This is a genomic window from Frondihabitans australicus (assembly GCF_003634555.1).
Classification (GTDB): Bacteria; Actinomycetota; Actinomycetes; order Actinomycetales; family Microbacteriaceae; genus Frondihabitans; species Frondihabitans australicus.
On sequence record NZ_RBKS01000001.1, the window covers coordinates 3,668,583 to 3,726,253 of the forward strand.

The following is a 57,671-nucleotide window of genomic DNA, read 5'->3' on the forward strand; positions in this document are numbered from 1 at the left end:
ACCACCGCCTCGACCGTCACGCTCTGGCACTACGGCGACGCCGGGGCGCTCACGACCTCGACGGTGACGCTCGCGCAGGCTCAGACCCTCACGGCGGCCCAGCTCGCCGACGTCGTCGGCGTGAGCGCCCTCTACCAGGGCGCGACACCGACGACGACCGGCGGCACGATCACGAACACCGCGCCGATCACGATGACGCTCCACACGCAGGTGCGGCAGACGCTCCGCAGCGACCCGGTCGCCTTCGTCACGCCGTTCAGCGTCGACAACTACGCGTTCGCCCAGAGCTACGACCCGGTGCTCTTCCCGTCGGGCGCCCAGTCGACGCCGACCGACGTCTCGCATGCGACCGTGGCGCTGATCCAGGGCAAGCTCGACGTGACGGCGTCGAAGTCGTTCTCGCCCACGACGCTGCTCGAGGCGAACCACACCGCCCCGGTCGCGGTCACGCTGGGCGCGACGCAGGGGACGGCCGCGTCGGTCGCCGCGTCGCAGGTGACGATCACCGACACCGACCCCGCCTTCTGGCAGTCGTTCCGTCTCGCCTCGCTCTCCGCCTCCGACGTGACGCTGCCGGCAGGAGCCGGCGAGGTGCGGGTCGACGTCCAGACGAACGGGTCGGCGACCTGGCAGCTCGGCGCCTTCGGGCCCTCTGCCGTGCTGCCGTCCGTCGATCCTGCGACCGTGACGGGCATCCGGTTCGTCTTCGACCGGGCCGACCACGCTCTGCTGTCGAACACCGCCCCGCCCGCCGCGTGGTCGGCGAAGGCCGTGCTGCACGTGACCGTGCTCGACGACCTGCGCGGCACGACCACGCCGGTGCCCTACCCCAGCACGGTGAGCGACACGATCCAGACAGCCTCGCACCGCTACGCCGACTCCGACCTCTACCCCGACGCGAACGCCGCGGCGACCGCGTCGTTCTTCCTCGACCCCGGCACGTTCCGGCTCGACGTCGCGAAGGACCCGCAGAACGACACGCACACCGTGGTCGTGGGCGACACGATCCCGTGGACTCTGAGGTTCACCAACACCGGCACCGGCTACCTCACGGTGCAGAACCTCGTCGACACGCTGCCGGCGAGCATGGAGTGGGACGGCAACACCCCGACGTACCAGGACTCCGCCGGCGGGCTCCTGCCGACGTCCGGGGTCTCCGTGGCCTTCGACCAGACGGCGAACGCGCTGACGTTCACCTGGCCGTCGGGCGAGCAGAGGCTCGCGCCCGGAGAGGCGTTCACCGTGACGCTGGGGCTGATCCTGCAGCCCGGGCTCACCAGCGGCCAGCACTCGACCAACCAGATGGTCGTGACGACGGCCCAGTCGCTCGCGGCGTGCACGAACACGTCGGGCAACGGCCAGGGCACGGTCTCGGGGCTCCCGTCGACCGAGTGCGGCACGACGAACTACGTCACGCCCCAGCCGGGGCCGGCGCTCTACACGTCGAAGGGCGTGAAGGGCGACGTCACCGACGCCCTGCCGACGATCTCGGGCGCCGTCAACGTGAACAGCCCGGCGACGCCCTGCGTCACCGACCGCCTCGGCTACTACCGCTACCCCTGCGTCGCGAACACGCAGGTCGGCGGCACCGACCAGTGGCGTCTGGCCGCGGCGAACAGCGGCACGGTGCCGTACCGCGCGCTGACGCTCGTCGACCCGCTCCCGACCCGCGGCGACCGCCTGCTGGCGACCGGGTCGTCGCGCGGATCGACCTTCCGGCCCGTCTTCGACGTCGCCTACGGCATGAACATCACCGCCCCCGCCGGCACGACGATCACCTGGCAGGTCACGACCACGCCGAACGTCTGCGTCGGCACCGGCGCGACGTCGTCGTGGACCACCAACCCGACCTGCACGGGCGCCACGTGGGTCGACGGCGCCGACTACACCGGCGACGGCACCGACGTGACGGGGCTCCGCGTGATCCTCGACTTCACGACCACCGCCACGGGCACGCTGGCACCGGGCGGGCGCGTGCAGGCCCTGTTCCAGACGATCGACCAGCCGCAGACGGCGCAGGATCCGACGGGTGCCCCGACCACCGCCCCCGTCGGCGCCGAGCTCGCCTGGAACCAGTTCGGAGCGGTCGCCACGACGACGACCCGCGCCGCCATCGCCCCGCGCGCCCCGGTGAAGGCCGGAGTCACTCTCGCCGGCGGTTCGCTGACGATCACGAAGACGATCGACGGCCCGGCCGCGGCCGACGCGCCGACCTCGTTCTCGGCCGACGTCGCGTGCACGGTCGCCGGGCAGCCCGTCGACCTCGGCGGTCAGTCGCCGGTCACGCTCGACGCGGCCGACCTCTACACGGCGACGATCCAGGGCATCCCGCTGGGCGCGGCGTGCTCGACGACCGAGGCGGGCGACTCGGGGAGCTACGGGGAGGCGGCGAGGAGCGTGTTCCCGGGAGTGGTGCAGATCCTGTCGCCCGCGGGTTCCGACGGATCGACGCCGGCGGGCCAGGCGGTCGTGCTCACCAACACGTACGACTTCGGCCAGCTGGAGCTCGACAAGACCGCCGAGTCGCGCACCGTGCGGATCGGCGACGCCATCACCTACGACATCACGGTGTCGAACCCGGGCACCTTGCCCGCGTCGGACTTCTCGGTCTCGGACGACCTGCCCTCGAACGCCACGTTCGTCTCGGCCGACGGCGGCGGCACCTTCGACTCCGGGATCGTCACCTGGCCGATCGCCTCGCTCGCGCCGGGCGACTCGACCGTCGTGCACGTGACGCTCACCTACGACTCGTCGGGGCTCGTCACGAACCAGGCGGTCGTGACGCCGCCGGCCGGGCCGACTCCGTGGGCTCCGACCGAGACCGTCGACCCCTGCTCCACGGCGACCGGGGCGCCCGCCGACGCGTCGTGCTCGACCGTGCAGGTGACGCCGCCGGCCGTGACCCCGCCGGGCGGCGGCGGTCAGGGCACCGGTCACGGCGGCAATCCTCCCGGTGGCGGCAGCGGCACCGGCCCCGGAACGATCCCGGGCGGGGGCTCCGGCTCGAACGCAGGAGCAGGCGCGGACCCCGGCACGACTGCGCTTTCCGGCGCACTGGCGTTCACCGGCTCGAACGCCGGCTGGCTCCTGGCGCTCGGTCTCGCCCTGCTGGCAGGCGGAGTCTTCGTGCTCGGACTGGCGCGCCGCAAGCGCCGAAACACAACAACCTAGGCAACGCACGTTGAGGTTTGCCGCGTAAAAGGTGCGAGGCAGCCGTGTGAAGATCTTGTTTCGGGTGCTCGCTTGCCCCGTTCGGGGGGAGTAGTTTCCTCGCAGCGCCTCTTTTTGCGTCGCGTGCACGTTGCCCGTGCTCGCCCCCGACACAAGGAAAGCCTCTCTTATGTCATCCACCAAAGCGCCGACCAGCGCTCTCCCCGACAGCGGGCTGAAGCGCCAGATCGGCTTCATCGGCCTGATGTGGGCCTCGGCCGGGTCGATCATCGGCTCCGGCTGGCTCTTCGGACCAGAAAAAGCTCTCGACCAGGCGGGCCCCGCCGCGATCATCTCGTGGGGCATCGGCGCCATCGCGATTCTGATCCTGGCCCTCGTCCACGCCGAGCTCGGCGGCATGTACCCCATCTCGGGCGGAACAGCGCGGTTCCCCCACCTGGCCTTCGGCGGAGTCGCGGGTGCGTCGTTCGGCTGGTTCTCGTGGCTGCAGGCCGTCACGGTCTCGCCGATCGAGGTCACGGCCATGATCAACTACGGCTCGACTTACTTCCCGTTCGCGAAGGGTTGGCTCCGCAAGGACGAGACCCTGACGCCTCCCGGCATCATCGCGGCGATCATCATCATGCTGGTGTTCGTCGCGATCAACTTCCTCAGCGTCCGCGCGCTGGCGAACACGAACTCGGCTGCGACCTGGTGGAAGATCGGCGTCCCCGTCTTCACGATCCTGGTCCTGTGCATCGTCGGCTTCCACGGCTCGAACTTCGGCGCCGCCGACGGCTTCGCACCCGAGGGCGTGAAGGGCATCATCTCGGCGATCCCGAATGCGGGCATCGTATTCGCGCTCCTGGGCTTCGAGCAGGCCGACCAACTGGCCGGTGAGTCGATGAACCCGAAGCGCGACATCCCCCGCGCCGTCATCGGGTCCGTCGTGATCGGCCTGGTCATCTACCTGGCCCTGCAGGTCGCCTTCATCGGCGCGATCCCCGGCGACAAGCTGCTCCACTCGTGGACCGCGACGGCCACGCAGTTCGCGGCCGGACCCTTCGCTCTCATCGCGATCGCGGCCGGACTCGGCTGGCTGGCGTTCATCCTGTACGTCGATGCGGTGATCAGCCCCGGTGGCACTGGCCTCATCTACTTCACCGCTACCTCGCGCGTGTCGTTCGGCCTCTCGAAGAACGGCTACTTCCCCCGCATCTTCGAAGCCACCACGAAGAAGGGCGTGCCGTGGTTCGGCCTCATCATCGCCTGGGTCTTCGGTTGCATCTGCTTCCTGCCGTTCCCCTCGTGGCAGTCGCTCGTCGGGCTCATCACGAGCGCCTCGGTGCTCATGTACGCCGGTGCACCGCTCGCCCTGGGCGCGTTCCGCAAGCGCTTGCCCGACGTCGAGCGCCCCTTCCGCCTCCCCGGTGCGATGATCCTGTCGCCGCTGGCGTTCATCGTCGCCAACCTGATCATCCTCTGGACCGGTTGGGTCACCGACGTCAAGCTCGGCGCCTGCATCGTCCTGGGCTTCATCATCATCGGGCTCAACCGTCTCTTCAAGGGCAACTCGACGCCGGTGCACCTCAACTGGCGAGCCGCTCAGTGGCTGTTCCCCTACCTCGTCGGCATGGCGCTCATCGTCTACCTGTCCGACTGGAACCCGACCGGCCCGAACATCTTCCCGTTCGGCATCGACATCCTGGTGACCGCGGTCTTCAGCGTGATCATCTACTTCTGGGCAGTCCAGACGTCGCTGTCGACCGGTGAGATCCTCGTGCTGGTCGAGGAGACCCAGGTGCACGCCGAAGAGGTCGAGGCAGCGATGCCCGACGTCGCGGCCTAGCCTTCGCATCACGCCCTGCGGGGCCGGACCGATTCGGTCCGGCCCCGCTTCGCGTTGTCTGGGGGAGCGGGTCGGAGCCCTGTGCGCAGGCGGTGGCGCGGATCCTGCGGCCTAAGCTGGATTCGTGGAAGCAGGAGCCAGTCGCCGAGTCGGCCGCCCCCGCGACCCGTTCATCGAGGGCCGGCTGCTGCGCGTGACGCAGGAGCTCATCGCCGAGATCGGCATCGAGGCCCTCACCATGAACCGCGTGGCCGAGCGCGCCGGGGCGTCGAAGGCCACGATCTTCCGCCGGTGGGACGACAAGAGGTCGCTGATCCGCGACGCGGTCGCCGCGTTCGACGTCGACACCACGATCCCGAACACCGGGGCGCTGCGCACCGACCTCGACGAGCTGATCCGCACCTGGGTAAGCCCGATCGGCTACCCGCCCGCCGAGTTCCGGCACGTGATCGCCGCCATCTCGCGCGACCCCGACATCTGGCGCGCGTACGACGCGGCCACGCACGCCGAGCGCACCCGGTCGCTGACGGCCGTCGTGCGTCGCGCCGTCACCCGGGGTGAGGCGCCCGCGGTGCGGTACGACGCCGCGTTCGTCACCCGCGCCGTGCACGCGCTCGCCGTCGAGCACGCCGCCCAGCGCGAGCTTCCGCTCGACGACGCGTTCGTCTCGCGGGTGATCGACAGCATCGTGGAGCCGATCCTCGGCGTCGGGCGCGACCCCGAGGCCGATGCCGCCGACGTGGCCGCGGGCATCCCCCTGCACGTGCGCCGCTGACGCCCGCCCGCGGTCGCCGGCTCTCGCGCGCCCTCCAACACCAAATTTCGGACAAAACTCCAACGAAGTCAGTGGAGTTTTGTCCGAAATTTGGTGTGGAGGAGGCGGCGGGGCTAGGCGGAGACGGGCGCAGCGTCGACGAACGCGCGCAGCTCGTCGGCGAGCTGAGCCACGAAGGGCTCGCGCAGGATCGACGTGTGCTCGGCCTCGATGACGATGTCGCGCCGGTCGCCCGTGAGCACGCCGTCCCAGGCGAGGGGCCCGTCGGGGTTCTCGTCGGCGAGCACCAGCGCGGCACGGCCCGGGCACGGCCGCACGACGTGCTTGCGCATGAGCAGCACAGAGCGGTCGAAGAACGAGTCGTACTGGCGCTGGCCGCGATGAACGAGGTAGCCCGCGAGGTGGGCGCGGATCTGGCGGCCGTACTCGTCGCGCGGCGGCAGGCCGTCGGGGACGAGCCGGTGCAGGAGGACGGACGGCAGCGCCTTCACGCCGGCGAGGGCTCGGATCGGGCCGGTGGCCAGCGTCGGCTCCTGCCCCCCGGAAACCGCGAGGGACTCGTCGGCCGCAGGCGACTCTTCGGAGTCCGCCGTCTCGACGTTGCGCGGCAGGTACGTGTCGAGGATCGTGACCGACTCGACCTCGCGCCCCGCCTCGGTCAGCTGCCGCGCGACCTCGAGCGCGACGACACCGCCGAACGAGTGGCCGATGAGGCGGTACGGGCCCGACGGGTGGAGGTCGACGATCGACCTCGCGTGCCGGGCGGCCATGGCCTCGACGCTGCGGTCGGGCACCGCGCGCCGCTCGATGCCGTGCTGCTGGAAGGCGTGGAACGGGCTGTCGGGGAAGCGCTTCGCGAGGGGCAGGAAGGTGAGCGCCAGGGCTCCTGCGCCCGCGAACCCGAAGAACGGCGTGCCCGCCGCGTCGGGGTGGAACGAGACGACGTCGGGGTTCGCCGGCTCGGGCGCCGCCTCGGCGACGACCCGCGCGGTGAACTCGCGGAGGGTCGGGTGCTGCAGGATCGCGGCGGACGGCACGTCGACCCCGAAGTGCTCTTTGACGAGCGAGAGCAGCTCCTCGGCTGACAGCGAGTCGCCGCCGAGCGCCATGAAGTCGTCGTCGGGCGCGAGCTCGGGCAGCTCGAGCACCTGCTGCCAGATGGTCGACATGGCCAGCTCTCGCTGGTCCATCGCGTCGACGTCGGGCCGGCGCTCGGGCACCGGCGGCAGGGCGCGGCGGTCGATCTTGCCCCGCTCGGTGCGGGGCAGGGCGGGAAGCTGGACGATCTCGGAGGGCACCATGTACTCCGGCAGCACCGCCCTCAGGGCGCGGCGGATGGCGGCGCTCGACGGGGTGCGGCCCGACTTCGACGGCACGACGTAGGCGGCCAGCCGTGTCGGAGCGGGCGGCGTCGCCTGCGAGATCTGGGGGATCACGACGGCCTCGGTGATGTCGTCCATGGCCAGCAGGGCGCCTTCGACCTCGCTCGGCTCGACGAGGTAGCCGCGGATCTTGACGCCGGCGTCGCCCCGCCCGAGGAGGTGCAGCACGCCGTCGGCACCGACCCGGCCGAGGTCGCCCTGGCGCACGAACGGCACACCGTCGCCGTCGACGCCGAACTTCTCGGCGTTCAGCTCGGGTGCGTGCCAGTAGCCGCCCGAGAGGTAGTGCGAGACCACGAGCACTTCGCCCGCCTCGCCGGGGGCGACGTCACGCCCGTCGGCGTCGACGATGCGGACCGCGCGGCCGCGGAACGGACGCCCCGCGGGGAGCGCGCCGTCGCGGACCTCGTCGCCCTGTTCGACGACGTGCACGGCGATGCCGTTGGTCTCGGACGACCCGACCTCGTTCATGAAGCGCGCGTGGGCGGGCAGATGGGCCAGGATCTCACGGACGTCGCGGCCGTGCACCGCTTCGCCGAGGGTGCTGATGATCGAGACGCCGTCCAGCATCTCGCCCTCCCCGAGGGCGGCGACGATGCCTCGCACGAGGTGCGGAGTGCCCGCGAGCGTCGTGATCTCCCCGGCGCGCATCAGGGCGACGAGCGGGGCCAGCCCGGCGTCGCGCGGGTCGACGAGGACGGCGCGTGCGCCGGCGATCAGGGTCAGGAGCAGGTTCGCCGAGCCGGCGACGAAGGAGAGCGGCAGCACGATGGCCGAGCTGTCGCCCGGTCCGATCTTCCGGAGGCCGAGGACCCCGTCGATGTCGTTGACGAACGCGCCGTGCCGCTGCACGACGCCCTTCGGGACGCCGGTCGACCCGGAGGTGAAGACGATCTCGAACGGATCCTTGCCCTCACGGGCCGCGCCGGTGGCGAGCCGCGCGTCGGGGACGTCGTCGACGTCGCCGGTCCGCGCGGAGGCGGCGTCCAGGAGCTCGTCGAGCGACAGCAGCGTCCGGAGGCCCCCGGGGCCGCGAAGGGTCTCGGCGAGGCCGCGGTGGCGGTCGTCGACGAGAGCGAGGGCGGCCGTCGACAGCTCGACGATCTGGGCGAGGCGCTGCTCGGGCAGGTGCGTGTCGAGGACGACGCGGATGCGGCCGGTCTTGAGCAGCGCCATGAGCGCGACGACCGCTCGGGAGTCGTGCGCGAGGACGGCGGCGATCGGCCGGTCGTCGTCACCCACCGCGTCGAGGATCGCCACCGCGACGGCATCGCTCAAGCGGTCGACCTCGGCGTACGTGAGGGTGACGCCGTCGGCGTCCAGTGCGGCGGGCGAGTCCGGGCTCTGCGCGACGGCGAGACGCCAGTGCGTCAGCAACGACTTCGGCGGCCCGGCGTCGGGGTGCCGCTCGGAGAATTCGGGGTCGTCGAAAGGAATTCGGGTGCTCGAGAGCATGTCGGGTGGTCCCTCGGGTAGCGGTTGCGGAGCTTATTCGGGTGCGCGCCGCTCGTTCATCGTAGGCACACGGCGACTGTCGGGAAAGTGAACTCTTCGGTCGTCAGCCGGCGGGCGACGACGGCCGGAAGGCGCGCACAGCCGCCGCGAAGGCCTCGTCGACCGCGTCGAAAACCGTGTGTGGGCCTGGTTGCTGGAAGACGTCTTCGCGATCGTCGTTGCGCACGAGTTCCTCGAACGCGACGTCGTGCCTCATATGTCCTCCGGCTCCGCCGAGGCCAGTCTCCTCGATTCGACTATCACTTCCAGTCATAGTCGAACTTCCAGAGCAGAGCGTCGAGTGCCCGATCGTCCAGGTTCGGCTTGGCCGACAACATCACAGTCCTCACACGAACATCGGCCTCGGCCCAGTCCTCCCGGTTCCAGTCGGTGGGGATGGCATCGAGGATTCGAACGGAGTCTTCGGCTTCGCGCTTCGCCGCGTCCGAGAACCGGCCGTCTTCAGCGCGCCACAGGAGGGAAGGGACTGCTGACTTGCCTCGGCCGAGGTACGCGATGACGGCACCGCTGAGCTCTGATTCACTGAGCATCGACCCTCTCCATCGTCACATTCACTATGCGGGGCAGGCTGGCATCGTTGCACCGCAGACACGACAGCTGTCACAGGAGCCCGTCGATGGAAGCCTGCGCCTCGGCGACGACTGCGCGTCGCTCCTCGTCCGTGAGGAGATCAGGCGAGACATGGAACCGAATATCTCGCCAGATCCACTCGCAGGCATCGTCGACGGAGTCGAAAACCGTGTGTGGGCCTGGTTGCTGGAAGAAGTCTCCGCGGTCGCCGCTCGCCCAGATCCGTACGCCATTCGATCGGACGATGTTGAAGGCGGTTCCCTGGACTCGGTCCGTCCAACCGTGATCGACGGGTTGGTGGTAGACCGTCCGATCGACCTCCAACCCCAGGTCCTGTACTCGCAGCCGAAGGTCGCTGTACTCCATCAGGGGACCACCTTCAGGTATCCGGCGTCGACGAAACGGTTGATGCCGCCCTCGAAATAATATTGGACGCCCATGCCAGGCTGTTCGAACCATGGAGCTATGGGACCTTGGAGCACGCTGGCCGGCAGAGGCTTCACAACCTCGTAGCGGACGGTGGTGAAGGCGGTCGAGAGGCGATCCGGCGGCATCGCCACGTCTGAGAATGGTGTCCCCGGCAAGGTCGCGAACTCGCCGTTCGCGACACCACCGGCGCCAGTTCTTGCGGTGATCCGCGAAAGCGTGTGCCCCACCGGCACTGTGTTCGGCACGGCTGTGCCGGGTACGAATCCGTTGTCGCCGGGCCATTTCCATTGCGCGTGGAAATCGGCGTGCGTCAGGCCTGCGAAATAGCGACGGAACCACTCCCTTTCCGTCAGGCTTCCGTAGAGCGCGTATGGAGTTGGTACGCCAGCAGCCGACATGGCGAACGCCGACTTGAGCTTCCGGAGCTGAACTACGTAGACCCGCCTCATGCTCAGCGTTCCTGCAATCGAACCGAGCGACGCACCTCCTACGAAGCCGTCGAGTGCGGCGTCCTCGAGATCGCCGCTGGGATCGGTGATGAGAGTCGCGCCGACATTCGACACGGCACCACCGACACCGCTGACGACTGAGTCGCCGGCGATCGTCACGATGCGGATCGTCATCTGGTCACTGAGACCCACGACCTCCCCGAGAGGACCGGCGGCTCTGGCGACGGTGGCGACGACGCGCGAGACGGACGAGCCCAGCTCGGCGATGAAGCTCAGGATGCGCGCGACCGCTGCAGCGACCTCACCACCTGCCGCAAGTCCCGCGGCTGCGTCTGAGAGCCCTGCGGTGACTAGGGTGAGACCGACGCCGATCACGGCGGTGGCGCCGATCTCCTGAAGCAGATCCTGCAGCACCCGCTCGGTCTCCAGATGGACCATGTCGATCTGATCGGCCAGATCACCCGCGGCGGTCGCGAGGTTCCGCGACTCCTTCGCCAGAGCGGACACCTTCGACCGCACCGTGGTCACCGTGGACTCGATGGCGCCCTGCTCGGGCGTGCGCGTTTCGGCGAGAACGGCCATGATCTTCGTCGACCCGGCACCGTGGACGGCGTCGAGGTCGTCAGCGAACGCATTCCATACCGACTTCGCGTGCCGGAGCTTCCCGGTGTCGCCGTCGGGCCACATGTCACCGATGAAGTTCGCGACGTACTCCCACCCTGGGATGTCGGAAGACCTGGACCCACCGGCTGCCGACGGAGGCGCCGCCGAACACGCCAGCTCGGGAAGCGACGGAACCGTGTAGCCGGGCGCGTGGCCCGACTCGCCGCTGGAGAGCCAGTCGGCCGTCGCGTAGTTCAGTCCCGTCACCGACAGACCGGCCGCGATCTGCCCGAACGCGTTCTCCAGAGCATCGATGCCCGAGATCGCGTCGGCTGCGACGTCATCGTACTGAGTGGCCCATTTCACTCCCGAGGGGTCGGACCCCGCCATCTGCGACGAGCCGGATAGGCCCGAACGCAGCGTCGCCCCCGCCGACGCGATCGCCCGCGCCACCGAACCAGCGTGATCGGACGCGGTGAGGAAATCGCGCGGGTCCACATCGAGCACGATTCCAGGCATGCCGGCGAGGCTAGCCAGGATATGTATATCCGCAAGCCGCGTGGACGCCTGGTCGGGAAGTGCTAGCGCGCGATCCGGAAGGCGCGCACAGCCGCCGCGAAGGCCTCGTCGACCGCGCGTCGGCGGATCCCCGGGCTGTACAGCGCGTGGTCACCCGCCGGATGCTCGAGCACCGTGAGCCGCCCCGGAGTCCGCTGCAGCCGCGAGACCGCGTGGGGGCCCCGGTGCGCCCGGAAGATCTCGGCGTCCGACGGCGACAGCAGCACGACCACGTCGGTGCCCGCCGCGAGAGCTCGGCGGAGGTTCGGCTCGGCGAACTGCACCACACCCCGCGACGCGAGGGCGAGCAGCAGCGGGTACGGGAGGCGGCGCTTCGCGACTGCGACGAGGCGGTCTCGGAGGGCGGGTGTCGGTTCCTGCGCCCCCTCGACTGGGTCGACGCCCTCATGGGGTGCCTGCGGGGCCTGCGGCACGACCCGGTGGTCGTTCACCGCCAGCGCCGCGACGAACGCCACGCGCGACGGAGCCGCGACGAGACCGACCCAGGAGCCGACGCACATGCCGACCACGCCGACCTTCTCGCGCGGGAGGTCGAGGGCGTCGAGCACGTCGGCGCCGTCGTCGAGCCACTCCTGCGTGAAGAGCAGGTTCGGCTCGTCGGCGACGACGGGAGCGCTCTCGCCGGTGCCGCGACGGTCGACACGCAGCGAGCGGATGCCGAAGGCGGCGAACCGCCGCGCCAGCTCGACCTGGTACCGCGTCGTGCCGATGCGGTGCTCGGCCGAGCCGTTGTGCAGCACCACGATCGGCAGGTCGTCTGCTCCACCCGCAGGCCGGGTCTCGACGGCGAACAGCGAGTGCGGGCCGAGGCGCCGCAGCGACTCCTCGTACTCGGCGCCGTCGAAGGCCGCTCGGGCCGTGACGACGGGCGCAGGAGCAGCGACACGCGCCCCCGCCCCACCGCCGACCCGCTCCGCGAGCCATGCCGACACCACGTCGACGCTCGCCGCCGGGATCGTCGACTCGATGCTCGAGACGTCGAGGGCGTTCTCGTGCCCCGGCACCTCGACCACGTCGAGCCGGTCGGCCACGGGGCGGAGCGTCTTCGGGAGCGTACCCGCGGCACCGGAGCGCACGGCGACCAGGGTGGGGAGCGACGTCGCCACGAGCGGGTCGTAGTCGAGCGCGGCGATCTGCTCGGCGAGCCAGTCGGGCAGCTCGGCTCCTGCGATCTCGACGGTGTCCTCGGGGGCGGGCTCGGCGAGCGGGCCGACCTCGATCTGGTAGATCGAGCGCTGGCGGCGCAGCCACTGCCGGCCCGACGCCGCGGGGTCCCACAGCACGAGGGCGGCGGGCGCAGGATCCGACGCGGCCGCGAGCGACGCCACGAGCGCCCCGCTGCCGAGGCCGACGTAGGCGATCGACGCGCAGCCCGCGTCGCGAAGCGCCTCTGCCGCGACGGCGGCGCCGCGCGAGAGCGACTCGGCAGTCACGTCGTGCGTGGAGTCCCCGAACCCGGGGTGGTCGTAGCGCGCCGCGGCGAGACCCTGCTCGGCCAGACGGTCGGCGAGGTGGCGGAGGGTGCGGTAGGCGACCGTGTACTCGTAGCCGATCGGCGGGCAGATCACGACGCCGGTCGTCGCCGCGCCGTCGGGCACGTGCAGGGTGGCCAGCACCTCGCCGCCGCCGAGCCAGGTGTCGACGACCGTCACCGGTCGCCCCGATCGCGGGTCGCGGGCGGCGTCGGCCCGGTCGGCCGGGCGAGGCGCGGCCTCGCTCGTCGTCATGCGCCGACGTGCGACAGGCCGAGGTCGGCCTTCACCGACTCCGGCCACGCCGCGACATCGAGACCGTGCGTGCGCAGCAGAGCCAGCGTGACTCGCTCGAGGCCCCAGGCCATGCACGAGGAGTGCGCCGGAGTGCCATCGGCCTGGTCGATGCCGAAGATCGGGCCGAAGTGCGCGCCCGCGTGGTTGCCGGAGGCGATCGCGGTGCCCTCGTCGAGGTCGCCGTAGATCTTCACGACCACCTCGAGCTTCGCCTCGTCGGCCAGCTGGTTGGAGGCGAGGAACTTGCCGGTGCGGCCGAAGAACGGGTCGTTGGCGGCGACGATCTTCGCGTCGAGCCCGAGCTCCTGCAGCCCCTTGACCTGGCGCTGGCTCATGACGTCGCGGAACGTCTTGGCAGCGGCCGGGTCGCCGAGGAACACGAGCTCCTGCATGCGGAAGGCCTGGAGGCGCATCGGGTCGTTCGACGGCTCGTGGCGGAACGAGAAGCCGCGCACGTTGATCACGCGGCCGCCCTCGGGCAGGGTGCCGCGGAGGCGCTCGTAGACCGGGTGGCAGACCGCCGAGACGAGGGTGGTCTCGGCCGGGACGAGATAAGGGTCCCACGCCTCGCCGCGCTCGCGCGCCGCGATGAGCTGGCGGTGGTCGGCGTCGGTGCCGCGGAAGCCGTTGACCGTGCCGGCGAGCTGCGGGAACGACACGATGTAGTCGGTCAGCTCGTACTCGTCGCGCGACATGACCGGCGCGAAGCGGTAGCGCTCGGGCTTCTGGTCGGCGAACGAGCGTGCGACGTAGGCGCAGAGGCCGTCGACGATGTCGTCGAAGAGGCCCGAGCGGCCGTAGAGGCCGGGCTGGCCGGCATCCACGAGGAGCCCTGCGGCCAGGATCTCGGCGCGGAACTCGTCGCGCGCGACGTCGAGGGCGCTGCGTTCGTCGGCGGCGGCCGGCGCGTCGGTGGTGGGCGTGGTGCTGAGCGTGTCGGTCATCGGCGGGACTTCTTTCGCTGGAGCAGCGAGAGCTGCGCGTTGTTGGCGAGGATGCGGTCGTTGTTGATCATGACCGCGGTTCCGTAGCTGTCACGGAGGAGACGGCCGAGGCTCACGTCGGAGTCCTGCCGGTAGCCCGCGATGCCCGTGACGAGCATGGCGCGGGAGACGATGTCGATCAGCGACTCGGAGGCCGTGATCTTCAGCGAGTTGAAGGCGATCGCGTACGGCACGCTGGTGAGGGTGCGCGGCTGGTCGCGGAGGTCCTCGAAGGTGCGGAACGCGTCCGCGACGACGGCCTCGAAGGCCGTGACGGCGCCCAGGAGCTCGGCGAGACGCGTGGCCGACGGAGGCAGCGTGCCGATCGACTTCCTCGCGGCGCGCTGAGTCGCCGTCGTGGCGCGGTCGGCGGCGGCGTGAGCGATGCCCAGCCACACCGCGGCCCACAGCGAGTGCGACACGGGCAGCATCGTCTCGGCCGAGATCGTGGCGTAGTCGACGTCGAGCACGTGGTCGGCGGGCACGTCGGCGTGGAGCTCGAAGCCGGGCGACGCGGTGCCGCGCATGCCGAGGGTGTCCCACTCGCCGATCTGCGTGAGCGTGGTCGACGTCACCGGGCAGACGACGAAGACCTGGTCGGAGGCCGGAGCGTCGGCGTTGCGGCGGGCGGTCGCGAGCACGACGTCGGCGTGGGCGCCGTACGAGATGACCGGAGCGGTCTTCGCCAGCGAGACGCGGCCGTTCGGCTGCCGGTCGACGAAGCAGCTCGACGTGCGGATGCTGCCGCCGATGCCCGCCTCGGTCGTGGCCGAGGCGAACAGCGCGCCCTCGCGGGCGAGGGTGAGGAGGACGTCGCGCACGGCGTCGTTCTCGAGGCCGTGACGCGTGAGGCAGAGCACCTGGATCTGGTGCATCGCGAAGATCATGGCGCTCGCCGAGCAGGCCTCGCCGACGATCGTCGCGATCTCGCCGAGCTCGGTGACCGAGGCGTCCTCGCCGCCGAGCTCGCTCGGCACCGCGGCGGCGAGGAGGCCGGTGTCGCGGAAGGCGGCGATCGCCTCCTGCGGGAACCGTGCGCGCGAGTCGACGTCGTCCGCGAAGCGCGCGGCGATGTCGGCGACCCGCTGGGCGCGCTCGACGAGCGAGCCCTCGCGCGTGATCGATCCCGCGAGCAGGTCGCTCACCGGGCGTCCGCGGCGGCGTCGGCCGGAACGAGGCTGCGCGCGGCGGCCTCGATCGCGGCGATCGTCGCGAACGTGTCGCGGCTGAGGAGCTCGTCGGGGAACTCGATGTCGAGCTCGTCCTCGAGGGCGAGCATGACGTTGACCGTGGCGTGGGAGGACAGCCCCGCCTGGTAGAGGTCGTCGGTGTCGAGGAGGGACTCGACGGGGCTGGTCAGATGCCCGTAGGCGCTGAGGGAGGCGCGGATGGCGTCGTTCACGATCCGGGGTTCCTTTCGGGTAAGGAGCGTCACGGCGGTCGCGAGGGCACGGCCGGTGTCGTGACTGAGCGAGATCTCGATCCTGCCTACTCCCTGGTGGAGGGCGGCCTCCCGGGCCAGGCCGTGAAGCCTCACCAGGGGAGCGCCCGACGGGGCGTTGGCGATCTCGATGTCTCGGTAGGGCAGGGCTGCCGACGAGGGCAGTCGCAGGATTTTCGCGACTGCCTCCTTCCCGGCGAATCGCGCGGCCAGCCGTTCCGGGTCGCGCGCACTCTGGCTGAGCTCGAGCGGGGTGAACAGTCGGCCGAGGTAGCGGTCGCCGAACGCCGCCACCGAGCTCTCGAGGTCGGACACGGAGAAGACATCCGTGCCGATTCGGGCGCGCGGGAGCATGACGGGCAGGTCCCCTCGGGTAGGGAAGTCGCCGGGGCGGGTAGTTCCCGGCACGCTCGATCGTACTCTGCGGCCATGTCCTCCATCTAGGGGACACGAGACCCCCAAGAGGGGGTGACAACGGTGACAGCCGCGCGATTCTGCCCAGCGGCCGGAGATGCGACCATGGAGGCATGACCGCCACGCTCGTCGCCAAGGGCCTCGCCGGTGGCTACGCCGCCCGCACTCTGTTCGAGGGGCTCGACCTCACCGTCTCGCCGGGCGACGTGATCGGCGTCGTCGGGGTGAACGGCGCGGGCAAGTCGACGCTGCTCGGGATCCTGGGCGGCGGAGTCCAGCCGCTCGCGGGCACCGTCTCGCTGGCGCCGCCCGACGGGTTCGTGGGCTTCCTGCCGCAGGAGCACGAGAGGGTCGCGGGCGAGACCGTCGCCGCGTACATCGCTCGCCGCACGGGGTGCGCGCAGGCGTCCGTCGAGATGGACGATGCTGCGGCGGCTCTCGGCGATCCTGCCGCCCCGGCCGACGCGAACGACGTCTACGCTGGGGCGCTCGAACGGTGGCTCGCGGCGGGTGCCGCCGACCTCGACGAGCGCCTGCCCGTCACGCTCGGCGAACTCGGCCTGACGCTCTCGGCCGACGCGATGATGACGTCGCTGTCGGGAGGGCAGGCGGCCCGAGTGGGCCTGGCCGCGCTCCTGCTCAGCCGCTTCGACGTCGTTCTTCTCGACGAGCCCACCAACGACCTCGACCTCGACGGGCTGGCACGGCTGGAGGACTTCGTGCGCGGCCTGCGCGGCGGGGTGGTGCTGGTGAGTCACGACCGCGAATTCCTCGCGCGCTGCTGCACCTCGGTGCTCGAGCTCGACCTGCCGCAGTCGTCGCATCGGCTCTTCGGCGGATCGTACGAGTCGTACCTGGAGGAGCGCGAGATCGCCCGCCAGCACGCCCGTGACGCGTTCGAGGCGTTCGCCGACACGAAGGCCGACCTCGTCGCCCGCGCCCGTACCCAGCGCGAGTGGTCGAGCCAGGGCGTGCGCAACGCGATGAAGAAGGCGCCCGACAACGACAAGATCCGGCGGAAGGCATCGGTCGAGTCGAGCGAGAAGCAGGCGCAGAAGGTGCGGCAGATGGAGTCGCGCATCAAGCGGCTCGACGAGGTCGACGAACCCCGCAAGGAATGGCAGCTGCAGTTCACGATCGGCTCGGCACCGCGGTCGTCGTCGGTCGTCTCGACGCTGTCGGAGGCCACCTTCACGCAGGGCTCGTTCACGCTCGGCCCCGTCTCGCTGCAGGTGTCGGGCGGCGATCGCATCGGCATCACCGGGCCCAACGGCGCGGGCAAGTCGACGCTCCTCCGGGGCCTGTTGGGAACGCAGGAGCCGACGACCGGCACCGCGTCTCTCGGCGCGAGCGTCGCCGTCGGTGAGATCGACCAGGCCCGCGCCCTCTTCGCCGGGCCCACGCCGCTCGCTGCGGTGTTCGAGGGCCTCGTCCCCGACCTCGCGCAGGCGGAGGTGCGCACACTGCTGGCGAAGTTCGGCCTCAAGGCCGACCACGTGGCCCGCCCCGTCGGGGAGCTCTCGCCCGGCGAGCGGACCCGCGCGGGGCTGGCGCTGCTGCAGGCGCGGGGCGTCAACGTGCTCGTGCTCGACGAGCCGACGAACCACCTCGATCTGGCCGCGATCGAGCAGCTGGAGGAGGCGCTGGAGTCGTACGACGGCACCCTGCTGCTCGTCACCCACGACCGCCGGATGCTCGACACCGTGCGCCTCGACCGCCGCTGGCACGTCGACGCCGGTCGTGTCTCCGAGCTGTAGTCAGCGCGCGGGGACGCCGGCGAGGGCGTCGCGGAGGAGCGCGACGTCGGCATCGGCGTAGAGCTCGGCGATGGCCGAGTCGTTGCCCGTGCCGGAGACGTTGCGTCGGGTGAGCGACGAGATCTGCGTGTCGGGGATCGACAGGTAGCGCGCCGGAGTCGACGTGACCTGGCGGACCCGTCGCCCCGCGCGGATCGCCGCCCAGTGGAGGTAGAGGTCGTCGGTCTTCGGGACGCGCTCGAAGCCTTCACGGCCGCGGGTGCGCAGCTCTTGCTGGAAGGCGGGCGGGTACAGGATGCCCGAGACACCGACGCCGAGGTGCGTCACCGCCGGCCGCGACGACGTGCACGCGCGCCAGGCGGCGTACGGGGCGATGCCGTCGGCGCCGACCACGATCTCGTGCGCCCGGTGGCAGACGACGTCGTCGGGGTGCTCGTCGTGCGCCGTCAGAAGGTCGGCGAGCCAGGTGATCGGGTAGAAGCCGTCGTCGTCGGCGGTGACGAGCGGAACGTCGAGGGCCGACGTCGACTCGAGGTAGGGGAGGTACTTCTTGTGCGGCCCGAGGTCGTCGCAGAAGCGCACCTGCAGACCGTGGCCGATCAGCCTCGACAGGGCAGGCGACGGCAGGAACTCGCCCGGCTGCTGGTCCACCCACAGGATGATCTCGCGGGGCTTCACGCTGCCCCGCGCGATGCTCTCGATCGCGAGATGGACCGACTCGAGCCGGGTGCCGAACGAGGTGAGCGAGACGACCACCCCGGCGTCGCCGGTGATCGAGTCGTGCGCGGAGGCGTTGCGGAGAGCCAGAGACATGGCGGCCAGGTGCGAGAGGGCTCTCTCGCGGACACGGGTGGCGAGCGATCGGGCGGGCAGATGGGAGCCCTGGCGCGGGGGCGGGGTCATGAGAGAAGTCTAGCATGAAGAATATCAGTGGCACGAGGAGCTGTCATGATCCTGCGCCCTCGTGTGCCGTCCGCCCGAGAAGAGGGCCGGAGAGACGGGTGTCGCCGCGGGCCTATAGCCTCAACCTATGAACTGGAAGAGGATCGGCGCCATGTTCGCCGGGATCGTCACCTTCGTGAACGTTCTCATCCGGATCGGGGCGGTGATCACGGTGCCGCGCAAGAGGCGTCCGACCACGGCGCTCGCGTGGCTGCTGGCCATCTTCGCGTTCCCGATCCCGGGCACGATGGCGCTCAACCTGTTCGGCTCGACGCTGCTGCCCAAGGGCCGCCGCGAGAAGCAGCAGCAGATCAACGACTTCATCCTCGACACGACGTCGGGCCTCGACCTCGTCACGAAGGAGGAGAGCTGGCCACGCTGGTTCGGCTCCATCGTCGACCTCAACCGCAAGCTGGGCGCGATGCCCCTCGTCGGCGGCAACGACGCCGAGCTGATGGACGACTTCGCCGTGACGATGCGCGCGATGACGGCCGCAGTCAAGAAGGCCACCCGGTACGTGCACGTCGAGTTCTACCTCTTCGCCTACGACAAGGCGACCATCGAGTTCTGCCACGCACTCGAAGACGCGCACCGGCGCGGCGTCACGGTGCGCGTGCTCTTCGACGACTGGACCACCCGGCGCAACCCGGCGTCGAAGAAGACGATCGCGTGGCTCGAGAAGACCGGGATCCCCTACCGGGCCATGCTGCCGGTGCGGCCGCGCACGATCCTCTACCGGCGACCCGACCTGCGCAACCACCGCAAGGTCGTCGTCGTCGACGGCACGATCGGGTTCATGGGCTCGCAGAACATGGTCGACCCCGACTACAACAAGGCGGTCAACAAGAGGCGTCACCTGCGCTGGAAGGACCTCATGATCCGCCTCGAGGGCCCGGTCGTGGCCGGTGTGAACGCCATCTTCATCACCGACTGGTACGCCGAGACCGACGAGCTGCTCGCGCGCGAGGCCGACCCCATCCACGACGTGCAGGATCCCGACACGCTCGACTGCCAGATCGTGCCCTCCGGCCCCGGATTCGAGGGCGAGAACAACCTCCGGCTGTTCAACGCGCTCGTGTACGGCGCCACCGAGAAGCTGATCATCGTCAGCCCCTACTTCGTGCCCGACGACTCGATGCTCTACGCCATCACGACCGCGGCCCAGCGTGGCGTCGAGGTGCAGCTGTTCGCCTGCGAGGTCGGCGACCAGTTCATGGTGTACCACGCGCAGCGGTCGTACTACGAGACGCTCCTGCGGGCCGGCGTGCGCATCTTCCTCTACGGCAAGCCGATCGTGCTGCACGCCAAGCACTTCACCGTCGACGGCGACGTGGCCGTGGTCGGCTCGTCGAACATGGACATGCGCTCGTTCAGCCTCGACTTCGAGGTGTCGGTGATGATCCGCGGTCGGCGGTTCGTCAACCGGCTGCGCGCCATCGAGGACGACTACCGGTCGAAGAGCCGCGAGCTGTCGCTCGCCGAGTGGCTCGACCGGCCGCTTCTGGCGCGGATCCTCGACAACGTGTGCCGGCTGACCGCGGCGGTGCAGTAGCGCCGGTCGCTGACGCGAACGGGGGCGTGGCGGCGGGGGCTCGCGGCGCTCTAGGATTCCGGCACAGCAAGGGGGAGACATGCGCATCAGGAGGGTGGCCGCGATCGCCGGCGTCGTCGCGGCGATGGTCGTCGTGGCCGGGGGGACACTCGTGGGGGCGGGGGTCGCGCTGCGAGCACCCGCGGTGAACGCGTCGGCCGGCAAGCCGTACCCGATCCTGGGCCCCATCACGCCCGCAGGGCACCCCTACGACGAGCTGGCGATCCTGCGCCGGCAGCGGATGTCGGACGACGTGCTGCCGGCCGCCGCGGTCAAGAGCCAGGACGGCTCGGGCCCGAAGCTGGTCGCAGGATCCGCACGTCTCCTCGTCTCCCGCGGCCCGGACACGGTCTGGCTCGTCGTGAACAGCGCCGACGAGGTCTGCGTGATGGACATCGACGCCGGCGGCGGCGGCGCCACCGGGTGCACGGAGCCGAACGTGATGGCCACGGCAGGCGAATCGCTCGTCGACGTCACGCTCGGCGGCGGGCACTTCTCGGACGGCATTCAGGTGGTCGCCGACGGCGCACCGGCAAAGGGCGTGATCCACAGGGGCTATCGCCAGGTCGCACCCAATGTCTGGATGAGCAAGGGAAGCCACGCGACTCCCGTGCACCAGGCGTCGGCACCGCACGACCCGCTCGCCTTCCCGCTGCAGGCGCCGTACTCGCACTTCGCAATTCTGCGACGGCCGCAGACGGCAGCGGACGCTCCTCCGAAGTCCTGGTACTCCGACGACACGACGGACGACAGCACCCTGGTGCCGTCCAGCGTCCGGTACGCCGGCAGCTACAAGTCGTACCGGGTGTACGTCGGGGTCGAGGGAGACGGCGAGACCTGTCTGAAGACCTCCGACATGTCGATCTGCGGCATGGACCTGGGACCCGTCTCGGCCGGGCTGGGCGACAATGGCAAGGACGGCTCGATCCTCCTCGTGCGCGACAGCGGCGACCACGCGAACGGCATGGACAAGGGCTCGATCCGCATCGGGCAGAACGTGTGGTGGACGCCGCAGGGCTAGAGCGTGCGCGGCGCTACGGCCGGGCCACACCGCCGTAGAGCTCGGGGCGCCGGTCGGCGAAGGCGTCGGCGCGCTCGGTCCACGCCTTCGAGCGCGAGTCGGCCGCATCGATGTCGGCGTACGCGATGCCCGTGCCCTCGCCGACCTCGGCGACGACCCAGCCGGCCGCCGAGATGATGCTCGAGCCGTTGTTCCAGTCGACGCCCCGCTCCGTGCCGGTGCGGTCGGCGCAGGCGACGGCCATGCGGTTGATGCGCGCGGCGGCGGCTCCGGTCTGCACCTCGGCGACGCGTTCGCCGGCGGGCCGCGGGGCGAACGGCCAGTTCGTCGGGACGAGCAGGATCTCCGTGCCGGCGAGCGCCGCGAGGCGGGTCCACTCGGGGAACTCGAGGTCGTAGCAGATCATCATGCCGAGGGTGCCGTGGGAGGTGCTCACCACGGGAGGGGTCTCGGATCCTGCGGTGAAGAACTTCGGCTCCTCGTCCCACAGGTGAACCTTGCGGTAGACGGCGCGGACGCCCGAGCCGTCGACCATCGCGGCCGAGTTGTAGACGTTGCCGTCGTCGCCGAGCTCGGCGAAGCCGCCGACGATCACGGCGCCGGGGCGGGTGGAGGCGAGCAGGGTCCATTCGTCGAACACGGCCGCGTCGGCGGGGATCGCTGCGGCGCGGGCCTCGTCGGCGGACTCGAAGACGTAGCCGGAGGTGACGAGCTCGGGGAGGACGACGATGTCGGCCCCGGCGTCGAGGGCGGTGGTGATGGCCGCGGCGGCGCGGACGAGGTTGCCGGCCTGGTCGGTGACGTCGGGTGCGACCTGGGCGACTGCGATGCGGGACATGCCTCGGAGCCTAGGCCTCCGGCTCCTGCCCCGCAGCCCCCGCTTCGGCCGACGGTGCGGGCGCGGGCACGTAGGTCAGCACCAGGGTGCCCGACTCGGTCACGAGCGAGTTCGTGAGCGTGAGCGGGCGGCCGGGTGCGCCGTCGCGCCACAGCTTGCGGCCCGAGCCGACGGTCACGGGGAAGAGCATGAAGCGGTACTCGTCGATGAGGCCGGCCTCGCTGAGGGCGTTGAAGAGCTCGCCCGAGCCGTTGATGAGGAACGACGTGTCGCCCTCGGCCTTGAGCGCGGTGACCGCGGTGACGACGTCGGCGTCGGCGTTGAGGCGGGTGGCGTTCCACACGAGGTCGTCGGTGCCGGAGGTCGCGACGTACTTCGGCATCGTGTTCATCTTGACGCCGAACTCGCCGGTCTCGGCCTCCATGGTCGGCCAAGCCTGCGAGAAGCCCTCGTAGGTGACGCGCCCGAGCAGCAGGGCGTCGGCCTCCATGAGGTTGTCCCACTGGAAGCGCTGCAGCTCTTCGCCGAAGTAAGGCCCCGACCAGCCGGGCTCTTCGAAGACTCCGTCGAGGGTGAGGTATTCGACCGCGATGATTCGTCCCATGCTCGCGAGTTTATGGGCTCCCCGGTCTCATGCGTGAGGTGCCACGTTCTGCTGATCCCAGACCGCGAGCATCAGCAGATCGTGGCACCTCACCTGCGTTGCGGAAGAGCTAGCGAGGCGTCAAGGCCCTTCGGTAGACGGCGACGAGGGCGTCGGCCGAGTGCTCCCACGAGAGGCCGGTCGCACGGGCACGGGCGGTCGACGCGAGCGAGGCGGCGCGCGCCTGATCCTGCAGGATCCCGCCGATCGCCGACGCCCACACGCCGGGCGCGCGCGACGCCAGCACGACCCCCGTCACGCCGTCCACGACGGCCTCGCGCAGACCGCCCGCCGCCGCGGCGACGACCGGGGTCGCGGATGCCGCCGCCTCCAGCGCGACGAGCCCGTACGTCTCGGAGTGCGACGGGATCACGACAAGCCTCGCCTCACGCAGCAGCGCCGCGAGGTCGGCCCGCGACTGCGGCCCGACGAAGCGCACCCGGTCGGCGACGCCGCTGGAGGCCGCGAGGGCGAGGAGCTCGGCGGGGTAGTGGGCGTAGTCGACGCTCTCCTCGCCGGCGATCACGAGCTCCGGCCGGAGGGAGGCGGGCACGAGCGCCAGCGCCTCGATCGCCAGGTCGAACCCCTTCAGCGGGTCGAGGCGGCCTGCCGCGACCACGAACGGCGACTCGGCGCGATCGCCGGGATGGAAGAGCTTCGAGTCGACCCCGGGCGCCACGACGCTGACCCGGTCGAGCTCGGCGCCGAGCCGCTTCACGACGGTGTCGGCCTCGGCCGCGCTGATGGCGATGACCCCGTCGGAGTTCTGCGCCAGCCACGACTCGCCGGCGAGGCGGCCCGGCGACTCGGGCCGCTCGCCCTCCGACAGCGGCGACGACGGGTCGGCCGCGATCGAGTGGAAGCTCTGCAGGTGCGGCACTCCCATCCGCCCGGCCCACGGCAGCGCCGCCATGCCCGAGAACCAGTGGTGCGAGTGCACGATGTCGTACTCGCCGAACGAGTCGAGCGCGAGGCCGAACGCCTTCATGAACTCCTCGTGGACGCCCTTCGCGACCGGCGTCGCCGGCCCCGCGTCGACGAAGTGGAGTGTGACCGACTCGTCGCCGTCGTCGCAGGCGCTCGCGGTGAGCGGCGTCGACACCGGCTGGTCGGGCGACGAGCGCCGCGTGAAGACGTCGACGGTGTGCCCGAGCGCGCCGAGCGCGACGGCCTGGTTGCGCACCACGACGTTCATGCCGCCCGCGTCGCCGATGCCGGGGTCGCTGGCGGGCGACGTGTGGAGGCAGACGAGGGCGATGCGCAGGGGAGCCTTGGGCTGAGAGGGCACCAGTCGAGCGTATCCGGCTGCGACCCGCATCACGCGTCCGTGACGGGTCGCAGGAGCCGGGGGACGCCCGCGCGCGAACGCTCCCAGCCCTCACCCCGTAGAACTGACACATGCCCACCTCGTACCCGTACCCGCTCGGAGTCTCGCTCGTCGACGGCGGAGTCAACGTCGCCGTCTACTCCGAGACCGCCACCGCCGTGTGGTTCTGCACGTTCGCAGAAGACACAGCCGACGACTCGCCCGACGGCGGCGACCCTGTGGAGACCCGCACCTGGCTCACCGAGCGCACCGGCTACGTGTTCCACGGGTTCGTGGGGGAGGTCGGGGCGGGCGCCCGGTACGGTCTGCGGGTGGACGGTCCGTGGGATCCTGCGAACGGTTTGCGCCACGACGTCGAGAAGCTCTTGCTCGACCCGCACGCCCGGGCCGTGGAGGGCTCGTTCGACTGGGGGCAGGCGCTGTTCTCGCACGACTTCGGCTCGGAGACCGCGCGGAACGACGAGGACTCGGCCGCCGCCATGCCGAAGTGCGTGGTCACCGACGACTCGTTCGACTGGGAGGGCGACCGGCGCCCGCACGTGCCGCTCGCCGAGACGATCGTGTACGAGGTGCACGTGAAGGGCTTCACGAAGCAGCATCCGGGTGTGCCGCAGGAGCTCCGGGGCACCTACGCGGGGCTGGCCAACGCCGCCGCCATCAAGCACCTCACCGACCTCGGGGTGACCAGCGTCGAGCTCCTGCCGATCCACCAGTTCGTGCAGGACGACACCCTGAAAGACAAAGGGCTGTCGAACTACTGGGGCTACAACACGATCGGGTTCTTCGCGCCTCACAACGAGTACTCCGCGTCGGGTCAGCGCGGGCAGCAGGTCGCCGAGTTCAAGGGCATGGTGAAGGCGCTGCATCGGGCGGGCCTCGAGGTGATCCTCGACGTCGTCTACAACCACACCGCCGAGGGCAACCACGAGGGGCCGACGCTGTCGCTCAAGGGCATCGACAACGAGGCGTACTACCGGCTGGTCGAGGGTGACCGCGGTCACTACTTCGACACGACCGGCACCGGCAACAGCCTCAACGTCGGGCACCCCGCCGCCCTGCGCCTGGTCATGGACTCGCTGCGGTACTGGGTGACCGAGATGCACGTCGACGGGTTCCGCTTCGACCTCGCCACCACCCTCACCCGGCAGGACGGCGACGCCGAGAAGCACTCGGCCTTCCTCGACCTCTGCCACCAGGACCCGGTGCTGAACTCCGTGAAGCTCATCGCCGAGCCCTGGGACACCGCCGGCTACCAGGTCGGAGGATTCCCCGCCGAGTGGTCGGAGTGGAACGGGAAGTTCCGCGACGACACCCGCGAGTACTGGGGCGAGGGCGACGTGCTCGGCACCTTCTCGCAGCGCGTCATGGGCTCACCCGACGTCTACCAGGGCGACCGGCGCTCGCCGCTGGCCTCGATCAACTTCGTCACCGCGCACGACGGCTTCACGCTGCGTGACCTCGTGTCGTACGCGTCGAAGCACAACGAGGCGAACGGCGAGGACGGCCGCGACGGGTCGGACGACAACAACTCGTTCAACGGCGGCGTCGAGGGGCCGACCGACGACGAGGGGGTGCTGTCGTGGCGTGCCCGGCAGCAGCGGAACCTGCTCGCGACGGTGCTTCTGTCGGCGGGCGTTCCGATGCTCCTGGGCGGGGATGAGATCGGCCGCACACAGGGCGGGAACAACAACGCCTACTGCCAGGACAACGAGATCTCGTGGTTCGACTGGGATTCGGTCGATGAAGGGCTGCTCTCGTTCACCCGGTCGCTGATCACGATTCGGCGGGAGTCGCCGGCGCTGCGGCCGCAGTGGTTCCGCACCGACCCGGTCGTGTCGGGGCTCCGCTGGGTCGAGGTGCTGCGTGCCGACGGCAACGAGTTCGCCGACGCCGACTGGCAGAACCCCGAGAACCGCGCCGTCATGTTCATCGTCGGCATGAAGGGCGCCGACACGTTCGCCCTGCTGACCAACTCGGCCTCGAACGGCGTCGAGTTCACGGTGCGCGAGGCGCCGGGGTCTGCGTGGGAGCTGGCGCTGTCGAGCGACCCGTCGCAGACGGTGACCGAACCCGTGTCGACGCTGATCGTGCGCGACGCGTCGTTCACGCTGCTTCGGTCGCGGGCGTCGTGAGCGTGCTGCTCGCGCGGGCGGCGGTCGCGGGCGGCGTGACGGCTTCGGCCTCGCTCTAGGCTGGGGGCATGCAGCGCCGCTCCGTCACGATCAGGTCCATCGCCGAGGTCGACTGGCGGGAGTACCGCTCGCTGCGGCTCGAGATGCTGCAGGACTTCCCGATCGCCTACGGCGAGACCTTCGAGCACGCGTCGCGTCAGCCCGAATCGGAGTGGCGCATGCGCGCCCGCCGGGGGCAGGATCCCCGCAACTGCCTGCTCGTGGCGATCGACGACGCGACCATGACCTGGGTCGGCACGATGGGCGGCTACCTGCCGCCGTCGGGTGTGCCCCTGCTCGTCGGGGTGTACGTCGCGGCCTCGCATCGCGGACGCGCCGCCGGAGTCGGTGACGGCCTCCTGGACGGCGTGGAGGAGTGGGCGCGCGACTTCGGCGACACCCTCGAGCTCGACGTGCACGAGGACAACCCTCGCGCGATCCGCTTCTACGAGAGGCACGGCTTCCGCGACACGGGCAACCGCATCCGCTACGACCTGCCGCCGGGCGGCCTCGAGTGGCGGATGGCGAAGCCTCTGGCCTAGTACACCTGGCCGGGCTGCGTCTGCCCCGCGGGCGCGCTGGGTGTGGAGTGGTCGTCCGAGTGGCCGGGGCGAGTCTGCTCTGGGGCCTCGGGGTGTTGTGTGTCTTTTTCGCCTCCTCAACTACGTAGTTGAGGAGGCAAAAAGAGAGCGTGTCACCCCCGAGCCGGCAGCGGCGGTGTCACCCCCGGGTCGACAGCGGGACGACGGCGTGGGCGGCGCGAGGCAGAGCGACAGCGCGGCCGCGTTCGTGCGCGACAGCGAGAGGCCCGAGCGCGAGGGCTACGGCGAGGTGAGGCGCTGCGACGGGCGACAGGGGGCGACGATCACGGCGGGGCGGCCGTCGGCGTCGTGCGAGTCGACCGAGGCTCCGAGGCCGAGCAGCTGCACGCGCGACTCGCCGTGCCTCTCGAGGATCGACGCCGTCCAGGCGCACAGCGCCGCGTCGATGAGGTCTTCGCGGTGCTTGTGGGCGGGCCCTTCGAGCGGGGAGCGCTCGTCGAGCAGCGCTCGCGTCACGGGGTGCGACTCGAGTCTCAGGGGAGGGTCGGCCGAGCGGAGTGTCGCGATCCTGCGCACCAGGTCGTCGGTCGCCTCGGCTCGCCGCTGCCGGGCCACGGCGGGCGGCACACCGCGCGGCAGCCGCTTGTAGCGGGGGCGTTCGTCGTCGTAGCCGAGCTCGTCCATGCCGACGAGCGTCGTGTACGGGTAGCACTCGACCAGCCGAAAGGCAGGGGGCGCAGGAGCAGCGGCACCGCTCACGACCACAGCCCCCTCCGCCTCGAGACGCCCCCGCAGAGACACCCCGCCCAACCATTTCAGGGCCTGGTTGCTGGCGTTGGCCGAGACCTTCCAGCGCCCGTAGGCGCGGCCGACCTGCTTCTCGCCCTCGCGCATTCCCGTGGCGTTCGGCACGACGAGCGGTGCGTCGATCGCGACAAGAGCTTCGGGGTGGCCGTCGGGTGCGACGGCCCGTGCCTCGCGCAGCACCCACTCGGCGACCGCATCGATGCCGCGCGTCCAGCCGGCGGCGAGCACCGTGCCGTTCTCGTCGATCGCGCACAGACCGGTCTCGTTCGCGGGCCGCGTCGCCGTGCCCTCGCCCCAGGCCAGGTCGACGCCGATGAACCTCACCCGGGTCAGGCCTCGGGGTCGACGCCGACGCTCGTGATGCGCGTGCCCTCGGGCAGGTCGCGGGAGCGGTCGAAGACCTGGCCGACCAAGGTCCAGTACACACTGACGTCGTTGAGTTCGACGTTGTCAGGTGAGTCCGTTCCGCCGAGGAACAGCGGGATCCTGTAGCCGAGGCACTCGTCGAAGTCGAGCTGAGGGGCGCCGTTGGCCTCGCGCCAGGCGGCGTACGCCTCCGCCCCGAGGGTGGTGGCCGCGGCGTCGGAGCCGAGGAAGCCGATGAACTCGTCGAGCGGCGCCACCTCGCCCTCGTACTCGCCCGAGCCCACGTTGGCGATCACGACGACGGGCTGGCCGTCACCTTCGCCGGGTCGTGCGGGCCGTGCGCCGAACTGACGGCCGAGCCAGTCGATGGCGAAGAAGGCTGTGCCGGGGGCGACGTCGCGGGTGAAGGCGGCTGTCACGAGCTCCTGCGCCTCGGCCCCCGACTCGGCGTTGTGGAAGCGAAGCAGCCCCCGGTCGAACGACCGGCCGCAGTAGTTCGCGTCGGCGAAGAGCGACCCGAAGGGCGCAGGAGCCCACGTGGTCAGGTCTCCGTACACGGTCTCGTCGGGCGTCAGCATCGGTGCGCTCTCATTCCTTCAGCGTAGGTGCGGTCAGCGGGGCCATGCCGGGCAGGGCGAGGATGCCGGCTTCGAGGCGCCGTCGTTCGTTCTCGACTCGGTCGAGCGGCCAGACGGTCGATCCGCCGTATGCCCAGATCGTCGACAGGAGCGAGAGGTCGCTGAGTAGCATGCCCACCCGTGCTGCTCGGGGCACTACGCATCCAATCGTCGACGGGTCCAACCCGATCAGCTGTCGCATCTCGGGATCGTCGAGCGGGTGCTTGAACATCGGCTCGTCGGTCTCGAGGAACAATGGTGTGTACGGGGGATCGAAGAGGCCAGCGCTGAGCGAGCTGAGATCAACGGTCAAGCCTTCGCGCGCCGCGTACCAGAGTGCGTCATGCCTGATCATGCGGAGCCCAGCGAACTGTCCCCAGTTCATCAGTGGGATGAGCGCGACGCGTTCCACGATCCGCAGAGCTCGATCCCAGTGCCCATAGATGCGGAGCAATTCGAGGGCCTCTTGAAGGCCCGTGATCGACACCTGCCCGCGGAACGTCAAATGCTTGCGGCTCTGCTGGATCATCGAGACGGCGGTTCTTGGAAGGTTGAGAGACGACACATCGAGAAGTTCGGCAATGGCCTCGGCGTGGTCGTGGTTCGCCTGGCGCAGAATCGTGTTGATCTCTCGCTCGGTGTCAGAGGTGTACTGCTCTTCTGACGTCATGGCGCCATGCCGGGCAGAGCGAGAATGCCTGCCTCGAGACGCTCGCGCTCGGCCTCGACGCGGTCGAGCGGCCAGACCGGTGAGCCCCCGTAAGCCCAGATCAGCGACAGGTAGAAGAGATCGCGGAGGAAGAATCCGGGGCGTTGTGTTGGTGGCAGGACGTACTGAGTCGAGTCGGTCGTGGCGTTGAGGCCCAGGCTCGCGCGCATGCGCGGATCATCCAGGGGACGGAAGAAAACTTTCGAGTCATCGTCGAGGTCGACGGGAACGAATCCCGACGGATCGAAGACGGTGCGCGACAGTGATGCCGCCACGTTCGTGTCGCCCGATCGGAGAGCGTGCCAGCGGGCCTCGTGGACGATGCCGCGGGGGAGCTGGAAGAGGAACTGCTGCTTGTACGGCATGTCAGCGATCATCTGAACGATTGGCAGCGTCTCGTTCCAGAAGCCCAGGAGGCGGAGGATCGCGAGCGCGTCGTGGAGGTCGGACTGCTTCCGTTCTCCGGTCAGCGACGGCGACTTCGCGGCGCGCGCGACGAAACTCTTGGCGACTCGCGGGAGCTCGGGCAGGCACGAGGTCAGGATTCCGGCTATCTCTGCAGAGTGCCCGCTGGTCACGTCGCGAAGGATGGCGCCGCCTGCGGCGATCTCGTCTTCGTGGGTGCTCATTCCGTCCATCCTGCCTCCTATTGAGGAGCCGGTTTGTCGCCCGGTGGAACCGCTACACCGAGCGGAGGGTCGATGATGATCACTCGCGTGTAGGGCTTAGTGGGATCGATGGCCGCGTCACGCTTGATCTGGGCCGCGATCTGAGCTCCGATGCTGCGATTGACCGAGCTGTCCAAGAGCTGGAGGTTCGTGGGGTCGATCGGGTTGCCACCGAGTTGGAGCTCGTGGATGTGGTCCACGTCTTGTCCAGGGTGTGGTGTCGAAAGCGGCAGACCGTGGTCTGCGTTGTAGATGGGAACGGCGTTCACCCGCGGAGGCGGCACGGTTGCGACGAGCTGGCCGGTCGCGGCGATGGCGTTCAATTGGCGGGCCTTCTTGGAAGCCTGCGCAATCTGGAACGGCTTCCACTTCGGGTTGTAGTACAGCACAAGCGTCTTGTCGTCCTTGCGCGGCTGCTTCTGGGTGATCCACTTACCCTCGGCCTTGTCTTCCGCACCACTCGGCAACGCGTACGGGATCCGCGTGGGATCGTTGCGCGGCACCTTCGAGCCCTTGCCCGGAGCAAGGCTCGGCGCAGTCGGCGGCGCGATCGCCGTGAGACCGCCGACCGCCGCGGCACCGCCCGCGATCCACGGCAGCGCCCCGATCTGCACGAGCTCGGGGTCCTCGATCACCATTGTCTCGAAGATCGACTCGATCTCGGCGATGAGCTCTTCGCTGGCCTCGATCACCACGGTCTCGACGGTGCCGGTGGCGGCGCCGACCGCCGCCTCGACGGTGAGCCCTTCGGCGACGACCGCGGCGCTCGCCGTGGCGACCTCGCCCGCGTCGGCCCCGGCCGCGACGGCGTCCGAGATCCCGAACGTGAAGACCGTCAGGCCGAGCCCGGCGGCACTGGTCGCGGCGACGGCGGCGACGAGAGAGACCAGGATCGCCGTGGTCGCCGCCCACGCCGCCACGTCGGTCGCGATCATCGTCGTGAGGAACGACTGCATCGAGTCGCAGAACTCGGCGAGCTTCGTGAGCTGCGCCGCCAGCTGCTTGACCGTGCCGCGGAGGCCCGGGAGCTCCGACGAGGTCATGCCGTCCAGGGGCGCGGAGGCCCCCGAGACGTGCTGCGAACGGACCGCCCGGAGCCCGTCGCCGAGCGACGACCAGGCGGCGGCGGCCTGCCCCATGCGGAACACGTCGGCCGTCGGCCACACCGACTCGATCACGCTGGCGACCAGCTCCCAGCCCTCGGGCTTCGCCTTGCCGTCGCCGCCGATGGCCGACGGGGGAGCGGAGAACGTGTCGCCGAAGGTGGTCGGGCCCGAGCGCGGCACTGCCCCGGAGCCGGACGACGCGGCCTCGGCTCCTGCGTGGTTCTCGCCCGTGATCTGCACAGCGGCCGACACCCGCGCGATCGCGCCCGAGAGTGAGGTGAGCGCGCGGAAGAGCTGGGTGGCGCCGCGGTCGTAGTCGGCGCCCCAGGTGCGGCCGTGGATGTCGGTGCCCGACATCGACCCGGTGCCCGCGAGCGACGACGACGCCTCGTGCACGTGGGTGCTCAGGGCGCGCACGGCCCCGTCGAGGGTGGCGGAGACCTCGGAGTACGCCGACGGGGTGACCTTGACCTTCGCCATCGTCACACTCCCCACAGCCGTGCGTTCGCCGCCTGCACGGCGGAGTAGTTGGCGTGGCCGGTCGACGCGTTGGCGGCCATGACGTCGAGTCCGGCGTGGATGGTCGCTGCTCCTGCGGCCCACTGCTGCTGCAGCTCGGCGAACGTGGCCGACGCGTCGCCCGTCCAGTCGGTCTCGGTCAGCGCTCGTGCCGTGGCGTCGATCTCAGAGCGCAGGAGCGCGCAGTGCTCGACCAGCGCCTGCACGTCGCGCTGCACCGCCGCCAACCGGTCGAGGTCGACCTCGTAGCCTGCCATCACTCGCCCCCTGCGGTCGATGGGCCGAACGCACTCGAGCCGGTCTCGGCGTCGCGCGCCACGGAGTCGTCGGTGGTGCGGTAGAGCGCCGCCGCCTGCGGCAGCAGCGCCGCCATGCCCGCCAGGGCCTGCCGAACCTCGGCGATGCCCTCGACGACCTCGGCCCAGCCCTGCCCGTAGCCGTCGGCCGCGCGACCCGACCAGTCGCCGCCGATCAGCCCGGCGACGGCGCGGTTCGCCACCTGCACCTTCTCGTCGAAGGCGGCGAGGCTCGTCGAGAACTGCGCGCCGGCGTGCTCGAGAGCCTCCGGTGTGACGCGGAACTCGGCCATGATCTGTACCCCCTGCGCATCGACCGTACCCCGATGCGGAGCGTCGCGACAGGCGGCATTTCTGCCTACACGCCCGCCGCCGTCTCTCGTCGACCCTCGCGGGACGAGGGGCGCAGGAGCTACGGCACGAACCGGTACCCCATGCCCTGCGCCGTCACGAGGTACCTCGGCTGAGCCGGCACGGGCTCGAGCTTCTTGCGCAGCTGCGCCATGTAGAGCCGCAGGTAGCCGGTGTCGCGGGAGTGGTTCGGCCCCCACACCTGCTGCAGCATGGCTTCGCGGGTGATGAGCTTGTCGGGGTTCTGGACGAGCAGCTCGAGCAGGCGCCACTCGGTGGGCGTCAGCCGCACCGGCCCGCCGGGCGAGGTGACGGTGCGCGCCGAGAAGTCGACGACGGTGTCGCCGAACGACGTGGTCGGCTGATCGGGTGACGCGACGACGCGCCGGGTCAGCGCGCGGATCCGGGCGAGGAGTTCGTCCATCGAGAACGGCTTCGTCACGTAGTCGTCGGCTCCCGCGTCGAGGGCGTCGACCTTGTCGCCGGCGCCGGTACGACCCGAGACGACGAGGATCGGCACCTGCGACCAGCCGCGCAGGCCCTCGATCACGCCGACCCCGTCGAGCTTCGGCATGCCGAGGTCGAGCATGATCACGTCGGGGTGGTGCGCGATCGCCTGCGACAGCGCCGCCGCGCCGTCGGCCGCCGTGATGACGTCGTAGCCCTGCGCGCCCAGCGTCACCCGCAGCGCACGCAGGATCTGGGGGTCGTCGTCGGCGATGAGGATCTTCATCGGGCTACCTCCTCGGTCGCGTCGTGTCGTTCGGTCGAGTCGTGCCGCTCGGTCGAGCCCGGGCCAGCGGGCGCAGGAGCAGCGGGAAGCGCCACGACCATCGTCAGCCCTCCGCCCGGAGTGTCGTCGGCCTCGAGCGTCGCGCCCATGCCCTCGGCGAACCCCTTCGACAGCGCCAGCCCGAGACCCAGGCCGGTCGTGTTGTCGGTGTCGCCGAGACGCTGGAACGGACGGAACACCTCGTCGCGCCGCTCCGCTTCGATGCCGGGCCCGTGATCGGCGATGCGGAGCTCGACGCGGTCGTCGAACGCGCTCGCCGACACGATGACCCGCGTCGGCGCCCCGTCGGACTCGCCGTCGGCTCGGCCCCGACCCGGCTCGTGCCGCAGCGCGTTGTCGAGCAGGTTGACGACGACCCTCTGCAGCAGCACGGCGTCGGCGAGCACCGGAGGCACCTCGTCGAGGCGGAGCTCGACGTCGTCGGGCCCGAGGCCCAGTTCGTCGAGCGACCCGAGGACGACGTCGTCGACGTCGACCTGCCCGAGCGAGACCGCGAGCACGCCCGCCTGCACGCGGCTGACGTCGAGGAGGTCGGTGACGAGCACGGCCAGCGACTCGAGGCTCTCCTGCGCGGTGGCGAGGAGCTCGTCGCGATCGGCGGGCGTCCACTCGACGCCGGGCGAACGGAGACCCGACACCGCGGCGGTGGCGGCGGCGAGCGGTCGGCGGAGGTCGTGGCCGACCGCGGCGAGCAGGGCCGTGCGCAGCTGGTCGGCGGCGGCGAGCGGTGCCACCTCGGACGCCTCGCGCGCCAGGGCGCTGTGCTCCAGGGCGGCGTCGACCTGCGCCGCGACGACGGTGAAGAGGCGGCGGTCGGAGAGCGCGATCTGGGGCCCGCGGAGTTCGAGCACGCCGTGATCGCCGGCGGGGACGGTGACGATCTCGTCGCGGGAGGCGGGGGCCGTGCGGCGATCGGATCCTGCACCCTGACGAGCCGGCGGCACCACCGCGCTCGAGGCGACCTCGACGCCCTCGCTGAGCACCCTGACGCCGGTCAGTCCGAACGCCTCGCGGGTGCGCGTGAGCAGGGCGTCGAGCGCGCTCTGCCCGCGCAGCACGCCGCCCGCGATCGTCGCGAGCAGCTCGGACTCGGCGAACGCCCGCGCGGCGGCTCGCGACCTCCGGGCGGCCTGGTCGACGACGTAGCTGACGAGCAGGGCGTTCGCGACGTACAGGCCGAGGGCGAGCAGGTGCAGCGGCTTCGCGATCGTGATGCTGTGCAGGGGCTGCACGAAGAAGTAGTCGAGGGTGAGCCCAGAGAGCACCGCGGCGAACAGGGCCGGCCAGATGCCGCCGACGAGCGCGACGACGACCACGAGCAGCTGCAGGGCGAGCACGTCCGAGGTGAGCGTGTCGGCCGAGCGGAACGACGCGAGCAGCCAGGTGACGAGCGGGCCGAGGACGAGCGCGAGGGCCATTCCGACGAGGCGGCGCGGCAGCGAGAGCGAGCCGCCGAGCCGCGGCAGCGCGAAGGCCCCGCCCGCCGACGAGTGCGTGACGATGTGGACGTCGATCGCCCCCGACTCGCGGATCACCGTCGCGCCGATGCCCGGCCCGGTGAGCGCGGCGGCCAGACGACCGCGCCGGCTGACGCCGATCACGAGCTGGGTCGCGTTCTGCGCGCGGGCGAACTCGACGAGGGTGCGCGGAACGTCGTCGCCCAGGATCTGGTGGTACGTGCCCCCGAGCCTCTCGGCCAGCGTGCGCTGCTCGGCGAGGGCCCCGGGATTCGCGTCGGCCAGGCCGTCCTGCCGGCTCACGTGCACCACGATCAGCTCGCCGCCCGCCGAGCGCGCCGCGATCCGTGCGCCGCGCCGGATCAGCGTCTCGCCCTCGGGGCCGCCGGTCAGGGCCACGACGACCCGCTCGCGGGCCTCCCAGGTGGAGTCGATGCCGTGCTCGGCGCGGTAGGCCTTGAGGGCCGACTCGACCTCGTCGGCGAGCCAGAGGAGGGCGAGCTCGCGCAGGGCAGTGAGGTTGCCGAGCCGGAAGTAATTGGACAGCGCGGCGTCGATCCGTTCGGCGGGGTAGACGTTGCCCTCGGCGAGTCGGTCGCGCAGCGCCTGCGGGGCGAGGTCGATCACCTCGATCTGCGAGGCCTCGCGCAGGACCGCGTCGGGCACCGTCTCGCGCTGCGGTGCGCCCGTGATGGCGGTGACGACGTCGCTCAGCGACTCGATGTGCTGGACGTTCACCGTCGACACGACGTCGATGCCGGCGTCGAGAAGCGCGGCCACGTCTTGCCAGCGCTTCTCGCGCGCGGAGCCGGGTGCGTTCGTGTGGGCGAGCTCGTCGACGAGAGCGACATCGGGATGCCGCGCGAGGACCGCGTCGACGTCCATCTCGTCGAGCACGACGCCGCGGTGCCGCGACGACGCACGGGGGACGACCTCGAGGCCGTCGACGAGGGCCGCCGTGGCGGCGCGACCGTGCGTCTCGACGAGGGCGACGACGACGTCGCGGCCCTCGGCGCGCAGCCGCGCCCCCTCCTCGAGCATCGCGTACGTCTTGCCGACGCCGGGAGCGGCGCCGAGGAGGACGCGCAGGCGGCCCCGCCTCACGACACCTCTCCTGACGACACGGCACTACTCCTTCGACGACAGTTGGGCGAGCGCGATGTTCAGCTCGAGCACGTTGACCGTGCGCTCACCAAGGTATCCGGCCTCGCGGCCCTCGATGCGGCTCTCCACCAATCTGTGGACAACCGCCTCGGAGAGCGCCCTCACCCGGGCGATCCGGGCGACCTGGTCGAGGGCGTACGCGGGGCTGATGTCGGGGTCGAGGCCCGAACCCGAGGCCGTGAGGGCGTCGACCGGCACGGCCGCCGGCGAGATCCCGTCGGCGGCGGCGACGGCCGCGCGGCGGGCCTTCACGGCGGCGATCAGGTCGGCATTCGAGGGGCCGAGGTTGCTGGCCGAGGAGGCGGAGGCGTCGTAGCCGCCCCCTGATCCTGCGGCCGAGGGCCTCGACTGGAACCACTGGGGCAGCGGCTTGCCCGACTTCGAGGTGAAGGCCTGGCCGATCAGCGAGGAGCCGACGACGCGGCCGTCGGCCGACACGGTCGAGCCGTGCGCCTGGGCCGGGGCGATCACCTCGGCGATGCCGGTGACGAGCGCGGTGTAGGCGACGCCGAGCACGACGGTGAAGACGAGCATGGCGCGGAGGGCGACCCACCACTGGCGGGCGAGGGAGCGGGTGTTCATGAGACTCCTCAGAATCCGGGGATGAGGCTGACGACGAGGTCGATGAGCTTGATGCCCGCGAACGGAGCGACGATGCCGCCGAGCCCGTAGACGAGCAGGTTGCGGGTCAGGATCGACGAGGCCGACGCGGCGCGGTACCGCACGCCCCGCAGAGCCAGCGGGATGAGCGCGACGATGACCAGCGCGTTGAAGACGACCGCCGACAGGATCGCCGAGGCGGGCGAGTGCAGCTGCATGATGTTGAGCAGCCCGAGGCCGGGGAAGATGCCCGCGAACATCGCCGGGATGATGGCGAAGTACTTCGCCACGTCGTTCGCGATCGAGAACGTGGTGAGCGCGCCGCGGGTGATGAGCAGCTGCTTGCCGATCCTGACGATGTCGATGAGCTTGGTCGGGTCGGAGTCGAGGTCGACCATGTTGCCGGCCTCCTTCGCCGCCGAGGTGCCGGTATTCATCGCCACGCCGACGTCGGCCTGAGCGAGGGCCGGCGCGTCGTTCGTGCCGTCGCCGGTCATGGCGACGAGCGAGCCGCCCTCCTGCTCCCGCCGGATCAGCGCCAGCTTGTCCTCCGGGGTGGCCTCGGCCAGGAAGTCGTCGACGCCCGCCTCCGCCGCGATCGCCCGCGCGGTGAGCGGGTTGTCTCCCGTGATCATCACCGTGCGGATGCCCATCGCGCGCAGCTCGGCGAATCGGTCGCGCAGGCCGGTCTTCACGACGTCCTTGAGGTGGACGACGCCCAGGATCCGCGGGCCCGCCACGGGCGACGACGTCGCGACGACGAGGGGCGTGCCACCGCTGTTCGAGATCGACGTCACCGCGCGATCGAGTTCGTCGCGCTCCTGCCCCGTGAGCGGTCGCACCGACTCCACCCAGGCGATCACGGCTCCGGCGGCGCCCTTGCGGACGGTGCCGCCGTCGGGGAAGTCGACGCCGCTCATGCGCGTCTGGGCCGTGAACGGCACGATCTCGCCGACGCTCGTCGACGGGACTGTGAAGTCGCGCCGCACGGCGAGGTCGACGATCGACTTGCCCTCGGGCGTCGCGTCGGCGAGCGACGACAGCGCGGCCGCCTCGATCAGCGACGCCTCGTCGACGCCGCTCAGCGCCTCGAATGACGCGGCCTGCCGGTTGCCGTAGGTGATGGTCCCGGTCTTGTCGAGCAGGAGCGTCGTCACGTCGCCGGCCGCCTCGACCGCGCGACCCGACATCGCGAGCACGTTCCGCTGCACCAGGCGGTCCATGCCGGCGATGCCGATCGCGCTGAGCAGCGCGCCGATCGTCGTCGGGATCAGGCACACGAGCAGGGCGATGAGCACCGGCACCGACACGGCCGCGTTCGAGTAGGCCGCCACCGGGTCGATGATCAGCACGACCACGACGAAGACGATCGACAGCGACGCGAGCAGGATGTTCAGCGCGATCTCGTTCGGCGTCTTCTGCCGGGCCGCGCCCTCGACCAGCGCGATCATGCGGTCGACGAACGTCTCGCCGGGCTTCGACGTGATGGCGACGACGATGCGGTCCGAGAGCACGCGGGTGCCGCCTGTGACCGCCGACCGGTCGCCGCCCGACTCGCGGATCACCGGGGCCGACTCGCCCGTGATCGCCGACTCGTCGACCGAGGCGATGCCCCACACGATGTCGCCGTCGCCGGGGATCAGCTCGCCCGCGGTCACCACGACGGTGTCGCCCAGCCGCAGCTCGGCCGACGAGACGGTCTCGACGGGGGTCGAGAGGGCCGCAGGATCCCCGGACCCGGCGTACCGGCGGACGCGCGACGCCGAGGTCGACGTCCGCGTCTTCCGGAGGCTCTCGGCCTGCGCCTTGCCGCGCCCCTCCGCGACGGCCTCCGCGAGGTTGGCGAACACGACGGTCAGCCACAGCCAGATCGCGATCGCCCAGGTGAACGAGCCCGGCACGGCCGAGCCGCCCGACGACCCGCCGCCGCCCCTGCTGTCCGAAGAAATCAGCGGCGCGGCGATCGCGAGCACGGTCGCGTAGGCGGCGCCGACCTCGACGATGAACATGACCGGGTTCCGCCACATCGAGCGGGGGGAGAGCTTGCGCAGGGCGCCCGGGAGGGCCTCCACGAGCTGGGCGGCGGTGAACGCGCGGCGTGCGGGCGAGGAGGCTTCGGGATCCTGCGCCCTGGTGTCGGTGACGGTGGTGGACATTACTTGAGCCCTTCGGCGAGCGGCCCCAGTGCGAGCACGGGGAAGTAGGTGAGTGCGGTGACGATGAGCGAGACGCCCAGCAGCAGGAGGACGAACTGCGTGCCGTGGGTCGGGAGGGTCCCGGCGGTGGCGGGCACCCGCTCCTGCGAAGCCATGGAGCCGGCCAGGGCGAGCACGAGCGCGATCGGCACGAAGCGGCCGAGGAGCATGACCACCGCGAGTGACAGGTTCATCCACGGGGTGTTCGCGGTGAGTCCGCCGAACGCCGACCCGTTGTTGTTGGCGGCGGAGGTGAAGGCGTAGAGCACCTCGGTGAAGCCGTGGATGCCGGGGTTGAAGATGCTCGTCTTCTCGACGCTGGTGCGGACGCCCGGAAGCGCGAAGCTCAGCGCGGTGCCGGCGAGGGCCAGCGTCGGCGTGACCAGGATGTAGATCGACGAGAGCGTGATTTCCCGCGCCCGGATCTTCTTGCCGAGGTACTCCGGCGTCCGCCCCACGAGCAGCCCGGCGATGAAGACCGTGATGATCGCCAGCACCAGCAGCCCGTAGAGGCCGGCGCCGATGCCGCCCGGCGCGATCTCGCCGAGCATCATGTTGATCAGCGCCATCATGCCGCCGAGCGGGGTGAGCGAGTCGTGGGCGGCGTCGACGGCGCCGGTCGAGGTCGTGGTGGTGGTCGTCGCGAACAGCGTCGACGACCAGATGCCGAAGCGCTGCTCTTTGCCCTCCATCGCCCCGCCCGCGAGCCTCGTCGCCGTTCCGGCGCCCGACAGCTCGAACCAGGTCATGAGCGCGAGCGACGCGGCGAAGAGCGTGCCCATCACGGCCAGGATCGCGTGCCCCTGGCGCCGATCGCCGACCATCAGGCCGAACGTGCGCGGCAGCGAGAACGGGATCGCCAGCATGAGGACGATCTCGAACAGGTTGGTGAAGGCGTTCGGGTTCTCGAACGGGTGCGCCGAGTTGGCGTTGAAGAAGCCGCCGCCGTTGTTGCCGAGCTCTTTGATCGCCTCCTGCGACGCGACCGGCCCGCCGGGGATCGTGGCCGAACCGCCGGTGAGCGTGGTCACGTGCGTGAATCCGTCGACGTTCTGGATCACGCCCGACACGACCAGCACCACGGCGGCCACGAGAGACAGGGGCAGCAGGAGCCGAGAGACCCCGCGGGTCAGATCGACCCAGAAGTTGCCGAGCGTGCCGGTCTTCACGCGGGCGATGCCCCGCACCAGCGCGATCGCGACGGCGAGGCCGACGGCGGCCGAGACGAAGTTCTGCACGACGAGCCCGGCGAGCTGGACACTGTAGCCGAGGGTGGTCTCAGGGCTGTACGACTGCCAGTTCGTGTTGGTGACGAACGACGCCGCCGTGTTGAACGCGAGGGCGGAGGGCACGCGGGGCAGGCCGAGCGAGTACGGCAGCACGGCCTGGAGCTCCTGCAGACCGAAGACGAAGACGACGCCGACGGCCGAGAAGACGAGGACGGCCCGGAGGTAGGCGCGCCACGTCTGCTCGCTCGACGCGTCGACCCCGACGAGGCGGTAGAACCACCGCTCGGGGGCCCAGTCGCGCGCGGAACGGAACATCCACGCCATGTACGCGCCGAGAGGACGGTGCACGACGACGAGCACGAGGGCCAGGGTCGCGATCTGCAGGAGCCCGGCGAGAGTGTCGCTCATCAGAACTTCTCCGGCCTGATGAGCGCGACCACGAGATAGACGAGCGCGGCGACTCCGAGGGCGGCCGCGAGGAGGTTGAAGACGATCACGGCCACGAGCCTGGCGCGCGAAAGGGCCCCCGTCGGGAGCCTTGACGACTTCCCTACGGGGGCCCGGGTGGAACTAACGCGTTCCTAACGCTCGGTGCGCACTGCGCGTGCTCCGCGCCTGCGTCCTCGCTTCGCTACGCGTCGAAGCGGGCGCGGCGGCGACGCGCCACGACCATGAGGCCGGCACCGACGAGCAGCAGCAGGCCGCCGCCGATCGTGGCGGGCACGGCGTCCTGCGAGCCGGTGAAGGCCAGGGTCTGCGTGCCGCCCGTCGAGGCGGGCACGATGGCCGCGGCCGGCGCCGCGAGCGTGAACTCGACCGGGCCGCCGATGGTGATCAGCGGGTCGCCATTCTCGTTGACGGCGGCCGAGCCGGTGCCGTCGTCGACCTGCGACACCACGATGAAGGTGTAGTCGTCGGCGGGAAGGCCGCTCGCGGTGACCGTCCAGGTGCCGCTGGCGCCCACGGGCAGGAACGTGCCGGTCGGGTCGGTGGCCTTCGGCTCGACGACGTTCGAGTCGGCCTTCGCGGCGCTCATCATGCGCGACGCCGAGGCGGTCGAGCCGCCCAGCTGGGAGTTGAAGTCGGCGGTCGTGTCGAGGATCACGAGGACCTCGGAGCCCGGGGTGGCCGTGCCGGAGAACGTGACCGACTTGCCGGTCAGCTTCGCGCCGGCGGTGGGGGCGGTGATGCCGGGGTCGCCGAGGACGGCGAAGTCGGCCGTCGCGACCCGGACGCTCGTCGTTCCGGCGACGGAGACCGAGTAGTCGCCGCCGGGGGCGTCCGCGGGCAGCACGAGCTGAGTGGTGTAGTCGCCGTTGGCGTCGGCCGTCGCGGTCGGTGCGGTGGTCGGCGTGACGACCTTCGTTCCCGTGCCGACGACCAGCGTGATCGGCTCGTTAGCCGCGAAGCCGGTCCCCGACACGGCGATGCCGGTGTCGCTGGCGTCGTCGACCGTGGTGGCGGTGACGTCGGTCGTGACCTTGGCGAGGCCGGCGCTCGGGGCGACGGCGAAGTCGAAGGTGACGGGGAACGAGGCGTCGACGGTCGTGCCGTCGGCGTTGATCTCCTGGACCGTGGCGCTCACGTGCTTGGTACCCGCGGCGAGGCCGGGGAAGGTGACGTCGGCGTTCCAGTTGCCCGAGGCGACGGCGTAGTTCGCGACCGTCGCGGCCAGGACCGGGCTGTCGGCGCCGTCGTTGTAGCTGACCGCCAGCGTGTCGCCCGTGATCGCGCCGGTACCGGCGAAGTCGACGACGTCGGTCGTGTCCGGCAGCGACGGCACAGCCGAGGCGCCGGGCGCCGGCGTCGTGACCGTGAACACCGGCAGCGGCACCGGCGCCGCGTTGGCGGCCCCGGCCGTGAACAGGGCCCCGCCGAGGGCGAGGCAGAGGGCGGCGGGCACGGCGATCGCGGTGCGCGCGGAGATGTTCTTCACGGGTGTCCTTCGGGTTGCGGTGAGTGCGCTTTGCAGCGTGTTCCGACTCACCGGCTCCGGAGACGCCCCCCGACCGTCGATGGGAACTCGACGATCAGGTGCACCGTATCAACAACCTGAGGGATCACCAAGATCTTTCACAATGCGCAACGGCCAATGGCCCCCGAACGGGGTGCGCCGCCGTTGGTAGCCTGGTCTCTCACCGATCAGGAGCACGCATGACGGCCACCCCGCCCGCCGACGCCCGCAGCGACCCGCGTCGCGAGCCGACCGAGCAAGACCTCCGTCGCTGGCGTCGCTACCTCGCCGACGAGAAGGCCGAGGGCGCCGTCTACCGCGACCTCGCCCGTCGCCGCACCGGCGAAGAGAAGGCGATCCTCCTGTCGCTCGCCGAGGCCGAGGGGCGTCACGAGCAGCACTGGCGCGACCTGCTGGGCGACCGCGTGGGGCGACCGGTCGGCACCGACCTGCGCACGCGCATCCTGGGCCTGCTCGCCCGCCGCTTCGGGTCGATCTTCGTGCTGGCGCTCGTGCAGAGCGCCGAGGGGCGCTCGCCGTACGCGACCGACGCCGACGCGACCGAGGCGATGGCGGCCGACGAGCGGATCCACGGGGAGGTCGTCCGAGGGCTCGCCGAACGCGGCCGGTCGCGGCTCTCCGGGTCGTTCCGCGCGGCGGTGTTCGGCGCGAACGACGGTCTCGTGTCGAACCTCGCGCTGATCCTGGGCGTCAGCGCCACCGGCGTCTCTCACTCGATCGTGCTGTTCACCGGCATCTCGGGCCTTCTCGCCGGGGCTCTCTCGATGGGCGCGGGCGAGTACGTCAGCGTCACCTCGCAGCGCGAGCTGCTCGCCGCGTCGGCGCCCGACCCCGAGGCGCAGACCGTGCTGCCCGACCTCGACGTCGACGCGAACGAGCTGGCTCTGGTCTACCGGGCGCGCGGCATGGAGGCCTCCGAGGCCGACGAGCACGCCCGCGAGGTCCTGGCGGCCCTGCAGGTGCGAACAGGGTCGATTCCGGTGCAGGACGCCAAGGCCCTCCTCACCTCGCCGCTCGTCTCGCCCCCCGACGCCGTGGCCGCCGAATCCGCCGCCGTCGACGAGCACGAGGCGATCGGCTCGGGTTTCGCTGCCGCGTTCTCGAGCTTCCTCTGCTTCGCGTCGGGCGCCGTCGTGCCGCTGATCCCGATCCTGTTCGGGGCCTCGGGTCTCGTCGCCGTGATCGTCGCCGCCGTGCTCGTCGGGCTCGCGCTCGTCGGCACCGGCGCGGTCGCCGGCCTGCTGTCGGGCACCTCGCCGCTGCGCGGGGCGCTCCGTCAGCTCGCGATCGGGTACGGCGCGGCGGCGGTCACGTACGCGCTCGGTCTGCTGTTCGAGGCGCGGTAGGTCGGGCCGGGCGGGTGTCGCCGATCCTGCGCCCGCCTGCTCGCCGATCTGGCCGCGGGCCGCAGGAGCTCAGATGGTGCGGTCGAGCTTCCACGCCAGCCACGAGGTGGCCAGCACCACGCCCGCCGAGAGCAGCCTCGCGCCGGTGAGCACCCCGGGCCCCGTCGCCATCGACACGGTGAGGTCGCTGCCGATGCCGATCGAGAAGATCGCGCCCGCCGCGGCGAGCGTGGCGACCGTCGCGAGGCCGAGGAGGCCCGACACGAAGCCGTGACGGCGGCGGCCGACGGTGTCGCGGGGGTCGCGCGACCAGACCGCGGCGCCGCTGCGCACGATCGCGAGCCACAGCATCGAGACCGCGCAGGCGCCGCAGACGTCGCTGACGCGGTGCCAGCCGTAGGCGACGGTCTGCTCGGCGACGACCGCGGCGAAGACCGTGCCGACCAGCATGATGAACGGCTTGAGGTGGCGGCCGAACGCGGTGGCGAGGCCGAGCACGCCGACGACGGCGATGGTGACGTGCCCGCTGGGGAAGCTGTTGCTGAGGGTCAGCGACGTGAGCTCGGGGCGCGGCGCGATCGCCTTGATGATCTGCGAGGTCGCGATGGCGCCGACGATGAGGATGCCCGACTGTGCGGCCGCACCGGGCCGCCGGCGAAGGAAGGCGATGGCGACCACGATGCCCACCACGACGAGGACGGCCGGGATCGAGATCGCGTCGAGCGCCTTGCCGTGGCCGAGCAGAGTGCGGCCGTCGACCGAGCGGAGAATGGAGTCCTCGATCTCCTGCCCCGGCTTCGTGAGCACGGCGACGGTGTAGACCCCGCCGAGGGCGATCACGCTGGCCACACTCGTGAGAACCCAGCGGGTCGGCACCTGCCGGCGGACAGCCGTCGGGGCGGTCACGGTGCTGGCATTCACCGTCATATCCAATCGCATCGCTCCTGACGATTGGCCGAAGCCTGCCCGCCAATGATCGGTGAAGCCGATCCACAGGATCGACACAGCGGCGGCGGAACGGGTGGTTGCGGGTGGTCTTCGGGGCACCCACCCTGCGGAGACAGGATGTCGCGCGGGTGGCCGCCGACGGGTGTGGGACGATACGACACGTGTCACCCGCACTTCCCGCCTCCGGCTTCCGTCGAGTGCGGTACTCGGGCGACCAGGGCACCTCGTACCGGACCGTCTTCGAGCGCGAGTACGGCGGCACCGGCCTCAGCCCGGTCGACGACTCGTCGACGGACTTCGTCTACACGATCATCGGCGACGACGACGTCTCGCTGCGCACCCTCGACACCGGCCGCTACCGCCGCACCGGCACCATCGGGGCGCGCCCCGACCACGTGGTGTTCTGGCTCCTGCGCGGCACCCTTACCATGGACTTCGGCGACCGCGTCGCCCAGGTGACGCCCGGCGCCGCCTGGATCTGCTCGGCCTCGGCCGCGTACCGCTTCGAGGCGGCAGACACCCTCTACAACAGCGTGCACGTGCGCGACGGATTCCTCCGGGAGGTCGCCGCCGAGCTCGGCATCGAGATCCCGCCCGGCGAACTCGTCTTCGAGCAGCAGGACGACCGCATCGCCGGCCTCGCTCCGCTCCGCACGCTCATGAAGGAGGTCGCCGGCACCTTCGGCGACCCGTCGCTGCCCGCCGACGAGCGTCGAGAGCTGGACGCCAGGATCGCCGAGGCCGTCCTCGAAGTGTTCCCCGTCCGCGTGGGCGGCACCGCGATCGGGGCGTCCGGCCGTCTGCGCGACGCCGTCTCGTTCGTCGAGGCCCACGCCGCCGACGAGATCACCCTGTCGGACATCGCCGACGCGGCAGGGCTGAGCGACCGCGGGGTGCAGCAGCTGTTCAAGCGGAACCTCGGCACGACGCCGATGTCGTACCTCCGCGACGTCCGGCTCGATCGGGTGCGGCAGGAGATCCTGTTCTCGCCCGACAGCCCCGTCGGCGGCATCGCGAAGGCCTGGCGGCTCAACCACCTCGGGCGCTTCGCCTCCGAGTACCGGCGGCGCTTCGGCGAGCTGCCGACCGAGACGGTGCGGTCGCGGGATTCGTAGGCTTGCCCGTTGTCTCTGGCCTCGTCCTCGATTCGCGGCCGGGCCCGAGCTCGTGTAAGGTTTCTCGTGGCCATTCGGCCGGTCAACAACCTGCGCGCTCGTAGCTCAACGGATAGAGCATCTGACTACGGATCAGAAGGTTGGGGGTTCGAGTCCCTTCGAGCGCACGTATCTACTGGGATGGGCTTCGCTTCGGCGGGGCCTATTCGTCGTTTTCCAGTCTCGGTCGACAATTAGTCGATAAAAAGTGAGTGACTCCCACCAGAATTTTGCCGCGTGGCGCGCGACAATCTGGTTCGAATGCGCGGCGGTCAGGCATCTCCACGCGTGAGATTTAGTGTCTCGAGGCACGGGGGATCAGAAAGTGGTCGGCGATACTTGACGAGTTCGTGTCAGAGCCGGCCTGCCTAAGGTCGCGCTACTCATGGTGGAGGAATCGCCTCGATGGCGTCCTTCGTGGTCGCGCCTCCTCGATCGATGTTCGCACGGGTGGAAGAGGCGCGATCGAGTAAGTTCGGGTCGCTCTTGGAGCACTCGATCCATGACACGAGCGCATCCTGTATCTCTTCCGTCACGCTCCGATCGTCAAGCTGGGCAATGACGTCCGGCTGGCCTCACAGGTCGTTCGAAAGGGCTGCTGTCGGTTCGGTTGACTCCTGCGCGGTGGGGATTTCGGTTCTCACGGGAGGATGGATGATCTCGTGCTCCGCGACTTCTCCGCGACGCGACTGGACGAGTTGTGGCTGACCGACATTACCGAGCACTGGACGGACCATCACCGAGCACTGGACCGACGAAGGCAAGCTCTACCTCTGCGCGATCAAGGAAGTCTGCTCGAACCGGATCGTGGGCTACTCGATCGATTCGAGGATGACCGCCGAGCTGGCCGTCGCGGCCCTTCGGAACGCTGTCGCGCTTCGAGAGCCCGTCGGGACGAAGGTGCACTCGGACAGAGGCTCGCAATTTCAGTCCAGGAAGTTCGTGGAGCAGTTGAAGGAATTCGGGATCACGGGGGCGATGGGCCGGGTCGGCGCCTGCGCCGACAATGCGGCGATGGAGTCGTTCTTCTCGCTCCTGCAGAAGAACGTTCTGAACCGGCAGCGGTGGCGTTCGCGGCGGGAACTGCGGCTGGCGATCGTGACCTGGATCGAGCGGACCTATCACCGCAGAAGACGGCAACGCCGACTCGCCCGGCTCACCCCGATCGAGTTCGACATAACCAACTCACAGGCCGCTCACGCGGCGTGAAAGCCCGTAACAAGACGAGTCAACTTAATGGACAGCAGTCCCCTGCGAGAGACGGCAGAAGATCGGTCCATCGCCCGGTGCTGAGGGTTTCGGTCAGGTTGCCGTGGCTCGAATCACGATGAGAACGGAGACACCGGTGAGAGCGGCCAGTACGACGAGTGCGCCTGCGGAGAACCAGGTTCCCGGTCGTCCTTTGCGGAAGTTTCGGCTGGCCAGGATCAAGCCTGCGAGAACTGCTGCTAGACCGCCGATGAGGGGAAGCGCAACACTCACGTAGAAGCCCGTGTCGGTGCATTGATTGTTCGCCGGCCGATCGGAGCACTGCGTGTAGAGGTCGAGGTTAAGGCCGAAGATCTGCACGGTCGAGATGAGGACCCCGACGAAGCCGACGGCTGTCAAGATCGTAAAGGCGGCGTGATCGCGACGAGATGCTGTCGAAGGCGAGGGCGCCTTTGTTCGGCTCACCGGCGGTTCCTTCGCATTTCTCGATCGTTGTCCACAGCGGTCACGAGGTCCGGTCAGCTGGCGCGGCACCAGTTGCTGATGAAGTCACCGCCCGAGAGGCTGTCCGGATGAGCGATGCTGGCGACTGCGATCACGGCAGTCCTGAATCTCATTCGCGTCATCGCGAATCCCCCTCAAGATCCCGACCCCCCGATGATGCCGATGAGGCACATTCAATACCCTCGCTGGGGAGGTAGACGACTCCCCCGAAGGGGGGCGTGACGCACGCGGCTGGGGACGCAAAAGGCCCTCGCCTCATGTGAGGCGGGGGCCAAGTGCGTGGAGAGGGCGACTCGTTAGCGGCGTCGGAAGTACCCGTTGACGCCGACGAACATGAGGATGGTGGCGACGATGACGGCCACGCCGCCGATCCAGCCGAACGCGTTGCCGCCGGAGGCCGCGCCGACGCCGACGCCGATCACCTGAAGGATCGCGAGGACGAGGAGCACGATGCGGGCCCAGTTGCGTCCGTCGCGCATGCGAAAGACGATGATGACCTCGATCACGGCGAGGATGAACGCGAAGACCGCCCCGCCGATGAAGACCGGCCCGACACTTTGGGCGGCCGCGGCGCTCGAGTGGTTGCTCGCCAGGCTGATGATGCCCTGCAGGATGTTTGCCAGGACGACGACGAGCCAGATGATGAATGAGACGGTGACGGTGGTCGGTCTGCCGGAGGTGGTGGAGGTCGACATGTCGATCCTTTCTTTGAGGCCGCTGGGTAGCGGAACTAGAGAAAGCGAACCACGTTCGAGCCCATCCGTCCGGCCGAGCGACGCTCAGGGGAAAGCGCGGCCCCTGACGACAGGAGCGAGGCGCGCTGTCGTGGGGGCATGCGCCTCGCTCCCCGGGAGCATCGCCACACGATGGCGGCCCTACCTCCGTTCAGGAGGTCCGTAGAACTTAGCCGTTCGCGCCTGAACGCCGCTCACGCGGATCGCAATCCGGATGCGAGGCGTCGTGTTCACGAGGCTTTGGAGTGGGAGCGAGACGCTGCTGGGGATGCGCGTCTCGCTCCCGGGGGCCGCCAATCCGGCTCGGCCCAGCTCGCGATCACAACGAGCAAGTCGGACGGTACGCCAGGGGATCAGCTGGGTTGCACAGAGAAGGCCCGGAGTTGGACCTGACGCCACTCCGGGCCTGCCGGTGAAAACGCCAACACCAGCACGATCAGGCTAGACGTGCTTGGTTCTCGTGAGGCGTGTCGCAGTCGCGATGCGCACTCGTCCTTCGCTTGCCCCTGAAGCAGCGATTGCCAGCGCAGCAATTGTCACCAAAGTAACGGCGTGAAAGCCGGCCCGGGAGCCTAGCGGAGGACAAGCCCGGGCCGGCGTCAGCGATGTCCGGTCCCTGACGGAGCCACGCTACGTCTTCTTCGCGACTAGGCGTCCTGCCGGTATCCACGGTGCGAAGTGGCCCGGCCGGATTGTGACGAAGCGGCCGGGCCTGCTGCCCGACCTCACGCACATGCCTGCGTCTGCGGGACCGGGTAGCTGCGTGCATGGTAAGCCGCTCGGGCGGAGATGGGCCGCGTCGTCGGCGCCTCGGATCAGGGAGACTGCTTCGACGCGGCCCGGCGCTAAGTAACCAGCTGAGCGTCAAGGTGACGATACTCGTGTGCTGACAGAGGGTCATGTCCCCCTCTTCGGGTCAAGTCATGAATCTGAGAGGCCCATCCATGAGGGAGTGTGCCTATGGTGGTCGTGTTCCCGGGGATGGGGGTCAGCGTCCCGGGATGCTCCCGCAATTTATGCCCGCCGGTCTCACCACCCGGCTCGGGCCACGCAGGGGGCGGGCCCCCACCTTGACGCACACCAAGGTGGGGGCGTCCAAACCTACGTCGACCTGGCTGAACATCGAAGATCAGACAGTTTCTACAGTCAAGAGGACCTCGCCGCGACTCGTCCGGGACCTCGAGATGGCATCTGCCCTCACCGTTACCGGCTGCACTGTCGCTCGCCGTGGCAATGACGATCTCGACGAGTACTACCTCAAGGGCGGCGAGCGGCATTCACTAATTTGCCGGTTGGAGGAGTCAGCCCCGCCCTCTGCGGTCGTCTGCGGAGTCGTCCTGATCGAGAAGACGTGACCAGCGCAACGCCTGACATACGAGAAAGGCGGCGGGGCCTCCATGAGGTCCCCGCCGCCGCACGCGCATACCCGAAATGCACGTCCCAAGTCGCTTCACCCAAAAGCGACGTGAACATCGTTGTACCACGCTCAGATAGCTAGACGCTCAAAATAAGTGAGGGCGCTGCCAAGTTCGGGTCAAGGCAGCGCCCTACCGACAACCAGCCCTGTCTGCGCTGCCGTGGCGGGGTGGGAATCGCCTCCGGACACGATAGGCCGATTCCGAGCCGCGCCACAAAGATTGTCACCTACCACTCAGAGGTGCCCCAGCACCCGTAAGAGGGTCTCTCGATTTCTGGCCCACGGACGACTCTTGAACGGTCGGGGGTGGTTCCCTGATGCAAAACCCGGGGCTTACCTCGGCAGCATCACCCGGTAGGTTGCCCGGGAAGGTCTTCACCGTCGCCTTCGAGAGTGGCGGCGGTGAGACCCAGCTCGACCATGACACGCGACGGGAAGAGGTAGCGGCCCTCAGCCAGATGTCGCCCGACCACTACGCGCGACTCGAGCGCGGCGCGGCCCCCAGCCGTCGGAGCAGATGCTCGCATCCATCCCGCAGGGGCGCCACCTCAGCGTGCCCGAGGCGATCATCTGCTCGTGCTCGCCGGCTACCGGCCACCGGCGCCCCCCGAGCGACCATGTCGGGCCCGGCCTCTCCCGGATCCTCGACCGGCTCGCCGACACGCCCGCGGAGATCCTCTCGGAACTCGGCGTGCCCCTGCGGAAGACCAGGCTCGGGGTGGCGCTGACGGAAGACTGCGCGCATTTCGCCGGCCAGGAGCGCAGCGTCGTGTACCGATGGATCACCGATCCTGCGAGCCGGAGCCCCTACGCCGAGAGCGAGCACGCGTTCCTGTCACGGCTGCGGGTGTCGGGCCTGCGGGATGTCGCCGTGCGGCGCGGGCCCGGGTCGCGAGCCGCTCGGATCGTCGACGAGTTGCTGACTCGCAGCGACGAGTTCCGTCGCGTCTGGTCACGCCAGGAATTCGGGCTCTGGCCGCGGAGCGTGAAGCGTTTCGTGCACCCCGAGGTGGGCTAGCTCGACCTCGAATGCCAGGCCCTCATCGACCCGGAACACTCGCAGTACCTTCTCGTGTACACGGCGGCTCCCGGAGCGAGAGCGCCTGCGCCTGCTCTCGGTGATCGGGGCGCAGACAATCGGCTGAAGTCGTGCTGGGGCCGCACCGGATCCGGTCGACTGCCCGGTATCGAGGGCCTCCACACCGTGGTTCAGTCGTCATCGCGGAAGCGGGCGAGCGACGCGAAGGCGTCCTTGAGGCTGGGATACAGCGAACGGTAGACGTCGAACAGGTCGTCGTAGCTGCCTCGGGCCGACGCATCGGGCACGAAGGTCTTCGTCGAGTGGGTCATCCGGTTCGCGATGTCGCCGAGGTCGCTCTGCCCGTCGAGGTTCACCGCCGCCGCCGCGAGGACGCCCGCGCCCAGTGCGACCGTCTCGACCTCCGACGCCAGGTCGATTTCACGCTGGAGGACGTCGGCGAAGATCTGGACGAGCGTCTCCGACCGCGACGCGCCGCCCATCGCGATCAGGTGCGTGGGCGAGGCCCCGGTGTCGGCTTCGATGAGGCCGAGGAGAAGACGCGTCTCGAGGGCGAGCCCCTCGAAGGTGGCGCGGGCCATCTCGGCCGCCCCGTGGTAATCGCCGAGGCCGACGAACGCGGCGCGCGCGTGGGCGTCCCAGTACGGCGTCTCGGCACTCGTGAGATACGGCAGGAACAGCAGGCCGTGGGCTCCGGGCGGCACCTCGTGCGCCATGCGCGAGAGCGCCTCGTTGCCCTCGGCCGTGTCGGGAAGCCCTGTGATGGCGTCGCGCAACCACGCCAGCGAGAGGGCACCGGAGGCGATCAGCCCCTCGAAGGTGTAGCTGCCGGCCCGGGGCGACGACAGAGTCCGGTAGCTGCGCGACGTCCGGTACGCGTCCCCGTGCACGCCGAGCGTCAGCGACGTGCCGAGGCTCAGGTATGCCCGGTCTGCCGAGAGGACGCCCGCCCCGAGACCCGCCGACTGGCCGTCGCCCGCTCCGGCGACGACCGGGAGCCCCGCCGGCAGGCCGGTCTCCACGGCAACGGCGTCGGAGACTCGGCCGATGACACTCCCGGGTGCGGCCAGCGCGGGCAGCTGCGCGGTCGACAGGCCGGTCATCGCGACCAGCTCGTCCGACCATTCGAACGTCGACATGTCGACCAGCGACATGGGGTCGGCGCTCGCCGCCGAGGTGACGAACTCGCCCGTCAGCCTCCACACCAGATACCCGTGGACGTCGACGGCCATCGCCGTGCGAGCGATCGTGTCGGGCTCGTTCTCGCGCAGCCAGATCATCTTGTAGAGGCTCGGGGTCGTGCTCGGCGGCTTGCCCGACAGGGCGTGGACCTCGTCGGTGCCGTACGCCTCGATCTGGCCTCCGGCCCGCGTGTCGAGCCACAGCATGGCGGGCCGGATCTCGCGGCCCTCGGCGTCGAGACACACGAACGTCTCCCGCTGATGCGCGATGCTGATGGCCACGGGAACGCCTGCGCCCGCCGCGTTCAGCTGTCCCATCACGTCCCGGGCGGTCGACCGGAGCGCGTCCCACCAGTCGTCCGACGACTGCTCGCCCCAGCCCGGATGGGGCGACCGACGGTCGAGCGGCGCACGGCTGCTGGCGACGGCCGTCCCGTCGGCGTCGAAGGCGACCGCCTTCACGCCCGTCGTCGAGGCGTCTACTCCCAGCACGATCGGGCTCATCGGCGGGCCTCCGCGACGACGACCGGCGGCAGGGCGGCGGCGCTCAGCTCGGTCAAGGGATCCCCGGCTCCTGAGATCATGCGGTGGACCGCGTGGAGGAGCGGCAGCCGCGACTCGGCGTCGTCGAACAGCTGGGCCGCGAGCGCGACCGCGAGCCCGGCCGCGGGCACTCCCTCGACCGTCTGCTTCTCGGCGACCATCGTCTCGAGGGCGTCGTGGGCGGTCTGCCCGGCCCCGATGCGGCTTCCGTAGACCTTGTTGCGACCGGAGAGTCCGGTCACCTCGAGATCGCCCGTTCCGGCCAGGCCGTAGACGGTGTCGATCGATCCGCCGATCCCGCGCGCCACGATCGACATCTCGCGGACCGACTGCGCGAAGATCGCCGACTTCAGGTTGTGCCAGGGGTGCGACGTGGCGTCGGCGAGGCCGTCGGCGAATCCGAGCGCGATCGCGAACACGTTCTTCAGTGGCGCCGCGACCTCCAGCCCGAGATCGTCCGCGATCGGCTCGACGTGATACGAGTCGGTCTGGATCAGGGCGGCCACCGATCGCGCGACGTCGACGTCGCTGCAGCCGTAGACGGTCGCGGTGGGGCCCCCGGCGGCGACCTCGTTGGCCTTGCACGGGCCTCCCACGGCGACGATCGACGGAGCCGCGAGCTCCGCCTCCGAGAAGTGGCGTCGGATCGCATCGGGCAGGAGTCGGATGGCGCCCGACGGGTCCGCCAAGAACCCCTTGCTGGTCAGCCCGAGCACGCCGACCGTCGACAGCCACGGTGCGGCGCGGCGGACGACGGCGTCGACGCCCTCCGAGGCGACCGCCAGGAAGACGAGGTCGCTCCCGGTGAGGGCGGCTTCCAGCTCATCCGAGCGGAACAGCTGTGTGCCCTCCGCGACGTGCACGTCGGTGCGGGGATGCGGGGCACCGGCGGCGACGAGATCGAGGACGTCGTCGTCGAGCCAGGTGCCCCAGAGACGCACCGAGTGCCCTCGTTGGCGCAGCGGCGTCGCGAGCGCGGAGCCCATGGCTCCTGCACCCAGGATCGTGACGGTCGTGCCGGTGCTCGCCGGCGGGTTTCCAGGCATCGTGACTCCTTCGTCGTGATGCGGCGTGCCTACGCCGCCGGTGCCGAGAGCAGGCTCTCGATCGTGTCCATCTGTGTCGGCGAGAGGGCGCCCGCCGCCAGCACTCCGGCGTCGTCGACGACCTGGGCGACGGTGCGCATGCCGGGGATCGGGATGCACGCGGGGCTGCGGGCCAGGAGCCAGCCGAGCGCGCCCTGGGCGAGCGTCCGCCCGTCTTCGGTGAGGACACCGCGGATCCGCTCCAGACGGCCGAGCCGGTCGCCCTGCTCTCCGTCGAAGTCCCAGGAGCGGCGGACGTCCATGGCCGAGAACGTCGTCTCGCGCGACATCGACCCGGTCAGCAGCCCCATGCCCAGCGGGCTCCGGACGATGCTGGCGAGGCCGTTCCGCTCGCAGACCTCGAGGGTCGCGGCGTTCCCGCTCAGGATGTTGAACGCCTGCTGGATCGCCGCGCAGTGCGGGCTCCGCGCGATGTACTCGGCGCGCGCCGTGTCGTCGGTGCTCCAGCCGAAGGCGCAGATCTTGCCTTCGGCCACGAGCTCTTCGAGCGTCTCGATGACGTCGTCGACGTCGGCGATCTCGTGCTGGCCCAGATGGAACTGGTAGAGGTCGATGGCGTCGCGGCCGAGGCGCCCGAGGCTCGCCTCGCAGGCCTGCCGGATGTACGCGGGCGACGCGTCCGTTCCCGGCGACTCGCGGGTTTCCTCGTCGTACGTGTAACCGAACTTCGTCGCGACGACCACCCGATCGCCGAGCGGGCCGAGCACGCCGCCGAGCACCCGCTCGCTGTGGCCGCACCCGTAGACGTCGGCCGTGTCGAAGAACGTAATGCCGGCGTCGAGCGCGGCGTGGATCGCGGCCACGGATTCGTCGTCGTCGACCACGCCCCATCCGATTGGCTCGCCTCGGCGCCAGTGCGGGCCTCCCATGGCCCAGGAGCCGAGGCCCACGGCGCTCACGACGGGGCCGCCGCTGCCGAGGGTGCGAGGGGCGGCAGGCGATTGCGGCATTGCATTCTCCTTGAGAAACTTTCGCGAAATATGTCGCTCCATGATGAGCCTAGCCTTCGGAATGCGTTTCGCACGGAAGCGAGCGATTTTCGCGACCAACGGTCTCGCGGGGGGCCGGGCGGCTACTACAGTGTCGCCATGTCGGATGACCTTCTGACGCCCACGACAGGGCGAGTCACCCTCGCGGTGATCGCCGATCAGGCCGCCGTCTCAGTGTCGACGGTGTCGAAGGTTCTGAACGGCAAGGGCGGTGTCTCGGATCCTGTTCGCGCCCGCATCGAAGAGCTCCTACACGAGCACGGCTACAACCGCCGCATGCCCGCCGAGCCCGAGCGGCCGCTTATTGAGCTGGTCTTCTACGAGATGGAGACTCCAGGGGTCTACGAGGTGATCAAGGGTGCCGAGCACGTCGCGCGCGCGAACGGCCTGGGCCTCATCGTCACGCAGAGCGGCACCCGGGTGCACCCCGACGACCGCTGGATCTCCGACGTCGTGCGGCGGAAGCCGATCGGCGTGGTGCTCAATTGCTCCGACCTCACGGCATCACAGAAGAAGCAGCTCCGCACACGGAATATCCCGTTCGTGGTGCTCGACCCTGCCGGCAGCCCCGCCCCGGACGTGCCCTCGATCGGCTCCGCGAATTGGTCGGGTGGCCTTCTGGCGACGCAGCACCTCATCGAGCTGGGGCACCGCGACATCGGCATCATCACAGGGCCGGCCGAGATGATGTGTTCGCAGGCGCGAATCTCGGGGTATCGCTCCGCACTCGAGGCGGCCGCTATCCCATTCCGGCCGGAGTACCTCGTCCCCGGCGAGTTCCTCCAGAAAGACGGCATCGCGGGCGGGACGGCGCTCTTGTCCCTGCCGAACCCGCCCACCGCGATATTCGCGGGCAGCGACCTCCAGGCCCTGGGGGTGTACGAGGCCGCTCGGTCTAAGGGGCTCTCCATTCCCGATGACCTCTCAGTCGTCGGCTATGACGATCTGCCCCTCGCTGAGTGGGCGGGGCCACCGATGACAACGATTCGACAACCGATCGTCGAGATGGCAGAGCAGGCAACTAGCCTCGTTCTCCGGCTGAGCACGGGAAGCGCGCCCGAGCGAGTCCGCGTCGAATTGGCGACGGACCTCATCGTGCGCTCCAGCACGAAGCGCTTTTCGGGATAGCCCGCCAAAGAAGACCGCCCCACGCCGATGAGATCCCGGCTGGGGGCATTGGTTTTGCGCTGCGTTTGTACGAAACTTTCGCATAAAAAAGAGATTCTTGACAAGCTTTTTATCGCGCGGGTACCTTGCCAACCAGTCGCTAGTCGCAAGGCGATGCACCTGAGTTCCCGCAATTCCCTGGCAGTGTCGCCACGCAATCAGGCGGCACCAGGCACGGTCACAAAGCTGTGGCCGTCGACACTGGAGGAGAAATCATGTTCCGCAGTACACGGACGAAGCGTCTGGTTCGCCTGACCGCAGTCCTCGCCGCAGCGAGTGCGGCTGCGCTCGGTCTCGCCGGATGCAGCGGCTCCGGGGCGGGCAGCGCCGGGTCCGCCACCTCGGGCAACATCACGTGGTGGGGATGGACGCCGCAGCCCAACAACGCGAAGACCTACATCGCCGACTTCAACAAGAAGTACCCGAACATCCACGTGACCTACAAGCAGGTCACGATCGACGGCTGGAACGCCGCTCTGCGCCCAGCCCTGGCATCGTCGAACGGCCCGGACGTGTTCAACATCTCACCCGGCCAGTACATGACCGCGTTTGCCGGCTCGGCGATCGACCTGAAGCCCGCCGTCGAGAAGGCGCTCGGCAGCGACTGGAAATCGAAGTTGGCTCCGACCAACGTCACGGGACTGAGCACGTCAAGCGGGAAGCTCGCGGCAGTCTCGGCTGGATCGACCTCCGCCGGATCTCTGTGGATCAACGCCGACCTCTTCAAGAAGTACGACCTCCAGCCGCCGAAGACCCTCGCCGACTGGAAGAACGTCTGCTCGGTCTTCAAGTCGCACGGCGTCGGCTGCTTCGTGCAGGGCGTCGGCCAGGTCGCGTTCGACCAGGACACCCTCCAGTCGATCGCCGACAGCGTCCAGCCCGGCATGTGGACCAAGGCCACTCAGGGCAAGGTGAAGTGGACCGACCCGGTCTTCGTCAAGACGCTCGACATCTGGAAGTCGATGTTCAAAGACGGCATCTTCGAAGACGGGGCCCTGGGTGTGCAGCAGTACCCCGACGCGAGCAATGACTTCATGTCGCAGAAGTACGCGATGGTCATGATGGGTACGTGGTACATGCAGTACGCCACTCAGGACGGCATGTCGGCCGCGATCTCGGCGGCGGGCGTCGGCACCCCCGTCAAATTCCCGATCCTGCCCATCAGCTTCCCCGACGTCGCGGGCAAGGGGAACCCGGCGACGCTGTTCGGCGACTCCGACTACGGCCTGGCCGTCAACGCGAAGTCGAAGCAACAAGCGGCCGCGACCACCTTCGCCGTGTGGCTCGGAACGTCGAAGGCCGGACAGCAGGCGATCGCGGACGGCCTCAACGACATCCCGTCGCTCAAGGGCGTCAACGCGAACTGGGATGCGATCAAGCTCGTCGACCCGACGACGCAGAAGTCGGCACTAACCACCCTCACCCAGCAGGCCACCGCCTCGTCCGAGCCGCGACTCAGCACGGTGAGTGCGAACCTGCAGACGGCGATCGGTGTGGCAGCTACGACGGTGGCGGCGGGTAAGGCGACGCCGGCCCAGGCAGTCCAGACCCTGCAGACCGCGTCCACCTCGGCCGGGAGCAACTGACCGGCGACGTTCCGAGCGAACCGCCTTCGACAATCGATCAAGGACGACACTGTGGCATCCACGACACCCGTCACCGTTCCCCGACCGCGAGACACGACACCGCGTTCTCGCGGCGGGGGGCGCCCCGCAAAGCGACTCCAACTACGGCCCTCCGGACTCCCCTGGATCCTGCCGGCCCTAGTGCTCGTCGTCGGCCTCCTCTATTACTGCATCGGCTACACCGGCTACATCTCGACGCTGACGTGGAACGGCACTGACATCGAGAAGCTCCACGTCGGGCTGGCGAACTACGTGGCGGCGCTGCAGGATCCGGTGTTCTGGAAGGCGCTGTTCCACACCGTCGTCTACTTCGTGACGACGTTCGTGATCCAGACCGCGCTCGGCGTCTTCTTCGCCCTGCTGCTGCACTCGCGGGTGCGGCTCGGCGCGCTTTACAAGATCATCCTGTTCGTGCCGGTGGTGCTCGCGCCGGCCGTGATGGCGCCGGTGTTCCGGCAGGTCTTCGCCGCCGACGGGCAGTTCAACTTCGTGCTCGACCACATCGGCCTGTCGTCGCTGGCGCAGCCCTGGCTGGCGCAGTCGAGCACGGCCCTACCGGTGATCATGTCGATCACGATCTGGGAGTGGACAGGCCTCACGTTCATCCTTTACTACGCGGCCATGGGCCAGATCGAGCCGGAGATGCTGGAGGCCGCGCGGCTTGACGGCGCGGGCAACGGGCGCGTGCTCTGGAGCATCATCTGGCCGAGCCTCCGCGGCACGACGACGGCACTGCTGATGCTCAGCGCGATCAGCGCGCTGAAGACCTTCGACATCCCGTACCTGGTCACCGTCGGCGGGCCGAACTACTCCACCGAGTTCCTCGGCACGCTCATCTACCGACAGTCGATCCCGCAGAGCAACGTCGGGTACGGCGCCGCCCTCTCGATCCTGCTGCTGATCCTGGCCCTCGGGCTGGCGATCGTGCTGCAGCTCGTCGGGCGCGAGAGGAAGAACTGATGTTCATCGAAGCCCGCTCCCGCCGCGCGCGGATCATCATGCAGGTGGTGCTGAGCCTCGCGGTGCTGCCCTACCTCTTCCCCCTCATCGCGATGGTGCAGGGATCCCTGTCGGGCCAGGGCTGGACCAACTACGCCCGCGTGCTCGCGGTGCCCGG

General features: G+C 70.0%; 48 protein-coding genes, 1 tRNA gene and 1 pseudogene (2 of these 50 cut by a window edge). 17 read left to right on the plus strand and 33 right to left on the minus strand.

Annotation, left to right across the window (positions count from 1 at the left end; all coding sequences use genetic code 11):
- The 3 genes from C8E83_RS17495 to C8E83_RS17505 all read left to right on the plus strand — a co-directional run.
- Positions 1-3,171 carry the 3' end of a DUF11 domain-containing protein gene (locus C8E83_RS17495; RefSeq protein ID WP_121371363.1) on the plus strand. It extends 3,285 nt beyond the left edge of the window, so 3,171 of the gene's 6,456 nt are visible here — the last part of the coding sequence; its start codon lies beyond the left edge, outside the window; it ends in the stop codon at positions 3,169-3,171.
- Positions 3,172-3,340: 169 nt separating this feature from the next.
- Positions 3,341-4,999 (plus strand): APC family permease, encoded by a 1,659-nt coding sequence (locus C8E83_RS17500; protein ID WP_121371364.1) that lies wholly within the window; start codon positions 3,341-3,343, stop codon positions 4,997-4,999.
- 124 nt (positions 5,000-5,123) lie between these two features.
- On the plus strand, positions 5,124-5,774 hold the full coding sequence (locus tag C8E83_RS17505; RefSeq protein ID WP_121371365.1) for a TetR-like C-terminal domain-containing protein: 651 nt from the start codon (positions 5,124-5,126) through the stop codon (positions 5,772-5,774).
- Positions 5,775-5,887: 113 nt separating this feature from the next.
- Here the strand turns inward: C8E83_RS17505 and C8E83_RS17510 are convergent, their stop codons facing one another.
- The 9 genes from C8E83_RS17510 to C8E83_RS17545 all read right to left on the minus strand — a co-directional run bounded on the left by C8E83_RS17510 (position 5,888) and on the right by C8E83_RS17545 (position 15,848).
- Entirely contained in the window at positions 5,888-8,611 is a 2,724-nt protein-coding gene (locus tag C8E83_RS17510) for an AMP-binding protein (RefSeq protein ID WP_121371366.1), read from the minus strand.
- 103 nt (positions 8,612-8,714) lie between these two features.
- Positions 8,715-8,867, minus strand: coding sequence for a hypothetical protein (locus C8E83_RS19670; protein ID WP_170159996.1), 153 nt, complete (start codon positions 8,865-8,867; stop codon positions 8,715-8,717).
- Between the two features lie 43 nt (positions 8,868-8,910).
- Positions 8,911-9,201 (minus strand): hypothetical protein, encoded by a 291-nt coding sequence (locus C8E83_RS17515; protein WP_121371367.1) that lies wholly within the window; start codon positions 9,199-9,201, stop codon positions 8,911-8,913.
- A 70-nt stretch (positions 9,202-9,271) separates the two neighbouring features.
- The gene (locus C8E83_RS17520; protein WP_121371368.1) at positions 9,272-9,607 is read right to left on the minus strand and encodes a hypothetical protein; all 336 of its coding nucleotides are present in this window, start codon (positions 9,605-9,607) and stop codon (positions 9,272-9,274) included.
- Positions 9,607-11,241 (minus strand): TNT domain-containing protein, encoded by a 1,635-nt coding sequence (locus C8E83_RS17525; RefSeq protein ID WP_147430234.1) that lies wholly within the window; start codon positions 11,239-11,241, stop codon positions 9,607-9,609. Before C8E83_RS17525 ends, C8E83_RS17520 begins: the two co-directional genes overlap by 1 nt.
- 62 nt (positions 11,242-11,303) lie before the next feature.
- On the minus strand, positions 11,304-13,028 hold the full coding sequence (locus tag C8E83_RS17530) for a serine aminopeptidase domain-containing protein (protein ID WP_121371370.1): 1,725 nt from the start codon (positions 13,026-13,028) through the stop codon (positions 11,304-11,306).
- Complete coding sequence (locus C8E83_RS17535; RefSeq protein WP_121371371.1) at positions 13,025-14,014, minus strand: amino acid--[acyl-carrier-protein] ligase; 990 nt, start codon at positions 14,012-14,014, stop codon at positions 13,025-13,027. Before C8E83_RS17535 ends, C8E83_RS17530 begins: the two co-directional genes overlap by 4 nt.
- On the minus strand, positions 14,011-15,198 hold the full coding sequence (locus C8E83_RS17540) for an acyl-CoA dehydrogenase family protein (protein WP_211331721.1): 1,188 nt from the start codon (positions 15,196-15,198) through the stop codon (positions 14,011-14,013). The genes C8E83_RS17535 and C8E83_RS17540 overlap by 4 nt, the downstream gene beginning before the upstream one ends.
- Positions 15,195-15,848: an acyl carrier protein gene (locus C8E83_RS17545; RefSeq protein ID WP_121371372.1), complete on the minus strand. Its 654-nt coding sequence runs from the start codon at positions 15,846-15,848 to the stop codon at positions 15,195-15,197. Before C8E83_RS17545 ends, C8E83_RS17540 begins: the two co-directional genes overlap by 4 nt.
- A gap of 173 nt (positions 15,849-16,021) precedes the next feature.
- On the opposite strand from C8E83_RS17545, the gene C8E83_RS17550 reads away from it, so the two are divergent.
- The gene (locus C8E83_RS17550) at positions 16,022-17,665 is read left to right on the plus strand and encodes an ABC-F family ATP-binding cassette domain-containing protein (RefSeq protein ID WP_121371373.1); all 1,644 of its coding nucleotides are present in this window, start codon (positions 16,022-16,024) and stop codon (positions 17,663-17,665) included.
- Here C8E83_RS17550 and C8E83_RS17555 read toward each other — a convergent pair whose 3' ends face one another.
- Positions 17,666-18,568: a glycosyltransferase gene (locus C8E83_RS17555; RefSeq protein WP_121371374.1), complete on the minus strand. Its 903-nt coding sequence runs from the start codon at positions 18,566-18,568 to the stop codon at positions 17,666-17,668. It abuts the gene before it with no gap.
- 127 nt (positions 18,569-18,695) lie between these two features.
- Between C8E83_RS17555 and cls the strand changes: the two genes are divergently transcribed.
- On the plus strand, positions 18,696-20,159 hold the full coding sequence (gene cls / locus C8E83_RS17560) for a cardiolipin synthase (protein ID WP_121371375.1): 1,464 nt from the start codon (positions 18,696-18,698) through the stop codon (positions 20,157-20,159).
- A gap of 79 nt (positions 20,160-20,238) precedes the next feature.
- Positions 20,239-21,219, plus strand: a complete 981-nt coding sequence (locus tag C8E83_RS17565) for a hypothetical protein (RefSeq protein WP_121371376.1) — start codon at positions 20,239-20,241, stop codon at positions 21,217-21,219.
- A gap of 13 nt (positions 21,220-21,232) precedes the next feature.
- Here the strand turns inward: C8E83_RS17565 and C8E83_RS17570 are convergent, their stop codons facing one another.
- The 3 genes from C8E83_RS17570 to C8E83_RS17580 form a co-directional block, all read right to left on the minus strand.
- Complete coding sequence (locus C8E83_RS17570; RefSeq protein WP_121371377.1) at positions 21,233-22,057, minus strand: nitrilase-related carbon-nitrogen hydrolase; 825 nt, start codon at positions 22,055-22,057, stop codon at positions 21,233-21,235.
- A 10-nt stretch (positions 22,058-22,067) separates the two neighbouring features.
- Positions 22,068-22,661 carry a dihydrofolate reductase family protein gene (locus tag C8E83_RS17575; RefSeq protein WP_121371378.1) on the minus strand — a complete coding sequence of 198 codons (594 nt, stop codon included), beginning with the start codon at positions 22,659-22,661 and terminating at the stop codon, positions 22,068-22,070.
- 109 nt (positions 22,662-22,770) lie between these two features.
- On the minus strand, positions 22,771-23,988 hold the full coding sequence (locus C8E83_RS17580; protein WP_245981800.1) for a glycosyltransferase: 1,218 nt from the start codon (positions 23,986-23,988) through the stop codon (positions 22,771-22,773).
- A gap of 110 nt (positions 23,989-24,098) precedes the next feature.
- Between C8E83_RS17580 and glgX the strand changes: the two genes are divergently transcribed.
- Complete coding sequence (gene glgX, locus C8E83_RS17585; RefSeq protein WP_121371380.1) at positions 24,099-26,159, plus strand: glycogen debranching protein GlgX; 2,061 nt, start codon at positions 24,099-24,101, stop codon at positions 26,157-26,159.
- A gap of 68 nt (positions 26,160-26,227) precedes the next feature.
- A complete protein-coding gene (locus C8E83_RS17590; RefSeq protein ID WP_121371381.1) occupies positions 26,228-26,740 on the plus strand; it encodes a GNAT family N-acetyltransferase in 513 nt (170 codons plus the stop codon).
- A 279-nt stretch (positions 26,741-27,019) separates the two neighbouring features.
- Here the strand turns inward: C8E83_RS17590 and C8E83_RS17595 are convergent, their stop codons facing one another.
- The 14 genes from C8E83_RS17595 to C8E83_RS17660 form a co-directional block, all read right to left on the minus strand.
- The gene (locus C8E83_RS17595; RefSeq protein WP_121371382.1) at positions 27,020-27,871 is read right to left on the minus strand and encodes a DUF429 domain-containing protein; all 852 of its coding nucleotides are present in this window, start codon (positions 27,869-27,871) and stop codon (positions 27,020-27,022) included.
- Between the two features lie 5 nt (positions 27,872-27,876).
- Positions 27,877-28,491 (minus strand): T6SS immunity protein Tdi1 domain-containing protein, encoded by a 615-nt coding sequence (locus C8E83_RS17600; protein ID WP_121371383.1) that lies wholly within the window; start codon positions 28,489-28,491, stop codon positions 27,877-27,879.
- A 10-nt stretch (positions 28,492-28,501) separates the two neighbouring features.
- On the minus strand, positions 28,502-29,200 hold the full coding sequence (locus C8E83_RS17605; RefSeq protein WP_121371384.1) for a hypothetical protein: 699 nt from the start codon (positions 29,198-29,200) through the stop codon (positions 28,502-28,504).
- A complete protein-coding gene (locus C8E83_RS17610; protein WP_147430235.1) occupies positions 29,197-29,868 on the minus strand; it encodes a hypothetical protein in 672 nt (223 codons plus the stop codon). Before C8E83_RS17610 ends, C8E83_RS17605 begins: the two co-directional genes overlap by 4 nt.
- Positions 29,869-29,885: 17 nt before the next feature.
- Positions 29,886-31,493 (minus strand): hypothetical protein, encoded by a 1,608-nt coding sequence (locus C8E83_RS17615; protein WP_121371386.1) that lies wholly within the window; start codon positions 31,491-31,493, stop codon positions 29,886-29,888.
- A gap of 2 nt (positions 31,494-31,495) precedes the next feature.
- A complete protein-coding gene (locus C8E83_RS17620) occupies positions 31,496-31,789 on the minus strand; it encodes a WXG100 family type VII secretion target (protein WP_121371387.1) in 294 nt (97 codons plus the stop codon).
- Positions 31,789-32,121, minus strand: a complete 333-nt coding sequence (locus tag C8E83_RS17625; RefSeq protein ID WP_121371388.1) for a WXG100 family type VII secretion target — start codon at positions 32,119-32,121, stop codon at positions 31,789-31,791. Before C8E83_RS17625 ends, C8E83_RS17620 begins: the two co-directional genes overlap by 1 nt.
- A 119-nt stretch (positions 32,122-32,240) precedes the next feature.
- The gene (locus C8E83_RS17630; RefSeq protein WP_121371389.1) at positions 32,241-32,912 is read right to left on the minus strand and encodes a response regulator; all 672 of its coding nucleotides are present in this window, start codon (positions 32,910-32,912) and stop codon (positions 32,241-32,243) included.
- A complete protein-coding gene (locus tag C8E83_RS17635) occupies positions 32,909-35,533 on the minus strand; it encodes a DUF4118 domain-containing protein (RefSeq protein WP_121371390.1) in 2,625 nt (874 codons plus the stop codon). Before C8E83_RS17635 ends, C8E83_RS17630 begins: the two co-directional genes overlap by 4 nt.
- A gap of 24 nt (positions 35,534-35,557) precedes the next feature.
- Positions 35,558-36,175: a potassium-transporting ATPase subunit KdpC gene (gene kdpC, locus C8E83_RS17640; RefSeq protein WP_121371391.1), complete on the minus strand. Its 618-nt coding sequence runs from the start codon at positions 36,173-36,175 to the stop codon at positions 35,558-35,560.
- 8 nt (positions 36,176-36,183) lie between these two features.
- Positions 36,184-38,349 carry a potassium-transporting ATPase subunit KdpB gene (kdpB, locus tag C8E83_RS17645; protein WP_121371392.1) on the minus strand — a complete coding sequence of 722 codons (2,166 nt, stop codon included), beginning with the start codon at positions 38,347-38,349 and terminating at the stop codon, positions 36,184-36,186.
- Positions 38,349-40,025 (minus strand): potassium-transporting ATPase subunit KdpA, encoded by a 1,677-nt coding sequence (gene kdpA / locus C8E83_RS17650; protein ID WP_121371393.1) that lies wholly within the window; start codon positions 40,023-40,025, stop codon positions 38,349-38,351. Before kdpA ends, kdpB begins: the two co-directional genes overlap by 1 nt.
- The gene (kdpF, locus tag C8E83_RS17655) at positions 40,025-40,114 is read right to left on the minus strand and encodes a K(+)-transporting ATPase subunit F (protein ID WP_121371989.1); all 90 of its coding nucleotides are present in this window, start codon (positions 40,112-40,114) and stop codon (positions 40,025-40,027) included. The genes kdpA and kdpF overlap by 1 nt, the downstream gene beginning before the upstream one ends.
- A gap of 134 nt (positions 40,115-40,248) precedes the next feature.
- Positions 40,249-41,553: a hypothetical protein gene (locus C8E83_RS17660; RefSeq protein ID WP_121371394.1), complete on the minus strand. Its 1,305-nt coding sequence runs from the start codon at positions 41,551-41,553 to the stop codon at positions 40,249-40,251.
- 218 nt (positions 41,554-41,771) lie between these two features.
- Here C8E83_RS17660 and C8E83_RS17665 point away from each other — a divergent pair, with 218 nt between their 5' ends.
- The gene (locus C8E83_RS17665) at positions 41,772-42,938 is read left to right on the plus strand and encodes a VIT1/CCC1 transporter family protein (protein WP_121371395.1); all 1,167 of its coding nucleotides are present in this window, start codon (positions 41,772-41,774) and stop codon (positions 42,936-42,938) included.
- Between the two features lie 69 nt (positions 42,939-43,007).
- On the opposite strand, the gene C8E83_RS17670 is transcribed toward C8E83_RS17665, so the two are convergent.
- A complete protein-coding gene (locus C8E83_RS17670) occupies positions 43,008-43,859 on the minus strand; it encodes a phosphatase PAP2 family protein (protein ID WP_170159998.1) in 852 nt (283 codons plus the stop codon).
- Positions 43,860-44,047: 188 nt separating this feature from the next.
- On the opposite strand from C8E83_RS17670, the gene C8E83_RS17675 reads away from it, so the two are divergent.
- The 3 genes and pseudogenes from C8E83_RS17675 to C8E83_RS17685 all read left to right on the plus strand — a co-directional run.
- Positions 44,048-45,001 carry a helix-turn-helix transcriptional regulator gene (locus tag C8E83_RS17675; RefSeq protein ID WP_121371397.1) on the plus strand — a complete coding sequence of 318 codons (954 nt, stop codon included), beginning with the start codon at positions 44,048-44,050 and terminating at the stop codon, positions 44,999-45,001.
- Positions 45,002-45,095: 94 nt separating this feature from the next.
- Positions 45,096-45,168: transfer RNA gene (locus C8E83_RS17680), tRNA-Arg, on the plus strand.
- A 525-nt stretch (positions 45,169-45,693) separates the two neighbouring features.
- Positions 45,694-46,249: pseudogene (locus C8E83_RS17685) on the plus strand (IS3 family transposase); the annotation flags it as partial.
- Between the two features lie 93 nt (positions 46,250-46,342).
- Here the strand turns inward: C8E83_RS17685 and C8E83_RS17690 are convergent.
- Positions 46,343-46,714 carry a hypothetical protein gene (locus C8E83_RS17690; protein ID WP_147430237.1) on the minus strand — a complete coding sequence of 124 codons (372 nt, stop codon included), beginning with the start codon at positions 46,712-46,714 and terminating at the stop codon, positions 46,343-46,345.
- Between the two features lie 335 nt (positions 46,715-47,049).
- Positions 47,050-47,448, minus strand: coding sequence for a hypothetical protein (locus C8E83_RS17695; RefSeq protein ID WP_121371399.1), 399 nt, complete (start codon positions 47,446-47,448; stop codon positions 47,050-47,052).
- Positions 47,449-49,421: 1,973 nt separating this feature from the next.
- Here C8E83_RS17695 and C8E83_RS19970 point away from each other — a divergent pair.
- A complete protein-coding gene (locus tag C8E83_RS19970) occupies positions 49,422-49,922 on the plus strand; it encodes an MmyB family transcriptional regulator (protein ID WP_245981803.1) in 501 nt (166 codons plus the stop codon).
- A 191-nt stretch (positions 49,923-50,113) separates the two neighbouring features.
- On the opposite strand, the gene C8E83_RS17705 is transcribed toward C8E83_RS19970, so the two are convergent.
- From C8E83_RS17705 to C8E83_RS17715, 3 genes are read right to left on the minus strand one after another with little or no spacing between them, the layout of a single operon-like run.
- Positions 50,114-51,628 carry a xylulokinase gene (locus tag C8E83_RS17705; protein WP_121371400.1) on the minus strand — a complete coding sequence of 505 codons (1,515 nt, stop codon included), beginning with the start codon at positions 51,626-51,628 and terminating at the stop codon, positions 50,114-50,116.
- Positions 51,625-52,713, minus strand: a complete 1,089-nt coding sequence (locus tag C8E83_RS17710) for an NAD(P)H-dependent glycerol-3-phosphate dehydrogenase (RefSeq protein ID WP_121371401.1) — start codon at positions 52,711-52,713, stop codon at positions 51,625-51,627. The genes C8E83_RS17705 and C8E83_RS17710 overlap by 4 nt, the downstream gene beginning before the upstream one ends.
- A gap of 29 nt (positions 52,714-52,742) precedes the next feature.
- Positions 52,743-53,723, minus strand: coding sequence for an aldo/keto reductase (locus C8E83_RS17715; RefSeq protein ID WP_121371402.1), 981 nt, complete (start codon positions 53,721-53,723; stop codon positions 52,743-52,745).
- Between the two features lie 138 nt (positions 53,724-53,861).
- Here C8E83_RS17715 and C8E83_RS17720 point away from each other — a divergent pair, with 138 nt between their 5' ends.
- The 4 genes from C8E83_RS17720 to C8E83_RS17735 form a co-directional block, all read left to right on the plus strand.
- Entirely contained in the window at positions 53,862-54,890 is a 1,029-nt protein-coding gene (locus C8E83_RS17720) for a LacI family DNA-binding transcriptional regulator (RefSeq protein WP_121371990.1), read from the plus strand.
- A gap of 254 nt (positions 54,891-55,144) precedes the next feature.
- Positions 55,145-56,515: an ABC transporter substrate-binding protein gene (locus C8E83_RS17725; RefSeq protein ID WP_121371403.1), complete on the plus strand. Its 1,371-nt coding sequence runs from the start codon at positions 55,145-55,147 to the stop codon at positions 56,513-56,515.
- A gap of 180 nt (positions 56,516-56,695) precedes the next feature.
- Positions 56,696-57,514 carry a carbohydrate ABC transporter permease gene (locus C8E83_RS17730; RefSeq protein ID WP_211331723.1) on the plus strand — a complete coding sequence of 273 codons (819 nt, stop codon included), beginning with the start codon at positions 56,696-56,698 and terminating at the stop codon, positions 57,512-57,514.
- Positions 57,514-57,671, plus strand: the start of a protein-coding gene (locus tag C8E83_RS17735; RefSeq protein WP_121371405.1) for a carbohydrate ABC transporter permease. It continues 634 nt past the right edge of the window; only the first 158 of its 792 coding nucleotides appear in the window; the start codon lies at positions 57,514-57,516; its stop codon lies off the right edge, out of view. The genes C8E83_RS17730 and C8E83_RS17735 overlap by 1 nt, the downstream gene beginning before the upstream one ends.

Coding starts and splice junctions, on each gene's coding strand:
- C8E83_RS17500 (WP_121371364.1), top strand. CDS start 3,341: ATGTCATCCACCAAAGCGCCGACCAGCGCTCTCCCCGACAGCGGGCTG.
- C8E83_RS17510 (WP_121371366.1), bottom strand. CDS start 8,611: ATGCTCTCGAGCACCCGAATTCCTTTCGACGACCCCGAATTCTCCGAG.
- C8E83_RS19670 (WP_170159996.1), bottom strand. CDS start 8,867: ATGAGGCACGACGTCGCGTTCGAGGAACTCGTGCGCAACGACGATCGC.
- C8E83_RS17515 (WP_121371367.1), bottom strand. CDS start 9,201: ATGCTCAGTGAATCAGAGCTCAGCGGTGCCGTCATCGCGTACCTCGGC.
- C8E83_RS17520 (WP_121371368.1), bottom strand. CDS start 9,607: ATGGAGTACAGCGACCTTCGGCTGCGAGTACAGGACCTGGGGTTGGAG.
- C8E83_RS17525 (WP_147430234.1), bottom strand. CDS start 11,241: ATGCCTGGAATCGTGCTCGATGTGGACCCGCGCGATTTCCTCACCGCG.
- C8E83_RS17530 (WP_121371370.1), bottom strand. CDS start 13,028: ATGACGACGAGCGAGGCCGCGCCTCGCCCGGCCGACCGGGCCGACGCC.
- C8E83_RS17535 (WP_121371371.1), bottom strand. CDS start 14,014: ATGACCGACACGCTCAGCACCACGCCCACCACCGACGCGCCGGCCGCC.
- C8E83_RS17545 (WP_121371372.1), bottom strand. CDS start 15,848: ATGCTCCCGCGCGCCCGAATCGGCACGGATGTCTTCTCCGTGTCCGAC.
- C8E83_RS17550 (WP_121371373.1), top strand. CDS start 16,022: ATGACCGCCACGCTCGTCGCCAAGGGCCTCGCCGGTGGCTACGCCGCC.
- C8E83_RS17555 (WP_121371374.1), bottom strand. CDS start 18,568: ATGACCCCGCCCCCGCGCCAGGGCTCCCATCTGCCCGCCCGATCGCTC.
- cls (WP_121371375.1), top strand. CDS start 18,696: ATGAACTGGAAGAGGATCGGCGCCATGTTCGCCGGGATCGTCACCTTC.
- C8E83_RS17565 (WP_121371376.1), top strand. CDS start 20,239: ATGCGCATCAGGAGGGTGGCCGCGATCGCCGGCGTCGTCGCGGCGATG.
- C8E83_RS17570 (WP_121371377.1), bottom strand. CDS start 22,057: ATGTCCCGCATCGCAGTCGCCCAGGTCGCACCCGACGTCACCGACCAG.
- C8E83_RS17575 (WP_121371378.1), bottom strand. CDS start 22,661: ATGGGACGAATCATCGCGGTCGAATACCTCACCCTCGACGGAGTCTTC.
- glgX (WP_121371380.1), top strand. CDS start 24,099: ATGCCCACCTCGTACCCGTACCCGCTCGGAGTCTCGCTCGTCGACGGC.
- C8E83_RS17590 (WP_121371381.1), top strand. CDS start 26,228: ATGCAGCGCCGCTCCGTCACGATCAGGTCCATCGCCGAGGTCGACTGG.
- C8E83_RS17600 (WP_121371383.1), bottom strand. CDS start 28,491: ATGCTGACGCCCGACGAGACCGTGTACGGAGACCTGACCACGTGGGCT.
- C8E83_RS17605 (WP_121371384.1), bottom strand. CDS start 29,200: ATGACGTCAGAAGAGCAGTACACCTCTGACACCGAGCGAGAGATCAAC.
- C8E83_RS17610 (WP_147430235.1), bottom strand. CDS start 29,868: ATGAGCACCCACGAAGACGAGATCGCCGCAGGCGGCGCCATCCTTCGC.
- C8E83_RS17615 (WP_121371386.1), bottom strand. CDS start 31,493: ATGGCGAAGGTCAAGGTCACCCCGTCGGCGTACTCCGAGGTCTCCGCC.
- C8E83_RS17620 (WP_121371387.1), bottom strand. CDS start 31,789: ATGGCAGGCTACGAGGTCGACCTCGACCGGTTGGCGGCGGTGCAGCGC.
- C8E83_RS17625 (WP_121371388.1), bottom strand. CDS start 32,121: ATGGCCGAGTTCCGCGTCACACCGGAGGCTCTCGAGCACGCCGGCGCG.
- C8E83_RS17630 (WP_121371389.1), bottom strand. CDS start 32,912: ATGAAGATCCTCATCGCCGACGACGACCCCCAGATCCTGCGTGCGCTG.
- kdpC (WP_121371391.1), bottom strand. CDS start 36,175: ATGAACACCCGCTCCCTCGCCCGCCAGTGGTGGGTCGCCCTCCGCGCC.
- kdpB (WP_121371392.1), bottom strand. CDS start 38,349: ATGTCCACCACCGTCACCGACACCAGGGCGCAGGATCCCGAAGCCTCC.
- kdpA (WP_121371393.1), bottom strand. CDS start 40,025: ATGAGCGACACTCTCGCCGGGCTCCTGCAGATCGCGACCCTGGCCCTC.
- C8E83_RS17665 (WP_121371395.1), top strand. CDS start 41,772: ATGACGGCCACCCCGCCCGCCGACGCCCGCAGCGACCCGCGTCGCGAG.
- C8E83_RS17695 (WP_121371399.1), bottom strand. CDS start 47,448: ATGTCGACCTCCACCACCTCCGGCAGACCGACCACCGTCACCGTCTCA.
- C8E83_RS19970 (WP_245981803.1), top strand. CDS start 49,422: ATGCTCGCATCCATCCCGCAGGGGCGCCACCTCAGCGTGCCCGAGGCG.
- C8E83_RS17705 (WP_121371400.1), bottom strand. CDS start 51,628: ATGAGCCCGATCGTGCTGGGAGTAGACGCCTCGACGACGGGCGTGAAG.
- C8E83_RS17710 (WP_121371401.1), bottom strand. CDS start 52,713: ATGCCTGGAAACCCGCCGGCGAGCACCGGCACGACCGTCACGATCCTG.
- C8E83_RS17715 (WP_121371402.1), bottom strand. CDS start 53,723: ATGCCGCAATCGCCTGCCGCCCCTCGCACCCTCGGCAGCGGCGGCCCC.
- C8E83_RS17720 (WP_121371990.1), top strand. CDS start 53,862: ATGTCGGATGACCTTCTGACGCCCACGACAGGGCGAGTCACCCTCGCG.
- C8E83_RS17725 (WP_121371403.1), top strand. CDS start 55,145: ATGTTCCGCAGTACACGGACGAAGCGTCTGGTTCGCCTGACCGCAGTC.